The 57,671-nt window shown below is 43.1% G+C and carries 52 protein-coding genes, 2 tRNA genes, 1 pseudogene and 1 riboswitch (1 of these 56 only partly in view); of the genes and pseudogenes, 9 read left to right on the forward strand and 46 right to left on the reverse strand.

The genetic code is table 11. From position 1 onward, the window contains the following. Nucleotides 1–315 precede the first annotated feature (315 nt). The 11 genes from CS921_RS09855 to CS921_RS09915 all read right to left on the reverse strand — a co-directional run bounded on the left by CS921_RS09855 (nucleotide 316) and on the right by CS921_RS09915 (nucleotide 15,461). Entirely contained in the window at nucleotides 316–915 is a 600-nt protein-coding gene (locus CS921_RS09855) for a hypothetical protein (RefSeq protein ID WP_099223390.1), read from the reverse strand. Nucleotides 916–923: 8 nt separating this feature from the next. Continuing rightward, the gene (locus CS921_RS09860; RefSeq protein ID WP_099223393.1) at nucleotides 924–1,508 is read right to left on the reverse strand and encodes a hypothetical protein; all 585 of its coding nucleotides are present in this window, start codon (nucleotides 1,506–1,508) and stop codon (nucleotides 924–926) included. 1,446 nt (nucleotides 1,509–2,954) lie between these two features. Further along, entirely contained in the window at nucleotides 2,955–3,209 is a 255-nt protein-coding gene (locus CS921_RS15560) for a hypothetical protein (protein ID WP_162921739.1), read from the reverse strand. A gap of 331 nt (nucleotides 3,210–3,540) precedes the next feature. After that, complete coding sequence (locus CS921_RS09880; protein ID WP_099223401.1) at nucleotides 3,541–4,140, reverse strand: hypothetical protein; 600 nt, start codon at nucleotides 4,138–4,140, stop codon at nucleotides 3,541–3,543. 6 nt (nucleotides 4,141–4,146) lie between these two features. Then, the gene (locus CS921_RS09885; protein WP_099223403.1) at nucleotides 4,147–10,740 is read right to left on the reverse strand and encodes a DNRLRE domain-containing protein; all 6,594 of its coding nucleotides are present in this window, start codon (nucleotides 10,738–10,740) and stop codon (nucleotides 4,147–4,149) included. Nucleotides 10,741–11,224: 484 nt separating this feature from the next. After that, entirely contained in the window at nucleotides 11,225–12,241 is a 1,017-nt protein-coding gene (locus CS921_RS09890) for an NAD(P)H-dependent glycerol-3-phosphate dehydrogenase (RefSeq protein WP_099223405.1), read from the reverse strand. Nucleotides 12,242–12,257: 16 nt separating this feature from the next. Further along, a complete protein-coding gene (gene der, locus CS921_RS09895) occupies nucleotides 12,258–13,568 on the reverse strand; it encodes a ribosome biogenesis GTPase Der (RefSeq protein WP_099223407.1) in 1,311 nt (436 codons plus the stop codon). A gap of 360 nt (nucleotides 13,569–13,928) precedes the next feature. Continuing rightward, nucleotides 13,929–14,585 (reverse strand): hypothetical protein, encoded by a 657-nt coding sequence (locus tag CS921_RS09900; protein WP_099223409.1) that lies wholly within the window; start codon nucleotides 14,583–14,585, stop codon nucleotides 13,929–13,931. Between the two features lie 170 nt (nucleotides 14,586–14,755). Beyond that, nucleotides 14,756–14,846: transfer RNA gene (locus CS921_RS09905), tRNA-Ser, on the reverse strand. Between the two features lie 7 nt (nucleotides 14,847–14,853). Continuing rightward, a tRNA-Asn gene (locus tag CS921_RS09910) sits at nucleotides 14,854–14,926 on the reverse strand. Nucleotides 14,927–14,996: 70 nt separating this feature from the next. Continuing rightward, nucleotides 14,997–15,461, reverse strand: coding sequence for a SprT family protein (locus CS921_RS09915; protein WP_099223671.1), 465 nt, complete (start codon nucleotides 15,459–15,461; stop codon nucleotides 14,997–14,999). A 73-nt stretch (nucleotides 15,462–15,534) separates the two neighbouring features. Between CS921_RS09915 and CS921_RS09920 the strand changes: the two genes are divergently transcribed. After that, on the forward strand, nucleotides 15,535–16,362 hold the full coding sequence (locus CS921_RS09920) for a hypothetical protein (RefSeq protein ID WP_099223411.1): 828 nt from the start codon (nucleotides 15,535–15,537) through the stop codon (nucleotides 16,360–16,362). A gap of 84 nt (nucleotides 16,363–16,446) precedes the next feature. Here the strand turns inward: CS921_RS09920 and CS921_RS09925 are convergent. The 16 genes and pseudogenes from CS921_RS09925 to CS921_RS10000 all read right to left on the reverse strand — a co-directional run bounded on the left by CS921_RS09925 (nucleotide 16,447) and on the right by CS921_RS10000 (nucleotide 29,771). Beyond that, nucleotides 16,447–18,577 (reverse strand): annotated as a pseudogene (locus CS921_RS09925) (Tex family protein). Nucleotides 18,578–18,741: 164 nt separating this feature from the next. Next, nucleotides 18,742–19,353 carry a PP2C family serine/threonine-protein phosphatase gene (locus CS921_RS09930; protein ID WP_099223413.1) on the reverse strand — a complete coding sequence of 204 codons (612 nt, stop codon included), beginning with the start codon at nucleotides 19,351–19,353 and terminating at the stop codon, nucleotides 18,742–18,744. Then, entirely contained in the window at nucleotides 19,353–20,135 is a 783-nt protein-coding gene (sigB, locus tag CS921_RS09935) for an RNA polymerase sigma factor SigB (RefSeq protein ID WP_099223415.1), read from the reverse strand. Before sigB ends, CS921_RS09930 begins: the two co-directional genes overlap by 1 nt. Continuing rightward, entirely contained in the window at nucleotides 20,113–20,577 is a 465-nt protein-coding gene (gene rsbW / locus CS921_RS09940) for an anti-sigma B factor RsbW (protein ID WP_099223417.1), read from the reverse strand. Before rsbW ends, sigB begins: the two co-directional genes overlap by 23 nt. Beyond that, nucleotides 20,552–20,905 carry an STAS domain-containing protein gene (locus CS921_RS09945; protein WP_099223419.1) on the reverse strand — a complete coding sequence of 118 codons (354 nt, stop codon included), beginning with the start codon at nucleotides 20,903–20,905 and terminating at the stop codon, nucleotides 20,552–20,554. Before CS921_RS09945 ends, rsbW begins: the two co-directional genes overlap by 26 nt. Before the next feature lie 68 nt (nucleotides 20,906–20,973). Further along, the gene (locus tag CS921_RS09950) at nucleotides 20,974–21,975 is read right to left on the reverse strand and encodes a PP2C family protein-serine/threonine phosphatase (protein ID WP_099223421.1); all 1,002 of its coding nucleotides are present in this window, start codon (nucleotides 21,973–21,975) and stop codon (nucleotides 20,974–20,976) included. A gap of 15 nt (nucleotides 21,976–21,990) precedes the next feature. Beyond that, a complete protein-coding gene (locus CS921_RS09955) occupies nucleotides 21,991–22,401 on the reverse strand; it encodes an anti-sigma regulatory factor (protein WP_099223423.1) in 411 nt (136 codons plus the stop codon). 2 nt (nucleotides 22,402–22,403) lie between these two features. Beyond that, a complete protein-coding gene (locus CS921_RS09960) occupies nucleotides 22,404–22,760 on the reverse strand; it encodes an STAS domain-containing protein (protein WP_099223425.1) in 357 nt (118 codons plus the stop codon). 5 nt (nucleotides 22,761–22,765) lie between these two features. Then, nucleotides 22,766–23,602, reverse strand: a complete 837-nt coding sequence (locus tag CS921_RS09965) for an RsbT co-antagonist protein RsbRA (protein WP_099223427.1) — start codon at nucleotides 23,600–23,602, stop codon at nucleotides 22,766–22,768. 276 nt (nucleotides 23,603–23,878) lie between these two features. Beyond that, nucleotides 23,879–24,223, reverse strand: a complete 345-nt coding sequence (locus CS921_RS09970) for a type II toxin-antitoxin system PemK/MazF family toxin (RefSeq protein WP_099223429.1) — start codon at nucleotides 24,221–24,223, stop codon at nucleotides 23,879–23,881. Between the two features lie 4 nt (nucleotides 24,224–24,227). Continuing rightward, nucleotides 24,228–24,506 carry a CopG family ribbon-helix-helix protein gene (locus CS921_RS09975; protein ID WP_099223431.1) on the reverse strand — a complete coding sequence of 93 codons (279 nt, stop codon included), beginning with the start codon at nucleotides 24,504–24,506 and terminating at the stop codon, nucleotides 24,228–24,230. A 218-nt stretch (nucleotides 24,507–24,724) separates the two neighbouring features. Then, complete coding sequence (alr, locus tag CS921_RS09980; RefSeq protein ID WP_099223433.1) at nucleotides 24,725–25,846, reverse strand: alanine racemase; 1,122 nt, start codon at nucleotides 25,844–25,846, stop codon at nucleotides 24,725–24,727. A gap of 15 nt (nucleotides 25,847–25,861) precedes the next feature. Then, nucleotides 25,862–26,224 carry a holo-ACP synthase gene (gene acpS, locus CS921_RS09985; RefSeq protein ID WP_099223435.1) on the reverse strand — a complete coding sequence of 121 codons (363 nt, stop codon included), beginning with the start codon at nucleotides 26,222–26,224 and terminating at the stop codon, nucleotides 25,862–25,864. Next, on the reverse strand, nucleotides 26,221–27,609 hold the full coding sequence (gene hemG / locus CS921_RS09990) for a protoporphyrinogen oxidase (RefSeq protein WP_099223437.1): 1,389 nt from the start codon (nucleotides 27,607–27,609) through the stop codon (nucleotides 26,221–26,223). The genes acpS and hemG overlap by 4 nt, the downstream gene beginning before the upstream one ends. Nucleotides 27,610–27,790: 181 nt before the next feature. After that, a complete protein-coding gene (locus tag CS921_RS09995) occupies nucleotides 27,791–29,296 on the reverse strand; it encodes a PH domain-containing protein (protein ID WP_099223439.1) in 1,506 nt (501 codons plus the stop codon). After that, on the reverse strand, nucleotides 29,289–29,771 hold the full coding sequence (locus CS921_RS10000) for a PH domain-containing protein (RefSeq protein ID WP_099223441.1): 483 nt from the start codon (nucleotides 29,769–29,771) through the stop codon (nucleotides 29,289–29,291). The genes CS921_RS09995 and CS921_RS10000 overlap by 8 nt, the downstream gene beginning before the upstream one ends. Before the next feature lie 133 nt (nucleotides 29,772–29,904). Between CS921_RS10000 and CS921_RS10005 the strand changes: the two genes are divergently transcribed. After that, nucleotides 29,905–30,381 (forward strand): hypothetical protein, encoded by a 477-nt coding sequence (locus CS921_RS10005; RefSeq protein ID WP_099223443.1) that lies wholly within the window; start codon nucleotides 29,905–29,907, stop codon nucleotides 30,379–30,381. Between the two features lie 49 nt (nucleotides 30,382–30,430). After that, nucleotides 30,431–30,748, forward strand: a complete 318-nt coding sequence (locus tag CS921_RS10010) for a hypothetical protein (protein WP_099223445.1) — start codon at nucleotides 30,431–30,433, stop codon at nucleotides 30,746–30,748. A 212-nt stretch (nucleotides 30,749–30,960) separates the two neighbouring features. Here the strand turns inward: CS921_RS10010 and CS921_RS10015 are convergent, their stop codons facing one another. After that, on the reverse strand, nucleotides 30,961–31,452 hold the full coding sequence (locus CS921_RS10015; RefSeq protein WP_099223447.1) for a QueT transporter family protein: 492 nt from the start codon (nucleotides 31,450–31,452) through the stop codon (nucleotides 30,961–30,963). A 7-nt stretch (nucleotides 31,453–31,459) separates the two neighbouring features. Continuing rightward, nucleotides 31,460–31,504: riboswitch (PreQ1 riboswitch) on the reverse strand. Between the two features lie 48 nt (nucleotides 31,505–31,552). Next, entirely contained in the window at nucleotides 31,553–32,590 is a 1,038-nt protein-coding gene (locus CS921_RS10020) for a DUF4303 domain-containing protein (protein WP_099223449.1), read from the reverse strand. A gap of 484 nt (nucleotides 32,591–33,074) precedes the next feature. Here CS921_RS10020 and CS921_RS10025 point away from each other — a divergent pair, with 484 nt between their 5' ends. Then, nucleotides 33,075–33,608, forward strand: a complete 534-nt coding sequence (locus tag CS921_RS10025; protein WP_240422334.1) for an RrF2 family transcriptional regulator — start codon at nucleotides 33,075–33,077, stop codon at nucleotides 33,606–33,608. 24 nt (nucleotides 33,609–33,632) lie between these two features. After that, the gene (locus tag CS921_RS10030; RefSeq protein ID WP_099223451.1) at nucleotides 33,633–36,365 is read left to right on the forward strand and encodes a YhgE/Pip domain-containing protein; all 2,733 of its coding nucleotides are present in this window, start codon (nucleotides 33,633–33,635) and stop codon (nucleotides 36,363–36,365) included. 139 nt (nucleotides 36,366–36,504) lie between these two features. Here CS921_RS10030 and gad read toward each other — a convergent pair whose 3' ends face one another. The 15 genes from gad to CS921_RS10110 all read right to left on the reverse strand — a co-directional run bounded on the left by gad (nucleotide 36,505) and on the right by CS921_RS10110 (nucleotide 51,199). Next, nucleotides 36,505–37,908, reverse strand: coding sequence for a glutamate decarboxylase (gene gad, locus CS921_RS10035; protein ID WP_099223453.1), 1,404 nt, complete (start codon nucleotides 37,906–37,908; stop codon nucleotides 36,505–36,507). 105 nt (nucleotides 37,909–38,013) lie between these two features. After that, nucleotides 38,014–39,507: a degradosome RNA helicase CshA gene (gene cshA, locus CS921_RS10040; protein ID WP_099223455.1), complete on the reverse strand. Its 1,494-nt coding sequence runs from the start codon at nucleotides 39,505–39,507 to the stop codon at nucleotides 38,014–38,016. 414 nt (nucleotides 39,508–39,921) lie between these two features. Next, on the reverse strand, nucleotides 39,922–40,824 hold the full coding sequence (locus CS921_RS10045) for a hypothetical protein (protein WP_099223457.1): 903 nt from the start codon (nucleotides 40,822–40,824) through the stop codon (nucleotides 39,922–39,924). A gap of 76 nt (nucleotides 40,825–40,900) precedes the next feature. Further along, a complete protein-coding gene (locus CS921_RS10050; RefSeq protein WP_099223459.1) occupies nucleotides 40,901–41,611 on the reverse strand; it encodes an alpha/beta hydrolase in 711 nt (236 codons plus the stop codon). A gap of 27 nt (nucleotides 41,612–41,638) precedes the next feature. Further along, nucleotides 41,639–43,012 carry a UDP-N-acetylmuramoyl-tripeptide--D-alanyl-D-alanine ligase gene (locus CS921_RS10055; RefSeq protein WP_099223461.1) on the reverse strand — a complete coding sequence of 458 codons (1,374 nt, stop codon included), beginning with the start codon at nucleotides 43,010–43,012 and terminating at the stop codon, nucleotides 41,639–41,641. A 60-nt stretch (nucleotides 43,013–43,072) separates the two neighbouring features. Beyond that, nucleotides 43,073–44,185 carry a D-alanine--D-alanine ligase gene (locus CS921_RS10060; protein WP_099223463.1) on the reverse strand — a complete coding sequence of 371 codons (1,113 nt, stop codon included), beginning with the start codon at nucleotides 44,183–44,185 and terminating at the stop codon, nucleotides 43,073–43,075. A 163-nt stretch (nucleotides 44,186–44,348) separates the two neighbouring features. Then, complete coding sequence (locus tag CS921_RS10065; protein ID WP_099223465.1) at nucleotides 44,349–44,669, reverse strand: DMT family transporter; 321 nt, start codon at nucleotides 44,667–44,669, stop codon at nucleotides 44,349–44,351. Beyond that, nucleotides 44,669–45,004, reverse strand: coding sequence for a DMT family transporter (locus CS921_RS10070; protein ID WP_099223467.1), 336 nt, complete (start codon nucleotides 45,002–45,004; stop codon nucleotides 44,669–44,671). The genes CS921_RS10065 and CS921_RS10070 overlap by 1 nt, the downstream gene beginning before the upstream one ends. 3 nt (nucleotides 45,005–45,007) lie before the next feature. Then, on the reverse strand, nucleotides 45,008–45,580 hold the full coding sequence (locus CS921_RS10075) for a TetR/AcrR family transcriptional regulator (protein WP_099223469.1): 573 nt from the start codon (nucleotides 45,578–45,580) through the stop codon (nucleotides 45,008–45,010). 148 nt (nucleotides 45,581–45,728) lie between these two features. Further along, nucleotides 45,729–46,331, reverse strand: a complete 603-nt coding sequence (apf, locus tag CS921_RS10080; RefSeq protein WP_099223471.1) for an aggregation-promoting factor — start codon at nucleotides 46,329–46,331, stop codon at nucleotides 45,729–45,731. A 379-nt stretch (nucleotides 46,332–46,710) separates the two neighbouring features. Next, nucleotides 46,711–47,478: a hypothetical protein gene (locus CS921_RS10090; protein WP_099223475.1), complete on the reverse strand. Its 768-nt coding sequence runs from the start codon at nucleotides 47,476–47,478 to the stop codon at nucleotides 46,711–46,713. Nucleotides 47,479–47,652: 174 nt separating this feature from the next. Continuing rightward, nucleotides 47,653–47,799 carry an Lmo0850 family protein gene (locus CS921_RS15565; protein WP_099223477.1) on the reverse strand — a complete coding sequence of 49 codons (147 nt, stop codon included), beginning with the start codon at nucleotides 47,797–47,799 and terminating at the stop codon, nucleotides 47,653–47,655. 533 nt (nucleotides 47,800–48,332) lie between these two features. Further along, the gene (locus tag CS921_RS10100) at nucleotides 48,333–49,061 is read right to left on the reverse strand and encodes an amino acid ABC transporter ATP-binding protein (protein ID WP_099223479.1); all 729 of its coding nucleotides are present in this window, start codon (nucleotides 49,059–49,061) and stop codon (nucleotides 48,333–48,335) included. Next, nucleotides 49,058–50,485, reverse strand: coding sequence for an amino acid ABC transporter substrate-binding protein/permease (locus tag CS921_RS10105; protein WP_099223481.1), 1,428 nt, complete (start codon nucleotides 50,483–50,485; stop codon nucleotides 49,058–49,060). Before CS921_RS10105 ends, CS921_RS10100 begins: the two co-directional genes overlap by 4 nt. A 336-nt stretch (nucleotides 50,486–50,821) precedes the next feature. After that, nucleotides 50,822–51,199, reverse strand: coding sequence for a RidA family protein (locus CS921_RS10110; RefSeq protein WP_099223483.1), 378 nt, complete (start codon nucleotides 51,197–51,199; stop codon nucleotides 50,822–50,824). 95 nt (nucleotides 51,200–51,294) lie between these two features. Between CS921_RS10110 and CS921_RS10115 the strand changes: the two genes are divergently transcribed. Continuing rightward, complete coding sequence (locus tag CS921_RS10115; RefSeq protein ID WP_099223485.1) at nucleotides 51,295–51,564, forward strand: DUF1294 domain-containing protein; 270 nt, start codon at nucleotides 51,295–51,297, stop codon at nucleotides 51,562–51,564. Between the two features lie 52 nt (nucleotides 51,565–51,616). Here the strand turns inward: CS921_RS10115 and CS921_RS10120 are convergent, their stop codons facing one another. Continuing rightward, nucleotides 51,617–54,262 carry a cation-translocating P-type ATPase gene (locus CS921_RS10120; protein WP_099223487.1) on the reverse strand — a complete coding sequence of 882 codons (2,646 nt, stop codon included), beginning with the start codon at nucleotides 54,260–54,262 and terminating at the stop codon, nucleotides 51,617–51,619. 142 nt (nucleotides 54,263–54,404) lie between these two features. Further along, the gene (locus CS921_RS10125; RefSeq protein ID WP_099223489.1) at nucleotides 54,405–55,388 is read right to left on the reverse strand and encodes a DMT family transporter; all 984 of its coding nucleotides are present in this window, start codon (nucleotides 55,386–55,388) and stop codon (nucleotides 54,405–54,407) included. 118 nt (nucleotides 55,389–55,506) lie between these two features. On the opposite strand from CS921_RS10125, the gene CS921_RS10130 reads away from it, so the two are divergent. The 3 genes from CS921_RS10130 to CS921_RS10140 form a co-directional block, all read left to right on the forward strand. Then, nucleotides 55,507–56,400: a LysR family transcriptional regulator gene (locus CS921_RS10130; RefSeq protein WP_099223491.1), complete on the forward strand. Its 894-nt coding sequence runs from the start codon at nucleotides 55,507–55,509 to the stop codon at nucleotides 56,398–56,400. A 76-nt stretch (nucleotides 56,401–56,476) separates the two neighbouring features. After that, nucleotides 56,477–56,887 (forward strand): phosphate-starvation-inducible protein PsiE, encoded by a 411-nt coding sequence (psiE, locus tag CS921_RS10135; RefSeq protein WP_099223493.1) that lies wholly within the window; start codon nucleotides 56,477–56,479, stop codon nucleotides 56,885–56,887. Between the two features lie 245 nt (nucleotides 56,888–57,132). Further along, a protein-coding gene (locus CS921_RS10140) for a GW domain-containing glycosaminoglycan-binding protein (protein ID WP_162921740.1) crosses the window boundary here: on the forward strand, nucleotides 57,133–57,671 show its 5' end (the start). It continues 2,032 nt past the right edge of the window; only the first 539 of its 2,571 coding nucleotides appear in the window; its start codon is at nucleotides 57,133–57,135; the stop codon falls past the right edge of the window.

Below are 57,671 nucleotides of genomic sequence, written 5' to 3' on the forward strand. Positions count from 1 at the left end.
TGATTTTTTGACGCAAGCTGAAAAATGAAATTCCAACCAATAGTTTCTATGAAAATGCCATTTTAAAAATAAAATATTGACAGATATTTACGTAGAATACTTGTTTTGTTAATTCTATGGCTCCGCTAAAACATGGCAATGATATCGAATTGCCTAGTAAATAACAAAAGTCAGGATTGCATAAATAATATACGTAATAAAATTTATTCTACTAAGTAACAAGTTCAGAATGTCTGTCCATCGATTTTCGCCTAGTATTTTAACTAAACAGACGCTGTCTTGTCAGTCAGCACCACCCGATTCCATGTATCCGAATCATACTTTGGTATAATTATGCTTAAATTTCTCTAAAAAGATAGCTTCTTCCTTTTTTGAACCAGAAACAAAAAAATCATTTTTAAACTCTTCATAAGAAAGCTGTGGTAATACATAGAAACTTTCCGGCAAATTTACTTCTTTTTGAACACCTAAAAGCGCATAATCATATTCTTGATTGAAATATATCCCCCAGTTAATGGAGGTAGACGTAATTTGGCCCCCATTAAAAACTGTCAATAAAGAAATTTTTATATCACTAAAACTATTTTCAGCCCAATATACATCTGAAAACCATAAATCAAATTGTTCAGTCCTTAAAATTGCAGGGATTTCAATAATTGGGATATTCGCCTCTTTATTTTCTTCAAATTGGGTTGAAAAAGCTACCAGTTCAGATGAATTATTTTTTAAGCATAAATCAAAAAGGAAATCCCATCCTTTTTGTTCCTCAAAATGTGATATGTCATAAATAAAAAATTCGTCTATAGCTGATGAAAAAGTTTGTTCAGGTGGAACTGATAAAAAGTTAAACACTTGTGAATAACGAGATTTAAGCTCAGAACATGGTAGTTCATACGTCACTATTTGATTTCTCATAAAAATTCTCACCTCCGATGTTTATAAAACCTAAATTTTTTAGTTTTTTTTCCAGCTTTATTATAAAAATCAGCTGAGGGATTTCCTTGCCTAGATTTAGAGCGAGTAACAATTTTTCTCCCTTTGTTTGAAAATTGTTTTATACCAGGAGCAATTTTTTTCTGTTTCCATCCTCCCCTTCTCAGCCTTTGCTCAAATTGGCGACGAGTGGTATTGAGTTTATAATTTGGAATGCTCTTCTTCTTTGTAATATTTTTTGTTTTTACTCTTTTCTTCCCTTTAACAAGATTATAGCCAGCTCTAGCTATTGGTTTACGATATTTCCAAATCGTTCCATAGGCATTTCTAGATTGTCTAGTTTTCTTCCAAGCCCATTTTCCTGCCGTGCCAATGCCATAACCAATCGCGGGGGCAGCTGCAACTCCTGCTGAGTAAAGCCATGGAATTGCTGGTGCTACTATCGCAAAATGCCCATCTGGATCAAAGCCCATTGTTGGATTATTCCCAACATAAATATAGCCATTCATTGAAATTGGATCGTCTTCATCGCCTGGATCTGGGTCGTATGCGGTAAATACGCCTTGTTCTGGCATGTAAATTAATATTATTTACCAAAGAGGATTCTATATTATAAAATAATCTTTTGTTTTATCCTTCACTCATAGTGTTTATTCGTACGATTCTATTGTATGGCCAATTAGTTTCAAAATACGCTTTATTACTTCATCGTTTAGAAATCAGCCAAACTTCTTTACGTTTCCTAATGGTAACTGATGAATTTCATTTTTTTAAAGTAAACTATTCTGATAAAATTGAACGGATTCATAATTACATCAGAAACATTCAAAACTCTTAAGCTTTAAATTATATACTAAACAACAAAAGTAAGAATAATATAAGTCAAATATACGCATAAATTTATAATACTCAATACTAATTTCAAACTATCTATCCATATAGATTCACCTATTTTTTTTACTATAATCATGAAAAATCCACTTAAGAGTGCAATACATACAACAATAAGAAAAGTTATGAAAACATAACCATACATACCCATTGGATCTGATACAAATATTCCGATTCCAAAAATCGACATTCCTGAAATGCAAATCCCATTAATTATTTTGTTAACTAGTGTCTTTTCAGAAATGGTTGTTGACATAATAAGCAAGCAATTAATAAATACAATGATATTGATGATCAAATCCAGTAAAAAATACACTTTTATTTCTCCTCATATGATATTAAATAAATTCCTGATACCATAAATCAGCCAGCATACCAAAATAGTACACCGACTTCGTGATCGAGAAGTTAATTCCTTAATTATGAAAGTAATTAACCCTTTGAAAAAAATCTTCTGTTTCAGTTTTATTTGTCATTTGGTTCCACATTGTATAATCCCTTTCCTCTGAATAAATTCTCCTTTTAGTGTCAAATCCTTTAATAATATAGAAAGCTTGCTATCACATAATAGATATAAATTGATAGAGCGATGATGGTCAATATGATCGTAATAATATGCAAAAATAATGAATAACCTTTTTTACGCATATATACACCGATTAAAATCAAAATACCGAAGATAATGCTCTGTATTAAAAGTACTACGTATATGTATCCGTGCATCTCAATAGTTCCTCCGATATATATACCGGTTCCTACAATTAATATTCCTGCTAAACCGCAGAATGCAGAAATATTTTTCACTATATTTGTCGCCCTTTTCAAGGCCTTCTCATCTTGCGCTGGCATGAATGATATACCTAATGTTATAAAACATATCAAAATATCACATATAAACGTTATCAAAAAATACTTCCTCCTTTTTGATTAACATACTAAAGTAGATCTGAGGGTGACGCTATTTATATTCCTCAGATCTACTCTTTTTACCTATCTCCTTCTTTTAATCGCATTTGAACTTCGAAATAGTTTGGCTTTTGTCGAATTCCATTTGCATTTGTAAGTGACAGCTTTTCCCCTAACTAAAATGATTTTTCTCGTGGTCTTTTTTCGCATGATTATTAAATCTTTTAGAAGCTTACAGAGTAATAATTTACTAAGTAGGTTTCCGAAAAATCCTTTAATTCATCTTTACATGGCGCATCTTTTTGCTCAAAATAAGAAATAATAGCATCTTTATTAATTCTATATTGCTCAACTTCTTGATATGTTTTGTGATATATACTCATATCTGTCAGACCTATAATGGCTAAATGAGTGTCCGAATCAAATTTCAATAATACATCAAGATTGTCTGTAAAAAAAGCCGAATTTAAATCCAACAACGTGCAATAACTCTGGGTATTATCATCTTTAGACAGATTAATGTTAAAAATATTTTTCCAATGGACATTTTCCTTAGCAATAATCTTTCCTACTACACACCAACTAGTTAAAAGAAAACTATAGACTTCAGAATTAAAATATATGTTCTCTTCATTGACCAACAAGGATTTAAATATGATTAGACCATTTAAATCCTTGTTGATTGACTACTCTCACTGAAAGTTACTTTGTCATTGATCATTTTCAAAATAGTGGTTGTAATTTGTCGTTAGTTATTGTGATACTGGTGGGGTGCATTCCACATATGGAAGTACAATTATCAAAGAGCAACTAATCTCTATTTTTCTGAATGTAGCTTTGATAAAATACTTCTAAAAATTTTTTATTATTGATTTCCGTCCACGCAGACCAATTGTTAAAATGCTTAACAAAGTCAGGCCATGTCATTGCTTGAAGTTCTAAAAATGATTTTTCTTTTTTTAAAGTATCTGATACACCAATAATTACAAAATTGAATTCATTGACAAAATATGCACCCCAATTAAAGCTTTCTGGAAATAAACATGCTTCATTAAAAGTCAGAAAATAACCTTCATTTGTATTGCCATATTTCATCTCTAAAGAATCCAGTTGGCTAACTATTTGACTAGCTGAAAGCAATGTCGGTAATTTTACATAGCCATAGATATCCTTGCTTCCCTCACGTAACTGGCTTGTAAAATACAGAAAATTATTATCGTTAGCTTTGCATAAATTTAATATCCAATCCCAACCAAGAAAATCATAGAAAACATCCATATCATAGAGATAAAACTTCTCAAACTTCGCATGAAACACCTGCTGCGGTACCTTATTTTTTAAATCAAACACTTGTGCTAACAATGGAGAAAATGTAGCAACTTCCGTATAGTTTAGTTCTAAGTTTTTCATAATTAGTTACTTCCTTTTTTTAAATCTAAATTTTGCTTTTATACGTTTCGATCCACGTGTGTAATAGTCGGCTGTTGGATTGCCCTGATTTGATTTTGATCTTGTTGTTATCTTCCTACCATTTCTCGTAAAATTTTTAACCCCTCCTCCTACATTATACTGTTTCCATCCCCCACGTCTCAGTCTTTTTTCAAATTGGCGACGAGTGGTATTGAGTTTATAATTTGGAATACTCTTCTTCTTTGTAATATTTTTTGTTTTTACTCTTTTCTTCCCTTTAACAAGATTATAGCCAGCTCTAGCTATTGGTTTACGATATTTCCAAATCGTTCCATAGGCATTTCTAGATTGTCTAGTTTTCTTCCAAGCCCATTTTCCTGCCGTGCCAATGCCATAACCAATCGCGGGGGCAGCTGCAACTCCTGCTGAGTAAAGCCATGGAATTGCTGGTGCTACTATCGCAAAATGCCCATCTGGATCAAAGCCCATTGTTGGATTATTCCCAACATAAATATAGCCATTCATTGAAATTGGATCGTCTTCATCGCCTGGATCTGGGTCGTATGCGGTAAATACGCCTTGCTCCGGCACATAATAGCGCGCCATCAAGTAGTACTGCTGGATTTCTGCGTCATACATATAACCGGCATAACCATATGGATTCGATTTTGCTTCCGCCGTTTTCGTCTCACTTTTTAAGACATTTCCCCACGCGTCATATTGGTACTCCGCCACTATATCACCTGACGCATTCGTTAACGCAATTACATCGCCATGTCCATTATAATGATACGTCAACGTCTGACCGTTCATCTTCATTGCCAGTCGGGCGCCATTATCGGCGTAAATGTATTGACGCAGCACTTTTCCTGCATCATCAGTTTCATACAGCACGTCAATACTGTCACCGTCATAATGATAATGGATCGTCTCGCCATTGACCGTTTTGGAAAGTCGACGGTTGTCATCATCATATGTGTAGGTTGCAAATGGTTGCGCGGCACCGTTTTTCATGATGGCGGTAAGCCGATCTGCTGAATCCCATGTATACGTGTACTTGCCATCTTTTGTCCGGTTGCCGTTTGCGTCATACGTGATGGTTTGACCGTTCCACTTGACTAACTGGTTGCCTTCATTATAGCTTGCCGTATCTGTTTTTGTCTCGGATCCGCTAACTTTTACTTGCGTGCGATTGCCAAAACCATCATAGACGTATGTCTTGGTGATACCATTTGGCAGAGTCTCTTTGCTCAATTGGTTGATGGCGTCATATTCGTAGCTGGTTTTCCCTTGTTGCTTATTGTCGATGCTCGTGCGGTTGCTGTTCGCATCGTAAGTGTAGCTTTCTTCCAAAATTAAGTCGCCGTCTGGACGCCCAATGGACATACGGGTCACTTTTTGGGTGCTGTCATAGCTGTAGCCTGTAGCGGTTTTATTTCCCGCTGTGTAAAGACCAATATTGCCAAATTCATCGTATTGAAAATAGGCTGTTTTATCGCCATCCTTGACGGTCGTATTTTGATCGATATCATTGTAGCCATAGCTAATGGTTTGCTGGTGCGCCCCGTGGCTGACGATCACTTCGCCGACTTTGTCCGTCTTGCCTTTGCTTTCTTTGGTTGGCTTGTCTTTGTAGGTGTAGTTGATGGAGCCGCCTCGACCTGCGACTTTCGTGATTCGATCTGCTTCATCATACGTTTTATCGGTGACATGATTATTAATTAGGTCAGTCACTTTCGTTTGGTTGCCATTTGGATCGTATTGGAATTTGAAGGCATCATGGCCGTTCCATTTGACCCCGCTAACCCGGTCAGCTGAGTCGTAGGTGTTTTCTGTGATGCGACCATTTGGCATCTGGACTTTGGTTTCATTGCCGGATGCGTCGTATTCATAGCGAATCGTCCGACCAAGTGCATCGGTGAATGAGGTGATTTTATTATCCACGTCATATTGATACGTATTGGTTTGTGTGCGTCCATCTGCTGTCGTATCTTTGCTGGTCGCGTTGCCATTATCGTCATAGGCATAGTTGACTTTGGTACCATTTGCCATCGCTGTTTCCGTCAATTGATTGTCCAAATTGTAAGCCATTTGTTTAGTTTGGCCCTTTTCATCGGTTTCTGAAAGGACATTGCCATACGCATCAAACGTTTGGCTGGTTTTGCGACCGACTTCATCATACTGGGCGGTTACATAATTACCATCTTGATCGTAGTCCTGCTTGGTGAGCACTTCGCCTTCCATGATGCGCACATTGTCGAACCAAACTTTCCCTGTCATGCCATTTCGAAACATAGGAACGACGCGCAGCATCTGAATCGGCTTTTTCGGTGTGATAACAACAGCGCTACGGTTCCAGTCCTTCGTGCCTTGCGGGAATTTTGCCTGTGCGTATTCTTTCGTCCCGTCCGAATAATGGATATCCACCCAGAGAGAATAATCAACGGAAAATTTTTCTTCCGCATGGAGCTTCACATTTTCTGCTTTGGACATGGCGCTGACCGTCACAGATTGCGCCTCTTTTTGATTCAACGGGATATTTTGACCAAAGTACGTATTGGGATCATGAGTGGCTGTTCGTTGCTCAAAAACAGCACTGTCTCCCTCATAACTGTTCGAGTTGACAATTCGTGCATCCGCAGTTCCTGAATTTCCAGTACGTCCCCAATTCGTTGCAGTAGTGGTATTCTGCTGCTCGAAGCTGCTGTTTGAAACTGGATTGAATTGTGACGCTCGGCTGCCTTTTTCCAGCTGTACCTGATCGAACCACAATGTTGCTTTCCCTTTTCCTCCTGCTACCTGTTCGTTATCAAGGTAAAGACGTACTTTTCTGGTTTGTTTCGTTGTTTTAAAGGTGAATTGCCGTTTGGTCCAGTTGCTATTTGTTTGTTGGGAGGTCGCTCGATTATCTTTCCATACCGTTCCATCTGTGACATCTTTGCCATCAGCCTGCAGGAGACGAATCGTAAACATGCCATCCGCTTTTTTGACATTTTCTGCTTTGATATAGGCACTGACTGTATAGGTGGTTTCAGGCTCTACATCAACGTCTTGAATGGCCGCTGTGTAGGCTTTGCCGGTGGTTAAGGCTTCCCCTTCGATTTTAATGGAGCCTTTTCCGCCCAAAGCACCTGTTGTCGAAGTTGTCGCGTCATGGCTGATGCTGCCTTTACTGTTGCTGTTAAATTGTGACATTCTCCAACCTGTCAGCTGATCTTCAAAGCCGCCATTTTGCAGCAGATTCTCACTTGCAGCTAGCTCTTGACTGCCTCGAATGACATTTCCGTATGAATCATATTGCGCCACCGAGGATAGCGGTCCTTCTGTTTTCAACGTGGCAGATACCGCGTCGGCCCCATCATAGGCAACGGTGGTTGTTTTTCCTTCTACATCGGTTGCTTTCGTTAGATCATTATTTTCATTGTAGGTATAGCTTTCTGTTCCATAGGCATCGGTCGCTTCAATAATATTGCCTTCTGCGTCGTATTTGTAAGTTTCTTCCTGTCCCTTAGGTGTCACTTCTTTGGTCAAATTATTGGATTGATAGGTGTAGGAAGTCGTTAGCTTAAGCCCTGTGGCATCTTCTATTTTCTTAGACGGATTTCCCGCATCACTGTATTGATAAATCGTATCTTTTCCGCGTTCATTGGTTAAAGTAACCTGCTGCTTATCTGCATCATAGGCCAGCTTGGTCTTTTTGCCAACTGGATCAGTGATTTGTGTAAGCTTGCCCTCTGTGTAGCTGTAAGTTGTCTGGTAAGGTTTCTCTTCTGTATGCTTTGGATCATAAATGGCCGTCAGCTGGTCATCTGTATAGCCATAGCGATAAGGCTTGCCTGTTGGCGTCGTGGATTCTGTCAGGTGACCATTTTCATCATATTGGTATTGAACGGTTCTGTTTTCTGGACCTGTAATTTTTTTGATTCGGTCGTTTTCGTATTCAATGGCTAACACGCGGCCTGAAGCATCTGTGATCTTGGTTAACTGATTATTTTGATAGGTATAGCTGAGTTCGTTGCCGCTCGTATCTTTTTCGGAAAGAATACGCCCATCTGCTCGGTAACGGGTCTCGGATTTATCCTCTTCTATTTTCAAAAAGCCATCCGCTGTTTTGGTAATTTCTGCATAGATGCCGGGCGGGGCGACATATTTATCCTGTTCTTTTTTGAAACGATGCTGTTTGTGATCCGCTTCAATCCACAGAATGTCCCCATTTGTCTCTTCTTCAAGTCGATCTTCCAGAGTGCTTGTCCAGCCTTTTCCAAACAGTCCTGTCGTTTTGTCCAGACTGTTGAATGTCCGCTTGACGGTCAAACTTGGGCCACGGCCTCCTAAAGCAAAATCTTCCTCGTAAAAAAGAAAGTTGCCATTTGTCGCATTGACTTCTCCGCCGCGGACTGGCACACTCGTCCAGTAGTCCACCATGCCGAGTTGCTCGCTATTAGGGTCTGGAATCGTCGGTTTTACTGCTTCTGATTGTCCGCTTGCTGCGTGCTTCCCGACTTTTTGATAGGCAATGATGCGGAACCAGTAATTTTTGTTATTTTGATAGGTGGTGCCTGCGTTTTTATAAACGGTTGACGGATCAGCAGCCAGCTCAGCACCCGTTCCATCGTGATGCAGGGCGTATTTTCCTTCCGTGATTTCAGCGGATGTAGGCCAGATTCCTTTTCCCTGCGTGCTCCATTCCGTTTTGTCTCCCACATCGAATTCTTCATAGCTTTTTCCGTTAAAAACAAGCACTTTGTAGCCATCAGCAAGTGGACTTTTCGCCCAGTTCAAATGGACGTATCCTGTATTTTTTCCAGCTAGATTGCTATAAGCTTTTGCAGTCGGGGCTGTTGGTTTTTCAATCGGCATATAAGCCTGAAGCTGTTCGGAGCGTGGACTTTCTCCGCCATTATAATTGGCTTTGATATAGGCGACATATTTCGTCTGTCCTTTTAGACTGAAACGACTGCCTTCTTCATGGCTATTTTCATAAAGAGGTCTTGGATCAATCGCAAAATCGGTTCCTTTTCCATCTTCCCGGAATTCAAATTCACCTTGCGCTAATTGCTCAGCAGTCGGGTAAAGTTTTTTCCCTTTTGTGGAGTAGGAGGTAACGTTGCCGACATTGATTTCTTGGTCATAATGGCCGTTTGCGAGGACAAGTGTATAGCTGGTCGCACCTGGAACGGCTTTCCAACTGAATGCCAGATTGCCAGTTCCTGTACCTTCGCCATTTGAAGTTGTTTGAATGGTCGGCTTTTCTGGTCGCGGATAGCTGTAGGTCACTTCCAAATAGGGAATTTGGCTGTTATTTTCGCTGGCAATGATTTTCTTCCAGTGATCCTGCTGCGCTTTTGTGGCCAGTTTAAAGCCATAATTCTGCCGCGTCCCATTCGCCCAAGCTTGAACGGTATCTTTTACATTAAAGGTCGCCCAGCTACCGCGTCCCACATTGGTTTGGGCGATATTTTGCTCAGCCGGCCGTTTGTTCCATGTGACTTGCCAAGGGGACCAGCTGCTTTTCACCTCATCCACATACATGACATTTGAGGTATTCGTGTAAGCATGCCATTTATTGAATACTTTCAGCTCAGCTTTTTCAATAGTCGCTTTATTCAGCGTGGAAGTATCCAATTTCAGATAGGCAAAATTGTTCCCTGTCGACGCGTCATACTGCCCGACTTTCAGTGTATAAGCCTGCTGCCCTTCGTCCCACAGTTTGCTGCCGATATAATTATTATTTGGTTGGGGGCTGTTGACATTGGCATTGTAAATATCATCTAGGCGAATCGAAGGATCTATCGAAACTGGATAGACGCGTTCATCAGCTTGCAGCCACTCTTGATCAACTTTTAAGCGGATCTGATAAACGGTTTTAGTCAGCGGTTCCAGTTCAAAATAAACCTGATCGGACGTGTGTGCTTCGCCTGATTTTTCGTCAACGAAGGCGTCTGCCATCATTGGCTTTGGAAGTGTATAATGAGTCTCCCCTTGTGAATCTTTCAGCGTGATTGAGCCGTCTTCTTCAAGGGTTACTTTAAGTTTCGTTTCCAGTTCAAAAAGATAGGTGTCAAATGAATTTTTCTCCTGTAAAACTAAATCTTCTTTAATTGAGCGGTTAAACGTGCGCTGCCGCAAATCAATTTTGGGTAAAACCTCAGGATAAGTTAAAAGATTCTCTTCAAAACTAGCAGCGACATCCGTTGCCGCCACTTCTTCATCTCCATGCTTGGCCCCTTTAAAAGCCATCCGGACTTCTTTTTCTGATTCCTTGATTTCCTGATAGACACCATTTTCCATTTGAGACAGGAAATCTACAGGCATGTTGGTTTGCTTTGTATGAATGGTATCTGTTTCTGAATCTTCTTCAAGCGTCGGGTCTATGGGCACCCATTTTCCATCTTCCTCCATATGTACAGGGTCGGTAAAAATTTGCTTGGTAAATGTACCATCATGATTATCATACACAATTTCTTGCTCTTGACGTTCCTCTGTCATTTCTGTTGGTGCTTGTTGACTTTCTTTTTGACGTTTTTCAATCGTATCCCGTGTTGGCTGTGCTTCTTCTGCAGTTGGTTGATATGCCGGTATGAGTGATAGAATGAGCATACTGGCTATCAGTGTTAGAAATCCCTTTTTTTTTTCATATCTGTCTCCTTTTCGTTTGTCATGGGGCGTGAAATTCTTCCTATTTCCGTGTCTCGTGGCTTGAAGGCAGACTTTTTGTTTATTCTAGGTTGTTCATAATCCGTGTCTGTGTTTACAAATCGACTTTTTATCAAAAACATCAAATTTTCTAAAAAATCTTACTTTTAATGCGATAAAACAGTTATTTTGATTGATTATTTTCTAATAGAGACTCTCCTTTCCCGTAGATTTAATTTTAATATAACAGAATGAATACGATGATACAATAGGATAATTACAAAATTTTCCAAAAACTAATCCAAAATCCCATTGAAAAGCTATTTATAGATAGTTAAATTTATCCAAAGCACAAATCGAACAATATTCTGATCAGTATTCTCTTTCTTGGCTAATGAATAGAATCAAAAACACAAAAAAAGACCGCCGCTAGACGATCTTTCAGTGCTTAAAAATTCTCTTTTTCTTCTTTCTTCTCGCGACCCATTAGTCCGTCAACTGCTTCACGCGGGTCTTTATCGGCAAATAGTACTTCATAAATGGCTGTTGAAATCGGCATATCGATCTGAAGCTTTTCCGACCACTGCTGGACGGCTTTGGCTGTTCGAACACCTTCGACGACCATGCCCATGTTGTCGAGAACTTCATTCAATTTTTGGCCTTTGCCCAGCATGTTGCCAGCTCGCCAGTTCCGTGAATGCACACTCGTACAGGTGACAATCAAGTCACCGATACCTGTCAGTCCGTAAAACGTTTGTGGATCAGCACCCGCCGCTGCTCCCAGTCGGGTAATTTCTGCCATACCACGCGTCATAAGGGCTGCTTTGGCGTTGTCACCGTACCCGAGACCATCCGAAATGCCGGCGCCCAGTGCGATAATGTTTTTAAGGGCTCCGCCAATCTCTGCTCCGATGACATCTTCATTTGTATAAATACGCAGATAGTTGTTAATAAAAATGTCCTGTACTTTTTTAGCAAGTGTCATATCGGTACTGCTGGCACAAAGCGTCGTTGGATGGCGCAAGGCCACTTCTTCCGCATGACTCGGTCCAGATAATACGACAATCCCAGTTCGTTTTTCAGGAGCGATTTCTTCGGCAAGAACTTCACTCATCCGCAAATTGGTATCCGGCTCGATTCCTTTGCTGACATGGACGATAATTTGCGGGGCAGTAAGCACCTGATTCAATTGCTTAGCTACTTCCCGCATGGCATTGGTTGGAACTGCCACGACGACCACTTCTGTTTCCTGCAAAGCTTGCTCGAGTGATAAGGTCGCACTGATAGCTTCTGGCAAGAGGCGATCAGGCAAATAATGGGCATTGGTATGTTTTTCATTAATTTCATCAACTACGGCTTGTTTATTCCCCCAAATGATGGGAGAAAAACCATTGTCGGCTAATACCATGGCAAGGCCGGTTCCCCAGCTTCCTGCTCCAAGTACTGCAATTTTTTTCATCATCATGCTCTCCTTCACGCTTTTATTTACGGCGGCGCGGAATGACACGAATCGGCGTACCTTCAAACGGGAAGGCTTCGCGAATGCGGTTTTCTAAAAAGCGCTCGTATGAAAAGTGCATCAGTTCCGGCTCATTGACAAAAACAACAAACGCAGGCGGCTTGATGGCTACTTGTGTCGTATAGAAGATCTTCAAGCGTTTGCCTTTTTCCATCGGTGCTGGATTCATCGCCACAGCATCCGCAATCACATCATTCAGCATGCTGCTTTGTACGCGCAGTGCATGGTTTTCACTCACTTGATTGATGACTGGGAATAAGTTCGTCAAACGTTTTTTCGTAAGGGCTGAAACGAAGACAATTGGGGCATAGGACATGAACAGGAAGTGTTCACGAATATCTTCCATAAATTTATTCATGGTTTTTTCGTCTTTTTCAATCGCATCCCATTTATTGACCACGATAATAATGGCCCGTCCTGCTTCATGTGCGTAGCCGGCAATTTTTTTGTCTTGCTCGCGAATTCCTTCTTCGGCATTTAAAACCACCAAGACGACATCGGAACGTTCAATCGCTCGCATCGCCCGCAAAACACTGTATTTTTCTGTATTCTCATAAACTTTGCCGCGCTTACGCATGCCGGCTGTATCGATCATGACATAATCTTGATCTTCAAAAGTATAGCTTGTATCAATGGCATCACGCGTTGTCCCAGCTACATTTGAAACGATTACGCGTTCCTCACCTAGGAGTGCATTGATGATCGATGATTTCCCAACATTCGGTCGACCGATCAGGCTAAATTTGATGACATCTTCATCATATTCCGTTTCGTCCTCTGCTGGAAAATGCTTGATTACTTCATCGAGTAAATCCCCTAATCCCAAGCCGTGTGAGCCGGAGATTGGAAACGGTTCGCCAAAACCGAGTGCATAAAAATCATAAATCTGATCGCGCATTTCCGGATTGTCGACTTTATTGACGGCCAGTACGACCGGCTTATTCGAGCGGTAAAGGATTTTCGCTACTTGTTCATCGGCATCAGTCACACCTTCTCGACCGCTTGCAATCAAAATAATCACATCGGCTTCATCAATCGCAATTTCCGCTTGTGCACGAATCTGTGCTAAAAACGGTTCATCACCAAGATCAATTCCGCCAGTATCAATAATATTAAATTCTTTCCCCAGCCATTCTGCTGTATTGTAAATCCGGTCACGTGTCACGCCCGGCTCATCTTCGACAATCGATACTCGTTCGCCGACAATGCGATTAAAAATGGTCGACTTCCCGACATTTGGTCTTCCTACAATCGCAACAACAGGTTTTACCATTTCTTCACCTTCTTTGCTTATCGCTTTTTCAAACTTTCTTTAGTTTATCAATAAAAAAATTTATCAGCAACTGTCAGTTTCTTCTTTATCCACATAAAAAAACCGTAAACACATGGTTTACAGAAAGCTTGTTTCCAACTTTAACCTTACCATGAACCCCGTTTAAAAGCAACTGGCAGAAGAGGTGGAACAAGTCTAAAATTGTGCGCAAATCTTCATTACTTATCATGCATAACTAAGTTTCACCCTATCCTTCCTTATCTAAAAGAGAGGCCGCAGTATAAGGAAGTGTTAGCAAGATGTCTGTTTGACTGAAAATACGACAAAATAAATCGCTTTTAAAGAACAAGCTCTTGCAGTCTAGTAAATACAAAAATCGTACATTTTTTCCAGACCTAACGAGTAAAGTTCATTTTCAAATGTTTTTTTTAACTTTTCATGGTCCGCCATCGTTCTTATTTTATGTTCCCATTCGTCTCCCCCAACACTCGCCTGCACATCTGCTGGCCACGATGAAATGATATTTTTACAAAATAATATATTTTTCTCAAATAAATCGAGTTTATTAAAATAATAGGCCGTCAGTACCATTCCATACATCGCATCCATGAAAGGCTGCTTGGTCTTTCTTATAAACGCCAAATAAAATTCATTCAGATTATAAAAATCAATTTCTCGCTTAGTGCTTAGCGGTTCCTGTATGACGAATGCTTCAATAATTTCGTTTAATTGTGCCTCATGTCTTAGAGGGCTAATCGCTTCCCTTGCACCCTTTTTATTTAACAAAGAAGATGCACAACATAAAGATAATACTCCATCTGAAGGAACTAACAATGAGTGTGTATGAAAAATAGGACAGTACATTTCACCTCTCATAACTGGTTGAAGGTATATGCCTGTTAGTATAGGACCATTTCGCTTTATTAAATGTAACGGCTTGTATTTTTCATATCCAGAGAAATTTGATAACCAATCTTTCATAATTTTATTTTTTTCAGCAGCTGTCATTTTTTTCATTGTGACCTCCAAATATGATAAATCTTAATTTTTTTAAAATTCCCCACTAGCGATAGTGAATAATCTGGAAAATCATTTCAGGCGCAGTCAATAAGTTTGTAATCTACTTGTGATAGAAGTATAAAATAAAAAAACTGCAAACAAATACTTGTCTACAGGGAAATTTTATCTGGCGGAGAAGGAGGGATTTGAACCCTCGCGCCGCGCGAGCGACCTACACCCTTAGCAGGGGCGCCTCTTCAGCCACTTGAGTACTTCTCCAAATAAGCTCCACAGGCAGGACTCGAACCTGCGACCGATCGGTTAACAGCCGATTGCTCTACCAACTGAGCTACTGTGGAAAAATCAAAAGTCAGTCACTGTTTCCATTATATGGATTTTTTCATTATATTGCAAGTGAAAATTAAATGCTCAGCTGTCGACTGTTTGCGTGCGTGGCCCGAGATAGCGAATCTTGCCGCCACACCTTCCGCACTTATAGCGGCTTTCTTGAAATCGGCGCCGGCGGATGATTTCTGTTTGGCAGGAAGTACATTGATAGACTTGCACCTTAACTGCTGTATCAAGCGGCTGACAAAATCGTGGTGCCCCTACCTTCTTCATTAGGCGGCGAAAATCCTGGTCGCGATGCTGATAGCCCTTCTTTTCCAAATGAAGATGATAGTGGCAAAGTTCATGCTTAATAATGCCTACCAGGTAATCTTCCCCACGCGCTTCCAAATATTTGGGATTGATTTCGATGTCATGGCTTTTTAACAGGTAGCGTCCGCCAGTTGTGCGAAGACGAGGATTAAAGCGAGCTTGATGGCAAAATGGTTTCGCGAAAAAGTCGCTGGATATTTGTTCGACAAGTGCTTGCAAATCTGTTTCGTTCATGGTGGCTCCTTTCATTAGCGAGTTTCCTATGCTACAATAAAATTTGATAAAACTACATTTGAGGTGACGTCTTTTGGAACAGTATGACCCCCATGCGTATGTGCAGCAGCTTTTTGAGACGTATCGGAAAAAGCGAAAAAAGCATCTCATCATGCGTATAGCATTACTCATTCTTTTAATTGTCTGCATCATCCTTTTTTTGCTAGGTTTCATGAGCTTTGATCTGATGTTTGGCATCGAAATCGGCATCATTTTAGTCATTTGGATTTACCGCAAGTCCATTCAGGTTTGGTCGCAAAAATTTTACCAAGTTTTAGATGTAAAGTGCGAGCCGGAAGCCTATATTGAGCTCTTTCAAAAGCTTGTAACACTTCTACCGAAAAAGTCCGCCAAACAGTTCTTTAAAATCCAGATCGCCAAAGGATTCTTTTATTGTGGTGAACCAGAAAAAACCTGTCAGCAACTTTCGGAGATTGATTATCAGTCACTTGCGTTTTTTCCGAGAATGCATTATTTAGTACTGGAAATGCGATGCGGGCTTGCACTGGATGATCCTTCCATTCAAAAGCAGGCGGAGAAACGCTACAATTATTTAAAACAGGTCGAAGCGAAAAAAGTTCAGCGCTCTGGTGAAACAATGAATTTATTGATTTTAAAGAGCCACGGTGAAGAAGCACACTATCTTCATGCGTTAGATGCCCATTTAAAAGGAAAATTGGGCCAAGTACCGCGTGTACGGGCTGAATGCTATGCCGAAAAGGCTCGACTACTTTTCCAATCAGGTCAGTTGGAAGAAGCCAAGTATTGTTACTGGCAGGCACGTGAAATCGGACCGAAGCTTTTTTGCGTTCGGGAACTGTCCGCACAATTTCATCAGGAGAAAGAAGCCCCGCAAGTATGATGGGTTGAGCTGACTCCGAGTAGTTAGATTTTTTGGTCTAACTACTCGGAGTCCACTCAGTCATTTCATTTGCCGGGCTTTTTCTTATTTTTTCACCATGGTCAAGGCGATCCGATTTTTCTTCACATCGACGTCCTCTACCCAAACTGTCACAACATCGCCGACTGAAACGATATCGAGCGGATTCTTCACAAATTTATTGCTGAGTTTGGAGACATGGACGAGCCCATCTTGTTTCACGCCAATATCGACAAAGGCACCAAAATCGACCACATTGCGCACGGTTCCTTGAAGCTCCATGCCCTCAGACAGGTCTTCCATCGTAATCACATCTTTTTTCAAAAGCGGTGCTGGCAGCTCGTCTCGCAAATCGCGGCCCGGTGCAGCCAGGTCAGCAATGATGTCCGCCAGCGTTTCTGCACCAACTTCCAAAGGTCCCGCAAGCCGTGCCTGATCGAGTGCTTTTAGGGCTGCGGCAAGTTCTGCTGTGCCGATATCTTTTAAGGTAAAGCCGGCTGCTTCGATGACCTTTTCAGCCGCAGGATAGCTTTCCGGGTGAATGGCCGTCTTGTCGAGCGGATTCTTCCCTTCCAAAATCCGAATAAAGCCGATACTTTGTTCATAAGATTTGGCACCTAAGCGCGGCACTTTTTTAAGCGCTGTTCGTGCAAGAAACGGGCCATTTTCTTCGCGGTATTTAAAGATATTTTGAGCGGTCGTTTTGTTGAGTCCTGCGACATATTGCAAAAGAGCCGGGGATGCCGTGTTGACATTGACGCCCACCTGGTTCACGGCTGTTTCAACGACAAAGGTCAGTGCCTCGCTCAACTTTTTCTGGGAGACATCATGCTGATATTGACCGACACCGACGGATTTGGGATCGATTTTTACCAGCTCGGCTAGTGGATCCTGCAGACGGCGGCCGATCGATACGGCGCTTCTTTCTTCTACTTGCAGGTCAGGGAATTCCTCGCGGGCAATCTCACTGGCGGAATAAACGCTGGCACCTGCCTCATTCACGATACAGTAAGAAGCTGTGCTGCCGCTCTCCTGAAGTACTCACGATAAATTGTTCCGTTTCGCGGCTGGCTGTGCCGTTTCCAATCGCAACGACTGTAATGGCATATTTTTGGAGCAGCTCGGCCACCTTGGTCTTTGCTTCTGGGCGGCGGTGCTTCGATGTGTGCGGATAGATAACGCCGATTTCCAGCACTTTGCCGGTTGGATCCAGTACGGCTAATTTGCAACCAGTGCGGTAGGCCGGGTCGACTCCGAGCATTACATTACCTTTAAGGGGCGGCTGAAGGAGCAGTTTGCGCAGATTGGCTGCAAAAATTTGGATGGCGTGATCTTCTGCTTTTTCAGTCAGCTCAGCACGGATTTCCCGCTCGATCGCTGGGCCGATGAATCGTTTATAGGCATCCTCATAGGCAAATGTGATCCGCTCGACTGCTGGGCCGCTGCCTTTTATAAGCGCCTCCTGTAAGAAGGCCATAATTTTGGTCGGGTCTATTTGGAGGCTGACGCGCAAGATGCCTTCTTTTTCACCGCGGTTAAAAGCGAGCGTTCGATGGGGAGCCACTTTTGTGATTAGTTCGATATAGTCGTAATACATTTCATAGACTTTCTTTTCGTCTTTCGTTTCATCTTTGACAACCGATTTGATCATCCCGAATTTGCGGGTGAAATTACGAATCCAGACGCGGAACTTAGGCTCATCACTGATTTCTTCAGCAAGAATCTCATGGGCGCCGTCGAGAGCTACTGCAGCACTGTCGACTCCTTTTTCCTCTGAAAGGTATTTGCTTGCTTCTTCTTCCAGTGACCCGCTTGGAAAAGTTTTCAGCCATTCCGCCAGTGGAGCCAATCCTTTTTCCTTGGCGATGGTTGCTTTGGTCCGTTTTTTCTGCTTGTACGGGCGATAAAGGTCTTCCAAGGTTTGATGTTTATCTGCTTTCAGTATGGCTGCCTCAAGCTCTGGTGTCAGTTTTTCCTGTTCGGCAATCAGTCGCAGAATCTCTTCTTTACGTGTTTCAAGTTTTGTTGCATATTGGTAGCTGTCCTCGATTTGCTGAATGGCTACCTCATCTAGACTCCCCGTGCGTTCTTTCCGGTAACGGGCGATAAAAGGAACGGTATTCCCTTCTTCCATCAGCGCAATAACAGCATCGATTTGTTTTTTGGCATAGGGCAGTTCACGATATATGATCTGCATGATTTTTTCAGTTTGTTCTTTTTCCACTTTTGCTGGACCTCCTCGTCGCTTATCCTATCTAGTTTATCATATTTATTCCTTCAAGCGCACATCAAAAAAGAGGCCTTTTGAAAAGTCGTCGTCACATGTTTGCTTGACTCGCTCGACTTATGGGCCTCTTTTATTTATATATTTGGGAACTTTCCAAGCAAGAAAGTTACATCGTCACTTGGAATCGCCTGAATCGTCTGCTCGATTTGATGACCGGTTTTTACCACACAAAGCGGTGATTCCAGATAGCTTTTAACGTGGTCAAGTACGAGTCCATCCGAATGCATCAAAAACTTGGTGCCCGGCTTATAGTGAAAATTCTTAATAGAAAAGCGCTGCCTACGACCGGACAGATAGCCGGTGGTCGAAAGCGGATAGACTAGTTTGCCATCTTGACCGATCAGGAAAAAACGAATGTTGCCCATCCCGCTATAGGTGATTCTTGCCTTCTCCAAATCCGCTCGAATGATGGCAATTGCCGCGCCACGTAAGGAAGCAACCGCCTGATTGGCACTGTTCATCATGGTCAGCAGATCTTCTTCTGGGGCTGAACGAATGACTTCAATGGCCGCCAAAGCCGATTTGTGCGCCTCATGACCACTGCCCAGACCATCTGCTAGTACGCAGAGAAACTGGTGATCTTTTTCGAGATAATAATACATATCTCCACAATACTGCTGTAAGGATTTTGCTCTTTGAAAAGTGAATAGTTCAACGTTAGCTGCAAGATCTCGTAAATCCGGCATTATTCGTCCACATCCTCATTTTGCAGCGCTTCCCGAAGTTTACGAATCGCCTGCCGCTGAATCCGCGAAACATGCATCTGGGAAATTCCCAGCATTTCGCCGGTTTCTTTTTGACTGCGATTTTCAATAAAGGTAAACTGCAGGATTTTCTGTTCACGTTCATCCAGTACGGGCAAAACTTTTTCAAGGAGCATCCTTTGATTAATCTGTTCGTAGCCGTCATCTTCATTGCCGACTACATCTAAAAGTGTAATCGTGCTTCCGTCAGAGTCCGCTTCGATCGAATGGTCAACGGAAAGCGCCTGATAGCTCTTGCCCATTTCCATTGCTTCCAAAATTTCCTCTTCTGTAGCACCGATAAAGTTGGCAATATCACTAATTTGCGGCGAGGTTTGCAGTTCACGTGTTAACTCTTCCACCGCATTTTTGATTTTAGGGCCAAGTTCTTTGATCCTTCTGGGCACGTGTACGCTCCACGTTTTATCTCGCAAGAAGCGTTTGATTTCCCCAACGATCGTCGGAACTGCGAATGCTTCAAAACTTTTGCCGAAAGTCGCATCATAGCGGCGGATCGCACCTAATAGGCCGATATTGCCGACTTGAACCAGGTCTTCATGAAAACTTTTCCCTTGCGAGTACTTTCGGGCAATGGATTCGACCAAATTTTTATAGTGCATGACAAGTTCGTGCTGGGCCGCATCATCGCCAGTTTGCTGGTAAGCTTCGATCCATTCGTATACTTGTTCTTTTCCTGTTTTGTCAGGTTGAGACACTTTCTGCATTCTCCTCCACCTGCTTTTCATTGATATATTTGGTCATGACGACAGAAACTCCCTTGTCATAATAAAGTTTGACGTCATCCATCAATGTTTCAATTAAAAATAATCCTAGTCCGCCAATGCGAAGTTCCTCGTCTCCATCGTAAGGGCCGATCTCGCTTCGTCTTGCTTCCAGATCAAAGCTGTCCCCCTGATCCGTGACCACTACCTCAAGCCGGTCCTCGTAAATGTTAAAAGAAACCTTCACTTCACCATCTTCACGATCTTTAAATGCATGCTTGACAGAATTCGTAATCGCCTCGCTTACGGCAATCTTTAAATCTTCAATCGCTTCGTAGGAAAAACCGGCACTGCTGGCGATACCGGAAAGTGTTAATCGGCCAAGCCCAACGTATTCAGCTCTTGCAGGTATTTTCAGTTCAATTTTGTCGTACATTGTTGCCATCTGTTTCACCCTCTACATTTTTGATTTCGATGATATCGGTTAAACCAGTAATTTCAAATAGGCGATAAAGCCGATCTGACAGGTTTACCAAGATTAACTCGCTTTCTTTTGCGCGCAAATTTTTATAAAGTCCAACAAATACACCAAGACCAGTAGAATCCATATAGCCGACATCAGCCAGATCCACTCGGAGTTCATAGTGTTCACGATCCTGATACTTTTCAAGCGCTTCTTTTAATTTCGGTGCAGTGTAGGCATCGATCTCACCGGACACGAATGCTTCAGCAAAGCTGCTTTCTTCCTTCTTCATTACAATTCGAATATTCATGTGTTTTTCACCCCATCAATTTTGGTATACCAGAGCTATTTACCCTAATATAAAAACCTCAAACTTATTTAGGCCGTTCTTTTGATACAAATCAGCGTAAAATCATCACGCAGGATAAAATTTTGCATTTTGAGCAGCTGATTATAGATCTCCTCGACCATTTCTTGTGTCTCAAGCGATAAGTATCTGGCAAAAAGTGCCGTTAGCTCATCCCGTTCGATAAAACCGCCTTCTGTGCGAGATTCAGTCACCCCATCACTCATGATAAAAATAATGTCCTCTTTTTGGACATGCTTCTCAAAACGGCGATAGGGCGCATTTTTATCAACACCAAGCGGCAGTCCTCGTGCATATAAGTCAGAAAATATGCCTTCTGCCGCTTGATAGTAAAGGCCCACTTCATGCCCAGCCGACCCATACTCAAAAATATGGGTGTCTTCATGATAGAGCCCATAAAACATCGTGATAAACATATTATCATTGATATTTTCTTCCGCAATCTCATTTAACGTTTTCAGTACGTTCGACGGTTCGCGTTCTTCACCGATCAGACCGGCCAGCGCATATTTGATCATGGAGATGCTGAATGCTGCCGGAATACCTTTACCAATCACATCGGCAAGCGCTACACCAATCGCCGAATCTTCTTCCGTAAAGCTGTAGTAATCACCGCTCATCTGTCTGGCCGCAACACTTACCACGCCGAATGACAAATGCTCCCTTTTTGGCAAATCGGATTTCATCAATGTTTTCTGCATTGTTTCCGCCTGGGCAATTTCACTTTTCAAAGCCTTTTGTTCGGTGCGAAGACTCAGGTGTTCCAGATAGGCAAGGCCATATCCCACCATCGTCTCAAGCAGCACATCAAATGACTGACGTACATAATCGGCCATCTCAGGATCATACTCTTCCAAAATCGCCCGGTGCATATTCACGATTTCTTCTGGCGGAATCATGTCTTCCAGCGCTTCTTTGGTCAATTTATCACAGCTGTAAAGAATTTCCTCGTCCTGATGTTTCAGATAGTCTAATAAAATTTGGCGATATTTTGATTCAAAGCCGTTTTCCATTCTGTCTAGCTCCCCCTACCGAACCCACTTGGTTGCACGGATAATCGTGCCTTTTTCATCTCCACCTGTTTTTGATTCGATATCAAAATCGTCCATCAGCCGCTTCACTCCTGGAAGACCTGCTCCAAGCCCGCCTGAGGTCGTATAACCATCCTGCATCACTTTGCGAATGTCCATAATCCCTGGTCCATGATCTTTGGCAATGATTTCCAGACCATTTTTTGTTCCTTCTGCTACTTTGCGAATGCAAATTTCTCCATTTCCCGCATAGAGAAAGATATTCCGTGCAAGTTCGCTAATGGCTGTCGTGATTCGCGCTTGGTCGACGGTTCCAAAACCGATCTCTTTTGATATTTTTCTTCCAAGCTGGCGTGCGGCCACGATGTCCCATTCATTAATGATTTTTACACAGGATTGGAATGTCATAATTATTCCCCCAATTCCTGTTTCAATTTGTCCAGACCACTTTCAAGGTCCATGGCAGAAAGAACACCCTCAAAGGTAATCCCCAGCTCAATTAGTGTGATCGCCACCGCCGGCTGAATGCCTGTCACAACGACTTTGGCGCCCATCAGCTTCGACATGTTGACGACATCTCCCAGAATTTTGGCAATGAAGGAATCGATAAAATCAATCGATGTGATATCTATGACCACTCCTCGTGCCGATGTTTCATGGATTTTCGCGAGTAGATCTTCCTGAAATTCAACCGCAGTATGGTCGTCCAGCTCGCTTTGAATGGAAATCAGTAAGCACTCACCTAGTTTTAAAATTGGAATTCCCACTACACTCACCCCTCTTTTTCTATTATCTTTCTGTTTGTCAAAAGAAGTGCCCGTTCTACTCCTTTTTTTAATGTATTCGTTGTAATGATCTGATCAAGTTCAATCCCCAGAGCAACAATCGTTTGGGCAATTTCTGGTCGAATGCCCACAAGCATGGCCTGACAGCCTACCAGTCTCACGGCTTCTGAAGCTTGAATGATATGATGCGCCACCATGGTATCAACGACCGGCACGCCTGTAATATCAATCAGCACAACTTCCGAGCGATTTTTTACGACACCGATCAAAAGATTTTCCATGATCAGCTTGGCGCGTTCCGTATCAATGGTACCGATCAACGGCATAACGGAAATTTTGTCAAAAATTGGAAGCAGCGGGGCAGAAAGCTCCTGCAAAGCCATTTTTTGAATGGATACCGTTTTTTCCCATGTATTAGCATAAGCTGTTACTACTTGATTATACATGGAAGACAGCCAGCTTTCAAAGCGATAATAGGCATCGTCTTCTAAATTTTCTGCTCGTTTGACAAACAACTCTTCATTTCGCATGGCTTTATAGACCAAGAGACCAAAAACACGTAATCCTGTGGTTACAAAATGTATGGACCAGCCTAAATGGACAATCTTTTCCGCATAGTCATCCAGCTTTTCATTAAAAGCGCTGCCTGCTTCTGTGACACTTACAACGATCAAGTCAATAAACTCCTTGCTCGTTTCTTCATACATGACCTCAGAAGTAATCTGCATTATTTGCGGATCCGTCTGTTTTTTCATTTCTGCCATCCACTCTTCAAGGAGACTCTCCTTATTCAGACGAATGAAGTTTGCAAAATCTTTATACATTCAACTTTTCCAACCTTTCTGTTTTGACGATCAAATACGTTATCCGACTTTTAAAAAAACCTGCCATAAAAAACGTGCCAAATAACCAAGCAATCGTTTCTTATGTCAGGCTTCTCAGACATGCGATTATGTGTACTAGACTTACTTATGTAAATATTCTCACCTGAAACCCGTTTTAAAGAATAACGATCAAACTCATCTGTCCTGCGAATCTTTTGCCCGTTGTCATCAAACTGGACTTTCCTGCTCGGTTCAATTACGGCTAACTGGATCTGGTCAAAATTCCACTACACCAAGACTGATTTCAAGCGCTCGATCTACCTTTTCCATTAGCTCATCGTCCAAATGAGTGATTTTGTCCGTCAGGCGCTGTTTATCAATCGTACGAATCTGTTCAAGTAAAATAACAGAATCGCGGTCAAAGCCGTCTTTTTTCATGGCTTCAACGTGTGTGGGCAGCTTGGCCTTTTGAATTTTCGCCGTGATGGCAGCTACAATCACTGTTGGACTGAACCTATTGCCAATGTCATTCTGAATGATGAGAACTGGTCTAATTCCCCCCTGCTCGCTTCCGACCACGGGGGAAAGATCCGCGTAGTAGACATCCCCACGCTTCACCACTGACCTAACCTCCTAAAATATCAATATTCCGATTTTCAGCTTCTGCTTCAACATGTGTGCATTCACAGGCGATGGCAAAATTAATGGTTGCCATTTCCGTATAGCCGCGCTTCATTTCGTCGCGCATTTCACGTGCTTTCTTCTGCTTCAAGAATAATTGTGTCGCTTCTCTGATCACTTCACTTCGCCCCACTTTTTCCTTTTCGACGACAAGGTCGAGCTCTTGAATCAATTCTTCCGTCAAAATTACTGAGATCTCGTGTTTCGAATCTCTTTCTAACACGTCTTACACCCCCAAAGCTGCATCCATGTTTCTAATAACTCTATCGTACCATTACAGCTTCTTTTAGAAAAGCATTTTTGTTAATTCTCTTACTAAAAAAGTGATAATTTAGCTTATAGTCCTAAAGCGGCAGAAGACCCTTTGACCTACTCTAAGTCAAATGGCATTACTCTTTTATTATAAACATCTTCCCACTTAAAAGCACGTCTAATGCCTTTTTAAAAGTGGTTATTTTCTTTATAAATACGAGGGACCCGGTCACTTAGCAGGCAGGTCACTTCGTAATTAATCGTATCCAAATGGCGCGCAATCTCATCTGCCAGTATCGCTTGTTCCGCCGATTGGCCAATGAGGGTCACAACGGTTCCCACCGGATACTCCCTTGGCAGCCGAACGATTAGCTGATCCATGCAGACACGCCCGACAATGGGCACTTTCTGGCCGTCTACCAAAAAAGAAAAACCGCTGTAGTGCCGAATGATCCCATCTGCATAGCCGATTGGCAGCGTGGCGACCCATTCGTTTGCTTTTGCTTCATAGGTGGCGCCGTAGCTGACATGGTCGCCAGGATGCAGCTCCTTGACTTGCACCATGCGGGTTTTAAGACTGAGCGCTGGTTTTAGCTCAAATGGTAAGATATCTTTAATTTCATCTGATGGTGACATGCCGTACATGGAAACGCCAAATCGGACGACATTGAAATCTGCTTGATCATGCAACAGGCTGGTGGCTGAATTGGCGACATGGATGTAGGCTGGCTTTTTCGGCAGACAGGCTACGCCCTCCCTGAAACGTTGCAATTGCGTGTCATAATAAGCCGTGTCTTTCTGATCTGCGGTGGCAAAATGGGTGAACACGCCTTCTAACTCAAAACGTGGATCTGCTGCGATTTTTTCTGCTGCTTGTTTGATTTCTTCCTGACTGCGTACACCGAGCCGCCCCATTCCCGTATCGATTTTCAGATGCAGTCGAAGCGGAACATCCGTCTCTGTCACTTGCTCTAGCCACGACGGGTCGAACAAGGTCACTGAAATCCGCTTTTCGGCAGCAAGACTTGCATCCTTTGCGCGGACAGCACCCAGCACTAGGATCGGCTCCTCAGAAAAACCGGCTGCGCGAAGGGCGAGTGCTTCATCAAGGATGGCCACACAGAACCCCTTGGCACCAGCTTCTTTTGCCGCTTTTGCCACTTCCAGCATCCCATGTCCATAGGCGTTGGCTTTGACTACCGCCCAAATGTCGGTTGTTTTTGGTAAGATTTTTTGTTCATTTTTAATATTTGTACGAATACATGCTAAATCTACTTCGATCCATGTATCACGATGCCACCCTGTTACCATCTTTTCTTCACATCCTTATTTGTTTCCTTCAATGATGACTTGCGCTGCTGCTGATCTTCCTGTGTGGGTAATGCTGATAAATACCGTCTCTTCTGGATGGGCTGGCTTTTCGACCACTGGTTTCCCGTCCTTCGCTTGTAAAATCTCCACATCTAGGAAACTCAGTGCAGCACCAAAGCCGGTTCCGTTTGCTTTGGCATAGGCTTCCTTGGCGGCAAAACGTCCGGCTAAAAATTCCACCTGGCGAGTGCCCGTATATTTCTTGTAAAGCTGCTGTTCTTTTTCAGTTAAGATCCGCTCGATAAAGCGGGGATTTTTTGTGACGGCCTTCTGGATGCGATCCAAGTCGATCATGTCCAAGCCGATTCCTTTAATCATTCTGTCACCTCTTTTAAAAGTTGCCGTGCTTTTTTTCGCGCCAGGGCAATGCAGTCAGGAATGCCAACGCCCTGATAGCTCATTCCGGCAAATTCCACACCGGGATAGCGGGTTTTGAGATTTCGGCTCAGTGCGACCAGCTTTTCTTTATGCCCGACCGTATAGCTTGGCATGGCGTCTTGCATGCGACTCACTTCTGCAAAAAGCGGCGTCTCTTTCAAGCCCATCATTTCCTGATAATCTTTACGCACTAGATCGACCAGTTCTTCATCCGTTTTTTGGCTGACGAGTTCTTCCCCCGCCTTACCGACAAAGCCGCGAAGAAGCATTTTCCCATCTGGTACCATGTGCGGCCATTTCTTTTCTACCCATGTACAGGCCGTCGTCGCATAATTTTTCGTCCGGGCGACCAAATAGCCGGTTCCTTCAGGCAGTTCAAATCCTTCTTTTTTATCGTAAGCCAGCGAAATGGTTGCAAGGGTCGCCAGCGGTTCATCCCTAAGCGGGGCAGTTGTTTCAGGGTCCAGTAATGCCGTCAGTGTATCATGGGTTGCTGCAATCAAAACTTTATCGCATTCTTCCATGGTGCCATCTGCAAAATGGACTTCCAGACAGCCGTTTTTTTGCAGCACCTGTTTGGCAGACATTTTCGTATGGCAATGGGCTTTCGGCAAACTGGCGACGAGTTGCGCGGGAAGATCCGCCAAGCCGTTTCTGAGCGTTCGGAAAGCACCAATCGTATTTTTCGTATTGGTTGTTTTTAGTTGGACGCTTTCAGGGATTTTCAAACCGCGCATCAGACTGCCGGCTCGCTGGATGGCCTCTTCAAATTGTGGAAAGGTCGATCGTAGGCTCATTTGATAGATGTTTCCTGCGTAGATTCCGGAAAGTAGCGGCTCGATCAGGCATTTCACCAGTTCCAAACCGAATCTTTGTTCAAAAAAAGCACCAAGTGAGACATCATCTGTCAACGGTTCAAAAGGCAGGTCGCGTTCCTGCACCGCACGCATTTTCCCGGCTTCGGAAACGAGGGTACTTTTCATGAGGGCTGCTTGATCGGTCGGAATTCCCATGACAGCACCTTCTGGAATTGGATGCAGCTTGCCATCATGAAAAATAAAGGATTGGCCTGTGCTATTTGTGACCAGCTGATCGGTTAGCCCCAATTCTCGGATGAGTTCGATGCCTGCTGGTTTACGCGCCAAAAAAGAATCCGGTCCTTTTTCAATCAGAAAGCCGTCACGCTTTACAGTTTCAAATTTTCCGCCAAATCGGTCTGCTTGTTCATACAGATCCCAGCTGACCTCGCCTTGACCTTCTTTTTCAAGCGTATATGCGGCAGCAAGTCCTGATAATCCGCCACCAATAATGATAATACGCTTCATTCTGCCATCTCCTTTTTCGTTCAAGTCGTTACTATTTTAGCATACTTGACATGTAAGTAACAGCACATCAGATCCCCTTTAAACGTGGATGATTTAACATAAAGCCACACAAAAAGACTCGGAAACCCTATAAAAGCCAGCAAATGTGGCAGGATTTCCGAGCCTGTTCTATGTGATGCGTTTATTTTCTTTTTTGCGGGCGATACCATTCATAGAGGGATTGCGCCTGCTCCTCATTTAAATAGCGGACAAACGGGCGTGCTGAGCCATTGCCTGATTTAAGTGCCATGTTGACATGACAAGTTTTGGAACGCCGCATCCAGATACTTCGGTGGACTTGGAATGACTGTACGCGTTCTTTTCGGACAAGATGAGTCGTCTTAGAAAACAACGGGCGTGCTTGCAGCAAAATGGTTCGCTCGCTGATCATGAATCCTGTCGCTCGGTAGCTGAGTACGGCTTTCCATAATACCAGCAGAAGCAGTAGCAAAGCCGCAAGCCCTAGCGGAAAGAATAGAATTGCCGGAATCAGGCAAAGCACCAATGTCCAGCCCAGATATAGTTGCAAAAAATGGCGCAGACTGGTTTTAGGAGCCCGCTCAATTGCTGTCATATCAAAATGATAGTCAGGTAAAAGTTCTTGAAGTAGCGCATAAGCCGCCGTTTTCTTCATGATAGGGATGATCAGAATGTCTCCTGAATGTTCATCATCCCCTGAGCTGCCGGCAGTAATCGCTTTGATGCCCACTAGCCCCAGCCACTGTCTAAGCGGTGATTCAATGATCACAAGGCCTTGAATCCGACTGAAGTTCAGTGTCGTGCGGTTTCTCTGCAAGAGTCCCTTTTCCACTACTAATTGGTGTTCATATTTCATCAGCTTGAATTGGAAATATTTGAATAATGTTGCCACGATCGAAATGCCCCACAGTATTAGTAGCAACACGACGACAAGAATCGTCACGATGATCAGGCCCATTTTCCAAATCTGCTCAAACTGACTTTCCAGCCAATCTTTCGGTAGAAGGTCTTGAAATTGACTGCTAAAAGCCAGCACGATGATCAGACCGCCGAATACGCCACTTGAAGTGACCGCCATCAAAATCAGTTCCTTTGTTCGTAGCGTGACCGTTTTATCTGGCAGCTCATCGGGATCCGGTGCTTCCACGTCCAAGGGATTTTTATGTATATCGGTTTCTGCAACTGCACTTAGTTGTTCAGATTCCTGTACGGCTTTTTTGCCATCACGCAGATCTTTTAATTCCTTTGCAACCTGAACGGGTACAGCACTCAAATCGGCCTCTGGTTTCCCGCTTCCGCCTGCCGTTTCGATCAGAATCTGCGTCACATTGAAGGGCATGAAGAAAAACCACTGCTTCTGTTGGATTGTCTGGATCCGTTCATACGGAATGTAAATATTTTTCCGAAAAATCAAGCCGTATCTTACACGCAAGCCATCTTCTTCCAGCGTATAGCGAAACGTGGCATATTTGATCAGTGCCGGTGCCAAAATCAGGATGATAAGAAAGAGAATTATCAGCGGGTATGACCAAATTGGTAGCCAGCCTTGGTCGGTTGCTGCGCGAAATAATGAAAACACCCCTACAATAATTGGAATGATGCTCTGCCGGACGCTAACGATAATCTCTTTGATGAGGGCGATTGGATGAAGACGACGTTCCTCAAACATCCTCTTTCGCCACCTTTACAAGCTCCAAAATGTGATAACGGAGCGTATCGGCTTCTTCTGCATCAACCGCCTCGATTGTGTGACTGCCTGCTGCTGTTGTAATTTGCAGCGCCATTAATTTTTCTTTACGCAAAAGCGGCCCCTGTGTTGTTTCAACGTGCTGAATGCGAATCATCGGGATGAGTGTCCGACTGCGAAAAATAATTCCATGCTGAATTTCAATTTCGTCATGCCGGATCTGATAACTCCAACGCTTGTAGCGAAATGGGATCACAAAGCCAAAAACGATCACCGCATAGCCCGCTGTAAAACCAAACCCAATCAAACTCCACCACAGTGAAACCTCTGTCAAATAGAGCAGAATCAGCAAGCCTGCTGAAAGAAGAAGAAAGATAAGTGCTGAAATCGCATAACTGATCTGCCAAACAATTTTGATGCGTGCTGGAAGCTTTTTTTCTAAATGATTTAATTCCATAATGCCCTCCTTTTTACTTTAATCATACTGGATTTAACCGCCATTGCAAGAAAAGATTTAATGGATTGGTCATATTTTTTTCAAACTTTTTCGCTAAACTGTCAGTAACGAAGCTTGCAGGGGAGGAAAACGGATGAAACGTCTCATAATTAAGTTAACCATCACACTACTTGTCTTTGCCTTATGTTTTTCCGCCCCGCTCTTCGTAAAAGCAGCCAATCAGCCTGTTCTCGCAACCTACACAGAGCAAACGAGCAGCGAACTGATGGCGCTTTTTCAAATTGACACCTATACAGCTGCTGAGCCCTACATTCAAATTGAAGAAGGCCAAGTCACGATTCTTTTCAATACGGATGAAAAAGAGCAGCTCGTTTACGCAATCGATCATGGTCGTAGCGTTTCAGTAGCGAGCGAAACGACCCATCAAATAACCGCCAACTTAGCGAGCGGTTCACATACCATCCATATTTCCCTGACAGATGCAAACGGCCAGACAGAGACATTCAGTTATCAAGTAGAAATGCCAGAATCCAGCCAGCAGGAAAAAGTTTCTCAGGTCCATTTCACAGATCTAACAGCTATTCGCGAACAAAAAAAGACGTTGATTTAAAAAAAAGTCTCTTTTTGTTACGATTAGGAAAACGATTGGAGCTATTTGCATGTATTATCTCTTTGTCCAACTTGACGGAATTGAATCGTGGTTGGAAGTATCGGATGATGGCTATGCTGAACGGCAAGTCGATAAGAAGCCGGGTGGACGGATTCTCATTTCCAGTATCTGTGACACTCTCGCTGAAGGAAATATCCGTGTAGAGGTGGATGAATGGACAACTCATATCTCGAAAAAAGAGTTCGAGCAGGTTTGGGCCGATGCCAAAAAGCCCTATCAGCCAATCTGGGAAAAAGCGGAACAGCTTTTCCATATCGGTCAAAAGCTGTCGGTCAGCGTCCTTGCTTTCTACCCACAAGGTATTTGATTTCAAATTAACGGAACGGCGTTTTTTGGTCAATTAAAGGAAACGGCTAATTTTCATGCCCAAAATCCGCATGCCTGCCGTTTTCTCCAAGTACAGCTCATGGTAAGCGGCTTCGATTCGCTCAATCAATGGCTGATTTTAACGGACTCGGTTTAACCGCCACAAAAAATCCCGCGCAGCCTTTTTAATGATGGCTTACCGCGGGATTTTGATTATTTTTCGATCAATTTATTAAAATGTACTTTCTGATCGATCCAGTACATTAGTGGAATGCCGATTCCCATGATGACCAGCTCGCCAATCGCACAAGTCAGCCACGTATAGAAGAACGGCAACTCAAAAACAAGAACCAGCTCGAAAGCAATGATTGCCATCGTGACTGTGAAAACGATCGTATTCAGCACCATGCGCCAAATCGTACTTTTCACAAATTTTGACAAGCCGATCGTGATGAGTAGTGAAAGAATCGACTGCCCCACACCGAAGACCAGGTCATACCAGCCCAGTGAGGAGAAAAACAGATTTGTGACAAAAACGCCGACGATGATTCCCCAGAAGTATTTTTTGTTAAAAACGATCAGATGGTTGAAGATTTCCGGTAGCCTGAATTGGATGGCCCCGAAAGCAATCGGTGCTACAAGGAGCCCCATTGCCACATAAAGTGCGGCCACAATCGCGTTTGCTGTGATAGTTTTGATTTTCATTTACATTCTCTCCCTAGTTTTTTTACGTAGGATGGTTTCGAACTACGTGTTTTTTCAAACATTTACCATTATAGCGCATCTGAATGTGAAAAGATAGAGGCTAATCAAGAAGATGGGCGCCATTGAGCTGCTTTTTAATCCTTTCAAAACGTGCTTTGGGCAGGTCATCATTTGAAATATTGACCATCAATAACAGGTTTTCAGGAAAAAAGTTCTCCTTTTTCAGCCTAGCCAGTACCTCTACGCATTGATCCAACAAGTCATTTCTAAATTTTTTCAAGCCCTGTTCATTGAGCAGCATGCCATGATAATCCTGTAGCATGCGGTCTAATGCAGAAAACAAATCAGTATCAGGGCACCCCTCAAATTGCCATTCGGTTGACAGATATTGATAGACAGCGCGATTTTCAGGATCCTCCGCCCTCGCTGCTTCCAAATAGGCCGCTGTATTCCCAGCACTTGAAATCATACTGCATCTATCATCCATATACAAACCAAACGCCGTTAATTCTTCTGTACCTGCCTGCTCGGAGTGGGCTGCATACGCCTGCTTCACTTCTTTATATAAGGCGGACTGAAAGCGCTCATTGTCGAAGGGGATTTTCATTGGTTTGTTTACTAATCCCGTAAAAAATTCCTCAAAACTCTCTGCCAGTACATAATCTACGGGTTGCCATTCTTGACTTCTCCATTCTCTTGTATGAAAAACCACTTGCGGTTTATTATTCTTCCCTTTATTAACATAATTCAATGAAAAGTAATCCATGCCAATACTTGTAAATGTGATACCGATAACGACTCCTTGAGTAAAAATACTTCTAACCCACTCATTTTTTTCACTCTCATAAAATTCCATGATGGAAAAAGGACGATCATTTCCAATACTTAATAAACCCTCGCATTGGACGGTTTTTTGTATATGCCCAGTTCGGTCTTTGCATTGGAAGAACCTTTTTTTCAAAAGCCCGCCATTCTGAATACGCATGATTTCAATATAAGCTTTCGGCAACGTCCAGCCAACTGTCGCTTCGATACATTGAATAAGTTCATTACTTGGAGGTTTTGACATAAAATCTTTGCGACTTTCTTCTGTATTCTTCCAAAACTTTTTAATGTCATTTTCAGTTAGCTGCATCATAAAAATTTCTTCCTTTCCACTTTCATAACTTGTCTATCTTCATTATAACATTAAATTTTCCCTCTCATTTTGCAAGAATTTTGTATTCAATTCAAAAAAATACAACTTGATTCCTCAATGATTTGATCGCCTCCAAAAACAGCTCATTCTCGATGCTGAGCCTACTTTAAAATAAATTGCTATGAAAGAAACCATAGTACTCTCTTCTGTTCCTCTGATATAATTTGTGCTTCTATAGGTGTACTGTGAAATTGACTCTAGATCAAGTGAGATTTCTCCTTCCATAAACATGAAAGAAAACTACTGGAAAGATTATTAAATTACATTTCTTGAAAACTTTTTTGAAAAAATTAAGCTTTTCCTCTTGCATTTTCTGAAAATCCGACTATAATCAATGTAGACTTTAAATATCCATAATAGATAATCAATATCCAAATTAACCAAGATCGCGACGCCGACTATTCAAAAAACGGATAATTGTGCTATGCTAATTATTGGATATTTAACTATCCGCAAATCAATCGAGGTGATCATTTTGAAATTAACGAAAGGACTAGAACAGGCCGCTTGCATCGTTGCTTTACTTTCAACACAGGATTCACAGGCACCGCTCGCATCCGATGCCATCAGCAGCCGTCTTTCCGTTTCACCTTCTTACTTGAAAAAAATCATGCGTAAACTGGTGGTCCACAACATTATTCGTTCGGTCCCCGGTAATAACGGCGGTTTCTTTCTAGCAAGGAGTCCTAAAAAAATCAGTCTGCTCGAGATTGTGGAAGCTGTTGAAGGAACTGATTCGTCATTCCCAAACAGCGGTCTGATTAAATCCGTTTTCGGCGGCATTCGTGAAGATGCGGCTAAACGAGGCGAACAAAATTTAGTCGACGTTTTCCAACAAGCAGATCAAGTATGGGGTGAATATCTCGCCCAAATCAGCATTGCCGATCTTTTGACACAGACGCTTGAGGAGCACGAATTGCCTGCCACGAACTGGAATTTATTTAATCAGGAAAGTTAAATTCTATCGTGTGGTGAGGAAAGTATGAATATGTTAAAAAATGAGTGGAAAAGACTTTTATCCAACAAGATCCTACTCATCTCCACAACTGTTATTTTGTTTATTCCGATTCTCTATGGTGCCTTTTTCCTGAAATCAGTCTGGGATCCTTATAACAGCACGGGAAATCTACCTGTAGCTGTTGTCAACGAGGACAAACAAGTCGATTATCAAGGGAAAACACTGGATGTCGGGAATGAACTTGTCGATAACTTGAAGAAAAATAAAGATCTCGGCTGGCATTTTACAACTCAGCATGATGCCGAAAAAGGTCTTCAAGACGGAAAATATTATATGATCGTCACAATTCCGCAAGATTTTTCTGCCAATGCAGCAACCGTTTTAGACAACAATCCGAAGAAAATGCAACTTGACTATAAAATCAATCCTTCGCAAAACTATATTGCCGAAGTGGTCACCAAACAAGGTGCCAGTCAGCTCAAAACGGAAGTCGCAACAAGTGTTACGAAAGAATATGCCAAAACCATTTTTGCCAAAATACAAGAAGTGGCTAGCGGCATGAACCAAGCGGCTGACGGAGCCCATCAATTAAATGATGGTTCGGTTAAACTGGCGGATGGCAACCAGACGATCACAGAAAATCTAAGCAAGCTGGCATCAAGCAGTCTCACTTTCAAGAGCGGTGCAAGTGAAATGAGCATGAAAGTCGGCGAAGCAGCAGATGGTGTCACAAAACTGGCGGACGGTGCGAATCAGCTGAATGCAGGTGTCAGTCAGGCGGCAGATGGCGCAAACCAACTGGCAACTGGTGCTGACACTCTGTCACTCGGTCTGACGAAATATACAGATGGTGTGCGTGCGCTTAGTCCAGTCTCTACACTGGCAGATGGTTCTCATACATTAACAGCTAAAATTGGCACACTGGCTTCTAGCGTTACGCAGCTACAAGACGGCGCGGGCAAAGTAGCTGGTGGTCAGGAAGAAATCACGCAGCATCTTAAAGAACTTTCGTCAGGTGTAGATCAGGCGGCGCAAGGTGTGCAAGACGCCATCAATCAAGCCGATTCTCCAGAAGCCAAAGCCCAGTTAGAAAAACTTCAAACGGGCGTTACTACTTTCCAAAAATCGATTCAAGATTTAAATAACGCGGTCAATGCGGGCAATCAAAATCAGCTGAGTGCAGCACTCGGCAATGTTCAAACGGGGCTCGCGGCTCTTGAAGAAAGCAATAACCAAAATTATGAAGCAGCCATCGATCAGGGGGTGGACGCGGCCATTCAGCAAGCGATCGCCACTAACAAAATCGATGCAAACAATCCTGAACTTGCAGCCATTGTCGCAGCAGCTAAACAAGGCGCAACAACTGGTGCTGGTCAAGTGAACAGCAAACAAAACGAATCCTTAAAACAACTGAAAGCGGGCATTGATCAGCTCATTCAAAAGACGGATCAAGTTGGCAGTGCGATCGGCCAATTTTCAACTGGAGCAAGTGAAATTGCTGGCGGAACAACGCAGCTCATTACCCAAACTCAGGGAAGCGTTCAAAAACTTAAAACCTTGAACGGCGGTCTGACTACGATCCAAAACGGCCTAAACGGCTCGAACGGTCTGATCCATGGAAGCGAACAACTCGCATCTGGCAGCGCCTCTGTTGAAAGCAACTTGTCTAAGCTAAACAGTGATGGTGTATCGAAACTTCAAGACGGCAGTCAAGAAATTTCAACCAATTTGGCAAAAGTGGCTGGCGGTGTTCAAATGCTCAACCAGAATTCTGGACAGCTCATCTCTGGCAGTCAGCAGCTGGCAGGCGGCCTGAATCAGATGACGGCACAACTTCCAGCCATGCAAGACGGAACGAGTCAACTGGCAGCAGGTCTTGGCACCTTGCAAAACGGCATGCCGCTTCTTCAAAATGGAGCAGGAAAGTTAGCCGACGGTGCGGGACAAATTAGCGACGGTTCTGGCAAGCTGGCAGATGGTTCCAAAACGCTTGGAGATGGCATTTCAGCCGTGCAAGACGGCACTCATGAGCTATCTGGAAAATTAAGCGACGGTGCAAAGCAAATAAGTGACACGAAAGCAACCAATAAGACCTACAACATGTTTGCCGCGCCAACAAAACTCAGCGAAGAAAAATTAAGCGAAGTCCCTAACTATGGCCACGGATTGGCACCTTATGTCCTGTCTCTCGGTCTATATGTCGGCGCCCTCGTCTTTAACTTTATCTTCCCGATTCGCCGTCCTTCTATGACACCGACATCCGGCTTGTCCTGGTGGTTCAGCAAATTTTCAATCGGCTTTGTGGCAGCAGTTCTACAAGCGGTCATCTTGGATCTGATCATGCTGGCCCTTGGTCTAAGCGTCAACCATTTAGGTGAGTTCTTTATGATCTCCATTCTGACATCGCTCACCTACATGTTTATCGTGATGTTCCTAGCCATGAGTTTCGGCAATCCGGGACGCTTTATTGCCATGGTACTTCTCGTCTTACAATTAGGCGGTGCTGGCGGAACCTTCCCAATGCCGCTTACTAACAGCTTCTTTAATGCGATTCACCCATTCCTGCCAATGTCTTACTCAGTGTATGGTTTCAGACAAGCCATCTCATCCGGACTTGGCAATACGGTTTATCTGCATAGCGCCTTGATTCTAGCAGGCCTAGTGATTGCCTTTAACGCGCTTTTGATTGGCACCATGTATCTGCGCCGCAAGAAACGTTTTAAAGTTGACAATCAGTCACTGATCGAAGAAGTTTAATGCATAAGGATGGCAGGCGAACTTTACCAGTCCTGATGTTAGTAGTCCTGCTTTTCAATTCCAAATAAAAAAGGAAGCATTTCTGCCTCCTTCTCAAACTGCGGTAAAGCCCTCTTATGAGTCGCTTTGCTGCAGTTTTTTAATGCGTAAAACCATAAGGCTTCTTCTCGCTGTCATCATGATAAAGCAAGTGCGCCTGATCCAATTCCACCAGCGCTTCATTAAAATCAGCCACCAGCTCTTCCGCCACATTCCAGCCCAAATCAGCCCGGCAAACAATCCGCTGAATCAAAATATCTGACAGGTCCTCTGGCAGTGGATATGCCGGAATCTGCCAGCCTTTCATCAACAGCCGATCTGCTAAATCATAAAGTGTCCACTTCGTCTCGCTGTCTTCTTTCAAACGATAGCACACAATGGGCAGATTCTGACCATCATTATAGATTTCAAAGCGCCCGGTTGCTTCAATTTTTTCAGCCAGATACTTCGCGACTTTCTGCGTATGGGTTTGAATTTCCTGATAGCCTTCAAAACCATAACGCAAGAAATTATAGTACTGCCCAATGATATGGCTGGCACTGCGGGAAAAATTAATCGCCATTGTCGGCATTTCTCCGCCCAGATAGCTCACACGAAAGACGAGTTCCTCTGGCAAGTAGGCCTTGTCCCGCCATAAAATCCAACCAACACCTGGATAGACAAGTCCATATTTATGACCGGATGTATTGATGGAAACCACATTTTTCAACCGGAAATCCCACTCGAGGTCTGGTTCGACAAATGGGGTGAACATGGCGCCGCTCGCACCGTCTACATGAATGACCAGCTCGTGTTCATGTTCGGCATTATAGGCGCTCACTTTACGATCTAATTCCTCGATGTCATCATATTTGCCCGTATAGGTAATGCCAAGAATGCCCACTACCCCAATCGTGTAATCATCGACATAATCAAAGACCCGGTCCGTGTCTAAACTGAGATGCTCTTCGTCCATTGGTATAACCCGCATTTCCACATCAAAATAGACGCAGAATTTCTCCCAGCAAACCTGATAGCCCGACGAAATGACCAGATTTGGCTGCTGCTTTGTGACATCCAGGCCACGCGCTTTGGCCAAGTTGCGCCACCGGAACTTCATGGCCATCCCGCCAAGCATGCAGGCCTCACTGGACCCAACTGTCGAGGTTCCAACAAACGGTTCGTCTTTCGGCGCGTTCCACAGATCCGCCAAAATATTGACACAACGGTTTTCCAGTTCAGCCGTCTGCGGATATTCCGACTTGTCGATCGCATTCTTTTCCAGCGTTTCAGCCATCAGCTTTTCTGCTTCCGGTTCCATAAAAGTTTGACAAAATGTTGCCAGATTCTGACGTGCGTTCCCTTCATCCATCAGCTGATCCTTGACGAGCTGATATGCGATTCGCGGTTCAACAGGCTCATCGGCCAATTTATACCTCGGCATCTCCCGATTTTCCTCATCTGAACCAAAAATAGGCACTTGATAACTCTGATGACGCTTCTGATCCTTCTTACCATACAACATTTTAGGGCCTCCTTTTCTCTTCTTACTCTATCTTACCTACCCTGCGTATTTATTCTAAAACAAAAAAGCGCCAAACTCAAAAATGAGCTTGGCACTTTCCAATCTTTATTTCGATTTTTTGTAGCTTCCTTTGTTTTTACCACGGTTGTCATTGTAACGACGTTCGCGGCTGCCGGAATTACTACCTCTGCGGCCTTTTCCACTATTGTTGCGATCACGGTAACCACCACGATAGTTGCCACCTTTACCGCCGCCCTTGCCACCTTTTCCGTTACGTTGTGGAAGTGGACGTTCTTCTGTGATATGAACAGGCGTTTGATCTGGTTCTTTCGCCAGCATTTTCAGCATAGCTGCAGCAATATCTGTTGCATCATAGTTTTCCAAAAGTTCACTGGCAACAGCTTTGTAGTCTGCCAGATTTTCTTCTGTAATAATTTCTGTAATTTTTTCAGTTGCAATACGCAATTGACCTGCAAAAGCTTCGTCCCAAGTTGGGGCTTTAAGCGGCGTCATCCGTTTTTTCGTTGTTTGCTCAACTGTGCGAAGGTAACCCATTTCACGCGGTTGTACGAATGTAATCGCCATACCTTCTTTACCAGCACGGCCTGTACGACCGATCCGGTGCACATAGCTTTCTGGGTCTTGCGGGATGTCGTAGTTATACACATGTGTCACACCAGAAATATCCAGCCCACGAGCCGCGACATCTGTTGCCACAAGTACATCTACTTTTCCTTCTTTAAATTTACGAAGTACGCTCATCCGTTTCGCCTGAGTCAAATCACCATGGATACCTTCTGCAACGTAGCCACGCATATCAAGCGCACGTGAAAGTTCGTCAACGCGGCGTTTCGTACGACCGAAAACGATCGCCAAATCAGGTGATTGTACATCTAGCAAACGGCTTAGTACATCGAATTTTTCTTTTTCATGAACTTTGACGAAATACTGCTCGATTAAAAGAGCGGTCATTTCTTTTGCTTTAATGCGAATAAGTTCAGGGTCATGCATGAAGCGTTCGCCGATACGACGGATTGGATCTGGCATTGTTGCTGAGAAAAGAAGCGTTTGGCGTTCAGCTGGTACTTCTTTCAAGATTGTTTCGATATCATCGATGAAGCCCATGTTAAGCATTTCATCTGCTTCGTCTAGTACAAGTGTTTCCACGTGATCCAATTTTAGTGTACGACGGTTGATATGGTCTAAAATACGTCCAGGCGTTCCGACAACGATTTGTGGTTTTTTCTTAAGCGAACGAATTTGACGGCTGATATCAGAACCACCGTAAACGGCAAGTACCCGTACATGTTTGTCATAGCTTAATTTATACAGCTCTTCGGAAACTTGAATTGCTAACTCACGCGTTGGTGCAATGATTAGCGCCTGTACATCTCCGCTTTTTTGATCGATTTTTTGGATCATTGGCAGACCAAAAGCGGCTGTTTTACCAGTCCCTGTTTGAGCTTGACCAATAAGATCCTTCCCTGCTAAACCGATTGGAATCGTTTTTTCTTGAATAGGCGTTGCTTCTTCAAACCCCATTCTTTTCACTGATTTTACAATTTTTTCGTCCAGACCGAACTCTGAAAACTTTGTCAATGTCATTTCTCCTTTACCTTGTAAGAGTTTTGGTAGGAGAGCTTTTCATATCGCTGCACTTACGGCGATTTATCTTTGTTTATCAATGCTTTTTGAAAAGGAATAAATCCATTTTCATTTTATGGCAGTAAAAAAGCTTGAATCTTCAAGCCAAATCTTTTAGCTATCTCACCATCTACTGCGTGGTGCAAAAACCTGATTGTTTGAGTAAAAATTTCTACCTAAACACCCAACACAAAAAAAAGCCCTCATTTACATCACTAGGCTAACAAATAAACCTAATAAACTTCCATCTATCATGATACCATTTATAAGCCGGCATTTCAATCTGGAAAACTTTATTTTTGCGAATAAAATCAAGGAAAGCGCCTTCAATGTACGGAAAACAGAAAAAACAGCCGATAAAAGCTGTTTTTAGTCTACTTCTTCATACGAGAGCATTGGAAAATCAATCTTAAGAAGCTGTCCCTCTACTTCCCACATCTCACTTGTCCACGCAAAAATATCTTGTTGATCAAAGTTGTCTGTCATATTTTTCAAACTGTCACGCTCGATTTCAAGTACTTCCTTAGCTTTTGCAGCATAGGCTTTTGTTTCCGCTGACTTCTGCCATACTTTCGCCTCATCCAATTCCACTAGGGCGGCTTCTTTTTCTGCAATCATGGCGTGAATTTGAGACCAGAATGCCGCTTCATCCGTAAAGTATACCTTGCCCGCCTCACTGAACGTCTGTGCAAAATGACGTGTAGCCAATCTGACCTGTTTTTCAGCTTGAATCAACTCCTGGTCAAGGGGGATTTCTTTTTCAGGAATCACTTGATAGGAAAGAATCACCTCAGAATGTGGCAGATAGGTAAGTTTGACTTTCTGACCGGACTTGAGCGAAAAAAGCGGCTTACTTTTACCAAAGTAACGATGCCAGTGCTGTCCCAAGGGGAATTTCTCACCGGAAGAGACATCCAGATAATAGCTCGTACTGCGGTAACCATGATCGGCCCTAATCTGCCGAACCTCCATTTCCTTCGTGAGCGGTTGTTTCAAATAATAAATATCTCCTGAAATATCGGCAGCTGTATACAAGCCAATCACAATGAGCAGTGCTCCAATACCGCCCGTGAGCAGCCAATATCTTTTTTTAAGGGGTTTTGTATAGCCAAGTAATAGCAAACTCCCCGCGCCAATCACAAAACAAAGAAAGGCTGTCAAAAATTGTTTGGTCCACCCAAGCCAGCCAATTGGCGGTAAAATCAGCAGCCCTGCAAATAAGAGAATTCCGAATATCAAGCCAAGCAAAACGGTTGTCCTTTTTTTCTTCAACTAGCTTCTCCCTTTCTGTCTGACGATGCATGATGATACTAAAAATGACTGCCATTTCGATCATGGCAGCCATTTCTCAACTAGTCACTGTTTGAAAATCTCTCTCCAAAAATGAAAGGACGCGTTCAAAAAGTAGTTCATTATCTGCATCAAGGCAAAGCAAATGTCCGGCATCTGGCATCTGATAGATTTCTTTCGGAGCGTCAATTTTTTCTTCTAAAAAAGCGACACTTTTCTCAGCCGGAACAACCATATCTTTCCCGCCCTGGGCAATAAATGTTGGAATATCAATGTGCTCAAACGCTGGACGACCAAGATCGACCATCTTCTTAAACTGCAACGTCGAGCTGGCAGGGACTTCTTTCGCCTTGCCAAAATAACGGTTGAAAACGGAGGACTCTTTCATCGGACCTGTTTTCACTTCCGCAATCAACTTGCGTCCGTCTTTTAAAAGCTGCTCCCAGTCCAGATAGTTTACAGCCGTACTCAGCAAAACCAGCTTTTTCACTTCCGGATGGTGCCTAGCCAGCCAGCCGGCAAGAAGGCCTCCCATTGAAAAACCAATAATATATACTTCTTCATCTTCTTTTAGCAGTTGTGTTAAAATACTCTCGGTAAAAACCAGCCAATCCTTATAGGTCACATTCCGCAATTGGTGCAGTTTATCGTGTCCCGGAAGCGTGGGTGTCAAAACATCCCAATCCGTGTGCGCCTTCAAATAATCTGTCAGCGGTTTGATCTCCGCCGGTGAACCGGTAAATCCGTGAATACAAAGACATGCCACCATATCTTTTTTCCTCCTGTGTCTAAACCATCATGCTCCTATGATAAGCTTTTCGACGACATCTTTCAAGCCCATTCCGTAAGAACCTTTGACCAGTATCCATTCGTTTCCTGTTACTGCTCCTAAAAGCGCATCCATCAAGGCGTCTTTTGTGTCAAAATAATGAACATTTTCTTGACCAATTCGGCTAGCGGCTTCAGCTTGGAATGCCTTCATCGCCTGTCCGTATAAAAAGACCTGATCGATTTTGCCTTTCTCCAAGCCAGCAGCAGATTCTCGGTGGAAACGTTCACTGTTTTCACCTAGCTCCAGCATATCTGCCAGAACTGCCCATTTGGCATGGGCGCCCGAATCCATGCTCATAAAAGTTCGCAGTACAGCTTGGAGAGCCGTCGGACTGGAATTATAGGCATCATTTAAAATGCGTGCGCCTTTCTTTGTTTCCAGCCATTCGAGCCGGCTTTTTGAGCGTTCCATTCCAAGCAGCGCCTGTTGGATGCTTGGAACTGAGATGCGGCATTCCTGCGCAGCTAAAATAGCAGCCATCGTGTTAAAGACATTGTGCTCACCGATGATCGGCACAAACAGCTCTGTGTCACCCGTCAGATTCGTCTGGAACCATGTGCCGTCCGTCTCAGTCCGGATCTCAGTTGGATAAATATCCGCCGAAGTTTCGCGCCCAAAGGTTTGGTAAGGGCTGATTTCCTGTTGGTCACGTAAAAGCGGCTCTTCATTCGGAATGATCAGGAAGCCATCCTCCTTCAAGCCAGCTTGGATCTCCAGTTTTGCCTCGGCAATTCCCGCTCGCGAACCCAAATGTTCAATATGTGCTTCACCGATATTCGTTATGATCGCAACATCTGGTCTTGCAATAGTCGACAGCCGCTCGATTTCGTGACGATGATTCATTCCCATTTCCAAAATCGCCACTTCGGTATCTTCCGCCATCGTTAAAATCGTATAAGGCAACCCAATATGATTATTAAAATTGCCCGCCGTCGCATGGGTGCGGTAAGTCGATTCAAAGATTGCCCGCGTGATATCCTTTGTTGTCGTTTTCCCATTGCTGCCGGTAATCCCGACCACAAATGGATTTACTTCTTCTCTATACATGCGTGCCAACTGTTGCAGGGCATCAAGGGTATCTTCCACCAATAGAACCGGATAGTCCACTAGTGGATTCGGAATATCCCGCTGCCAAAAAGCACAGGCTGCCCCTTGATCAATCGCCTGCTTGACAAATGTATGTCCGTCTCGTTCCGCCCCAACAAACGGCACAAACAAGTCCCCAGGTTGAAGCTGGCGTGTATCAAAACAAATCCCTGTCACTATTTTTTCTTCAAATTCGCCCAAATCTTGCTCAATTCCAAGCATCCGCGCGATTTGACCCATTGTTTTCTTCATTTTTTTCCACCTATTCTCTCGAAAAAAGCAGTTCCAGTATCGAAACTGCTCTCGCATTCATTAATCTTCTAATTTGTATTGCAAGCGATTTTTGGCTTCATAGCGTTCCAGCGCCAGTTCGACAAGCTGCTCGATCAATTTGTCATAAGGAAGTCCGCTTGCCTCCCAAAGCAGTGGATACATGCTGACTGGTGTAAAGCCTGGCATCGTATTGATTTCATTTAAGAAAATCTGATTGTCTTTTGTTACAAAGAAATCCGCTCGTACAAGTCCGCTTCCGTCTACGCCAAGAAAGGCTTGGATGGCATACTCTTTCAGTTGCTCAAGAACACCCGCGTCTAGTTCAGCCGGAATAATAAGAATCGTATCATCATCCTGATACTTGGCCTTGTAGTCGTAGAAAACATTTCCCTCACCTTTCGGCAAAATTTCTCCTGCAACGGAACAGACAGGCGTGTCATTCCCAAGAACGGCCATTTCAATCTCCCGCGCGTTTATTCCTTCTTCGACAACGATGCGGCGGTCAAAACGGAACGCCTCGACAATTGCCGCCTTTAATTCTTCCGGTGTTTCAGCTTTACTGATTCCCACGCTTGAACCTAAGTTGGCCGGCTTGACAAACATTGGGAATTTGATAGCCGCGCAAATATCTTCGGTCATCTCATCGCCAAACTGTTCCCAATCGATCAATCTTAGCGATACAGTCGGCACCTGCGGAATCCCTGCATCTGCAAATACTTTTTTCATCACGATTTTATCCATACCGGCTGCCGAAGCAAGCACACCATTGCCAACATACGGCAGATTCAGCACTTCAAGCAAGCCCTGCACCGTTCCATCTTCGCCATTCGGTCCATGCAGCAGTGGAAAAACAACTGTATTCGTTTTTTCCGTCCCCACTTCAGCAGGATTGATGACGACGCCGGTAGATGTTTCATTCTGCTCTTTTGCTAGCGCAGTTTCATCGGCATCTTGGAAACGAAGCTGCTCGACAAACGTTAATTTTACTGTGATTTCAGGCCCTTTAATCCATTCGCCGTCATTTGTAATATAAACCGGACACGCAGCAAATTTATGTAAATCCAGTGCATTGATAACGGAAAAAGCAGTTCGAAGTGAGACTTCATGTTCTGCTGATTTGCCTCCGTATAACAGGATTAAGTTCGTTTTCATATAATTCCCTCCAAAAGACGTGCATTAAGCGCACATAGTTACGTACATAACTTCAATCTATTTTACCACGTTTTAGACGGATGAAAAGGATAAACTGATGAATTTTCGAAAAAAAACGTTGCACTTCACAGATTTTTTACTTTCTGCTGTGTACAACGTTTTTTTAAACACCGGATGTCAGTTTCAAGCCCACTACACCGGAAATAATCATCGCCATAAAAACCAGTTTCGCTACACTTTTTTTCTCTTTAAAGAAAAGCATCCCCATCACGACACTCCCAACTGCACCAATCCCTGTCCAAATTGCATAGCCAGTGCCAATCGGAATCGTTTTAAGCGCATGAGAAAGCAAAAAGAAACTGCCGCACATAAATACGATGGTAAGGACAGAAAACCAGAACCGCTTGAAGCCATCGGAAAGTTTCATCGTCACAACAAAGGCCATCTCACATAGCCCGGCAATAATCAAATAAAGCCAATCCATCAGTCTTTTTCACCTGCTTTCCCGTCTACTAGCTTCAAGCCAATAATGCCAACAATCAAAACGAGCAGCGACAATATTTTCCAAAAGCCCGCCGATTCATTTAGGAAAAGCATGCCAACAAGCGCCGTTCCCGCTGCCCCTATTCCCGTAAAAACGGCATAAGCTGAGCCAATCGGAATTTTTTTCATTGCTTTTGCAAACAAGGCGAAGCTGACAAATAAAAACAGGATTGTGAGCAAACTCCAACTGAGCACAGTAAATCCGTGTGATTCTTTTAATCCAAAAGCCCAGACAATTTCCGATAGTCCGGCCAAAATCAAATAAAACCAAGCCACAATTTATAAGCTCCTTTCATTCTGATAAAGGATCGCCAAAGTTTCCCATGCCGAATGCCGCCGTTTTTCAAATTCATCCGGTGTATAAATAGTATGTTCGACGCTCAGCCCATCTAAAAAGGCATAAAAAACGTGGAGCCAGCGATCCCGACTGCCCTTATCAGTAAGCTGCTCCGATAAGATGCCGCCTAAAAGGTCAAATGAGAGTTCTTCATAGTTTTTCGTTTCCTCCATCATTCTAGACTCCAGCGCTTTAGGCGGATAGTAAACCGCACGCTGAAAGAATTTTTTCGCTTCCGGTTCCCGTTCAAAATCGGTTGCTTTATAGAAGATTGCTTTTAAAAGCGCTACACTACTCTCATGTTCTTCTTCACTTGCTTCATGAAAACTTTTTAGCTCTGTCTGAATGGTATCTCGGAAAATTTCCAAAAACAATTCTTCCTTTGATGCGAAATGGGCGTAAATAGAAGGCGTTTTGATCCCGACAGCCTTGGCAATTTCGGATAAAGCCGTTCCTTCATAACCTTTTTCTGCAAATAAAGTTAAAGCCGCTTCTTTTAATTTGTTTTTTGACATTGATATACCTCCTTTTCGTTAACTAACGTTCGTTAGTTTTAAATTAACACATCTTGCTAAAAAAGTAAAGAAAGACATGATTTATTCCATAAAAAAAGCTTTGAACCTTTAGAAGATCCAAAGCCTTTCCTAGAAAAGATGCTGCTGATTAGTACCAGCCGTATTGTTCATGATGCGCTTTTGCATTGCTCCATGAACCGTAGCGACTTTGTACATAGCTGTCTGCCACACGTTCTTGATTGGCAGCAGAATAGTCACCATTTAGATAAGAATTCGTTAATTGATAACGACCGATATATTTACCAGTCGAACTTACAGCAGAATAAGAACCGCCGGATTCTTTCTGTGCAATCCAATCTTTCGCTTGTTGTTCACTTGAACTAGAAGTACTTGTTGTTTGACTTTGCTCAGTCGTATAAGTACTTTGCGTATTCGCAGGTGCTTGACTTACTTGTGTAGATTGTGTCGTGGTGGTTGTTTGTGCAGTCTGTGTCGTTTGTGCAACAGGGGCAGCAGTTGTTCCGCCTTCACCAACTTCTAATTGTTGTCCGACATAAATAAGGTTTATGTTGGAAATATTATTATCTTGCGCGATTTTATCGACGGACGTGTTATTTTCGCTTGCGATTTTAGACAATGTATCACCTTGTGCGACATTGATCGTTTGTGCGTCTGCCAAATGACCTCCTACAACCGTTGTAACTCCCACAACTACTGTAGCTACTGCCATTTTCAGTACGTTTTTATTCATTCTCAAAAGACAACTCCTTAATTTGTAATGAGCATACATCGTAACATAGCCATTATTGCAAAACAATATAAAAAACATATCAGTTCATTACAGTTCAGCGTCAAATATTGGAGAAAAATAACAGATTTTCTCATCTTTTTCTTTACCTATTTTAAAAATCATCCCGTGCGCAAGACACTTTAAACAAAAAAACCCTTTCCCCAAGCAAAAACAGACCGCTCTATGTTCCAAGGCCTTTTTCACTGAAAAAATTTCATTCTTATTCATTAAAAAAACGACACCCGACAAATGCGCGGATATCGTTTTCAGTTTCGACATCTAGATGTAAAAATGTCATCGTATGTTAACTTCTTGTTACAGTGTTTTTATTCATTTTGAATTAACTTTCTACTAAATTCCATTCATTTTGTTTCAAATCATAGTGTAAAACTGCCGGAATGGTTCGATAAGCAATTGGTTCACTTGAACGCTCTAATTCATGCATTTCTTCAAGTAAATCGATCCCAATTGGAATTTTTAAAGCCGTTCTTGTTTTTTCTGCATCTAAAAAGGCCACGCAAGCTCCTTCTTTAAAATAACCAGAAAGTCTTTTTAATACGGGAACTGGCGGACTGACAATCCGACGTTTCTTTGTGAAACCGAATAAAGCTTTTTCCTGCAGCATCTCCGTTGTTTTTTTCGCAATCACATAACTGAGTAGCTCATAGAAATGGTTCATATTGCGATAGTAAACTTTATTATACCAGCCATCCTCTTTGGTTAAATAAATGAAATTGTTTTGCAATTTGTAATAAAAAGGCGAACGTAAATGACGCCCCGTGTGCGCCAAATAGAGAAGCTCCGCAATTTCTTGCGGGGAAAGCTGGTTGACCAAATCAATTTCTTCAAAATCCACCCAGCAAAAATGATCGAATTTGTGCACCGATTGATTTTTAAGCTTTGACAGTGTGACTGTCTCGACAAAATCAAAGGCCGTGTGCGCGTTAAAAGAGACATCAGAAAAACGGTGCTTAAGCAATAAAATGTGTTCTGGCGGTAATCCAACGCCATTCATAAAATCGCAAAAATCGATGCCGCTCGTCACGACATTGTTAATCTCACTATCCATATGAATATATACTGATTGATTTACGGTATCTTTTTTCATTTATGATCCTCATTCTACATCTATTTAACAAATTAAAGGTAATCTTCCATATTCTATCATACTATATTTTTACTCAAAATATGTATCAAAAAACTCAAAACTTGATTACTATATCGTAACAGCTTCAAAAAATGCTTGATAAAAGAAAAAGCTAAGCATCTTTCACTTAGCTTGTTACCTTAAACTCAATTTAACATTTGGCATCTGTTTCACATTCAATGCTTTCCAGATATCGTTTCGTGATTTTGTTTTCTCTACAACGATACCTTTTTGTTCTAATTGACGGATAATCTTATTTAATTCTGCATGGCTTTCTCTCATATTCACCACTCCGTTCAAACTCGTTTTCAATCATCTCTTTTTATATCTTCACTCTAACATATATCCGAGTAAATGAATAGTCTTTTTTCAAATTTTTATTGTAATTTAACGAATCATTCTCTTCATTTTTTAGTAGAAAGCGTTTAAAAACCGAATTATTGTTGAAGTATCGAACTGATTATTAGGTTTTATTACCAGATGCTTATTTTTTCTGACAAATCCACTTTCTTCTATAATATAGCTGATAGACTTGCCATCGCCTTTTTCATTCACACGATCATTATAAAGGTGTGTTTTCATCAGTAAAGAAACCCCACCCCATTCGCGCCGCGCACATGATGGTGTGAGAAAAAGTTTGAATGCTTGGGGAATTAGAGCCGCTCAGCTGTGACCACACTGACAGCCAGAATAAATATTTTAAATCCGCACTCCTCCATTGTCGCCTGCTTAGAGAAATTAGCTGCGAAAATTTAATTTTGCGGTTTTCCTGCATCAAAAAAACGGCCTAGCATGCTGCTAAGCCGTTCATCCTTTTATAAGACTTTTTCCAAGAAGCTGATCGTCCGTTCATGCTTCGGATGATCAAAAATTTCTTCTGGGGTTCCTTGTTCAATAATATAGCCGCCATCCATGAAAATCACACGGTCGCCCACTTCACGAGCAAAACCCATTTCATGCGTGACAACCATCATGGTCATCCCCTCTTTGGCTAGATCCTTCATGACACCGAGTACTTCTCCAACCATTTCGGGATCGAGCGCCGATGTCGGTTCATCGAAAAGCATAATGTCTGGATTCATCGCAAGCGCGCGGGCAATCGCGACACGCTGCTTTTGACCACCGGAAAGCTGATCTGGATAGGCCGACGCTTTTTCTTGCAAGCCGACTCGTTCAAGAAGCTTCATTGCTGTTTTTTCGGCCTCTTCTTTAGATAATTTGCCCAGTTCCATAGGGGCAAAACTGATATTCCGTAAAATATTCATATGAGGAAATAGGTTGAAATGCTGGAATACCATCCCGATATTTTCGCGAACCTTGTTGATATCGGTCGTCTTATCTGTTAACTGATAATCATCGACCACCACTTCGCCGCCTGAAATTTCTTCCAGTCGGTTCATGCAGCGGAGAAAAGTACTTTTCCCAGAGCCTGACGGGCCAATCACACAAACAACTTCGCCTTCTTGCACTTCCAAATCAATGCCTTTTAAAACTTCATTCGTACCAAAGCTTTTTTTCAGTCCAGTTACTTTTAATTTGGTCATTTCGCCATTCTCCTTTCAAGCACATTGGATAGTTTGGTCAAGAGTGTGATCACAACGAGATACATGATCGCAACTACTAGCCAGATGCCGGTCGATTCAAACGTGCGGGCAATAATGATCTTGCCGGCTTGTGTCAACTCGACGATACCGATGACACTCATGATCGACGTATCTTTCAGTGTAATGACAAACTGGTTGATAAATGATGGCACCATGACGCGAACTGCTTGCGGTAAGATAATTTTGCGCATCGATTTACCATATGGAAGTCCCAGCGAACGCGCCGCTTCCATTTGTCCTTTATCGATGGCATTGATACCACCACGGATGATTTCTGTAATATAGGCCCCGGCATTCAAGCTGAGTGTGATGATGGCAGCCAGATTCGGATCCATTCGGAAATTAAAGGCTTGTGGAATACCGAAATAAATAAAGAATGCCAAAACGATCAGTGGGATCCCACGGAAAATATCGACATAAACGGTTGCAATGCCACGTAAGAATTTGTTGCGGCTTACTTTGAGGAAGCCAAAAGCAAGACCTAGAATGGCTGCAAAGAATAGCGAGATGAACGTCAATTTGACCGTATTCCATAGTCCCTTAAGCAGGGCTGGCCAGCTGTCGTTCAGTGTATCAAGGAAAGTGGCCGGTTTCGTATCAGTGCCAATATATTTGTCGAGAATTTTATCATATTCACCGCTTGCCTTGATGTCCGCCAGTCCTTGGTTGAACATCTGCAGCAGTTCCTGATTTTGTCCTTTTTTCACAGCGAATCCGTACGAGCCGCCTTTTTCTTTTTCCGTCACAATTTTCAGACCGTTGCCTTGTTTGACCCCGTATGCTAGTACCGGATAGTCGTCAAAGCAGGCTACTGAGTTTCCGCCCTTCACGTCTTCATACATGCTGGCAGAATCATCAAAAGGTACGAGCGTGTAGCCGTATTTGTCCTGATTCGCTTCTGCAAACTGGTAACCTTCCGTCCCCGTCTTAACCGCGACTTTTTTACCTTTTAGATCTTTATAGCTCTTGATATCATTGTTGTCTTCACTGACTGCCATGACGACGCCCGATTCAAAATACGGATCGGAGAAATCAAATTTTTGCTTTCTCTCATCGGTGATACTCATGCCGGCGATCACGCCATCAACTTGACCCGCTTCAAGCGCTTGAACAGCGGCATTAAAGCCCATTGGTTTGACTTCATAGGTAAAACCCTGGTCTTTGGCAATCGCAGCCAGAATGTCCATGTCAATCCCGACCAGATCACCATTGCTATCTTTAAATTCAAATGGTGCAAATGTTTCATCGGTTGCAATCGTATAGTCTACATCTTTTGCCTGTACTGTCTGTGCACCGCTTGTCCCTACAATAACTAAAATTACTGCTGCTAAAAGGAGCGGCCAGATGCTTCTCAGTTTCTTCATTATTTCCTCCCCCGAATAACGATGTATTCTGCTTCCATTTATTTCTATAGATGACTTTCATCTAAACATACCCTATTGGATAATTACCTTTAAAATTTTACCATAAGCTTCTGTTATTGACCATAGTTATTTGAGATAAGTTTTTATATTTGACAAAATATGTTAGAATATCTGACATAAAAATGCATGTAAAAACAGAGAAAAAGGCATAAGTTTCTTTTGTAATTAAAGAAACTTATACCTTCTAATAAAAAAGTCCACTTTCTAAATAATTGACTTTCTGGAGTAAGGAAAGTTGCCAGTATCGCCTTTCATACGGTATCTTAATAGTAAAGCTTAGGCGAGGGCAACTGCTTCAATTTCGATTGCGGCATCCAGCGGCAGCTTGGCCACTTGGAAGGCACTTCTAGCGGGGAAATCATTTTCAAAAAAGCTCGCATACACATCATTGACCGCGGCAAAATCTGCTAAGTCTTTGAAAAACACGGTGACTTTGACAAGGTTCTCGAGGCTTGAGCCGCCTTCTTCTAAAACAGCACGTAAATTTCTAAAAGCTTGTTCTGCTTGGCTGACTGCTCCAGCTTTGAGTTCGCCTGTCGCCGGATCAATGCCTAGCTGACCGGATGTATAGATAAAGCCATTCGCCTTTACAGCTTGCGAATACGGGCCGAGTGCTTTTGGCGCCTGTTCTGTATGGATGATCGTTTTTGTCATACTAATCCCTGCTTTCTTTTTGATATGTGTTTATTTTAGCCGAAGTGGAAAAATTTTGCAAAATTCTATTTTTAAGTAGAAGGAGAGACTTATTCATGTTCATCCTATGGTTCACTTGTTATCTGCTGGTAGTTTCACTCATCAGTTTTAGTTTATTCGGGATTGATAAACGGCGGGCGATCAAACATCGTTACCGAATCCCCGAGTCAGTTTTACTGCTGTCTGCTTTTTGCGGTGGTGCGTTTGGCGGATGGTTGGGTATGCAGGTTTTCCATCATAAAACGCGGAAAATGAAGTTTAAAATTTTAATGCCTATGGCGATGCTTTTAGTCGCTATTGTCCTGATTTTTTTCCTTAATAAATAGGAAGCAGGTCGAATCAACAGCGCTCATTTTTGTTGATTCGACCTGCTTTCTTTTATTTTTTATCAAACAGCAAGGAGATTTTTTTAACGATTTCCATCATGATTACAGCAGCAAGGGCAAGTCCGGCAGCAATCGACCATTCATGAAGGCCGAAGCTTGCAGGAATCGAGAAAATCTCGCGTGCGCCAGGTAGAACGGTGATGCCATATAAGACGAAGCAGAGCAGTACGGCGCCGATCACATAGCGGTTGCTGAAAAATCCTGCGCCAAAAGCGGTTTGCGTATTGCTTCGTGCGGCAAAGGTTTGCAGCGTTCTCGCAAGAATTAAGGTGGTGAAGGCCATCGCGATACTCATTTCTGGGCTAATGGAAAGACCGATTGCCTGTGAAATGATGACCGCAATCCCGATTAGAAGCCCTCTTGTTGCCACTGCCCGCATTGTGCCGCCAGCAAAGATACCTTCATCAATATCTCGCGGTTTGCGTTTCATCACGTCAGGTTCTGCTTTTTCCATACCAAGTGCGATAGCTGGCAGGGAATCGTTGACCAGATTGATGAAGAGCAGCTGCAAGGCGGTAAATGGATTGACCCAGTCTAGCACGAGGGCGAATAAGATGGCAATGATAGCACCGAGGTTACCGGCGAACAGATAGCCGATCGCCTTTTTGATATTATCGAAAACCGTTCGACCAACGCCTACTGCATCTACGATCGATACAAAGTTGTCATCCGTGAGAATCATGGCACTGGCATCTTTCGCCACGTCAGTTCCGCTACCCATGGCCACTCCGATATCGGCTTGTTTCAGCGCTGGCGCATCATTGACACCGTCACCCGTCATCGCGGTAATTTGTTTTTTCTTCTGCCATGCCCGGACGATCCGGATTTTATTTTCAGGTGAGACTCTTGCATAAACAGAAATATGGGTCAATTTTTCATCGAGTTCCTGCTCACTCATTGCATCCAGTTCCTGTCCAGTGACTGCAATATCATCTTCTGCCATCAGGCCAATATCGCGACCGATTGCTTGGGCTGTCGTTTTATGGTCGCCTGTAATCATGACTGTGCGGATGCCGGCTTTTTTCGCTTCTTCAATGGAGTCATAGACGGCTTCACGCGGCGGATCGATCATGGCGGTCAGTCCGACCAGAACCAAATCCTTTTCATCCTCCAGCTCAAGTTCCGTCCGATCTTCCGGCAGGCGTTTATAGCCGTATGCCAATACACGTAGCGCTTGATTGGAGAATTCTTCATTGGTTTTTTGCAGCTCGGCTAGGATTTCTTCTGTCATCGGCACTTCTTCGCCGTTTTGATACACATAGCCAGCGCGGCTGAACATGACATCTGGGCCGCCTTTTGTCAGCATTGCCTTGTGCCCGTCGAAGGTATGGAGGGTGCTCATCAGCTTGCGGTCAGAGTCAAAGGGAATCTCGCCCTCTCGAATAAAGGCCTCCCGTATTTCATTATAGTCTTGATTATTTTTATTACTAAAGGCGATCAGGGCGACTTCGGTTGGGTCTCCCAGTTCTTTACCTTCTTCATTGATATTGGAGTCATTACATAAAACGGCAATATAAATGAGGCGTCGCTCCCCATCCGTCCAGTTTTCCGGCTGATCTGGGAAATTTTCTTTGGTCCCATCCGGCAGATAATAATCCACTACGGTCATTTTATTTTGCGTTAAAGTTCCGGTTTTATCTGTACAAATCACACTCGTTGATCCAAGTGTTTCGACTGCTGGAAGCTTCCGAATGATCGCATGTTGTTTGGCCATTTTGTTTGTTCCAACCGCCAAAACGATGGTGACGATCGATGAAAGGGCTTCTGGAATGGCTGCTACAGCTACGGCTACGGCAAACATGAAGGCGTTTAAGATGGCGGTCGTCATGTCGCCGCTCTCCTGCCCTAATAGCACGCGTCCCGCTTCCACTGCAAAAATCAGAATACAAAGCGCCAAGATGGCAAAGCCCATTTTTTTACTAAAGCTTTCCAGTTTGCGCTGCAAGGGCGTTTGCTTGGCTTCAGCGGTCTCCAGCAGATCGGCAATTTTACCGATTTCTGTATCGAGAGCTGTGGCAGTCACGACATACTTGCCGCGTCCATAAGCAACGAGCGCCCCGCTGTAAACCAGATTGATCCGGTCGCCAATCCCCACTTTCTCTGCAATCGGGTCGACCATTTTCTGAACCGCTTCCGATTCACCTGTCAGCATGCCCTCATCCACTTTTAGTGAACCGCTTTCAAGCAAACGGCCATCTGCTGGAATATAGTCACCGGCATCCAGCAGAACAATATCGCCAGGCACCAGCTCATTGGCATGAACCGTATTTTTCGCGCCGCCACGAATCACTTTGGCAAGCGGTGCTGACATTTCCCGAAGCGCATCCAGCGAGCTTTCCGCTTTTCTCGTTTGGACAACACTGATGATCGAATTGACAATCAAAACGATAAAAATGATCACCGATTCCATGACTTCACCCAGTACAAGCTGAACCAAAGCAGCTGCAACCAGCACGATGACCATTGGATCTCGGAATGTTTCTAAAAATAATTTCCAAAGCGGATCTTTTTTCTTCTGCTTCAACTCATTGAGGCCATATTTTTCACGCCGCTTTAGTACTTCTTCTTCTGTGAGGCCGTTTTCATCGACCTGCCATTCTTTTAGTACTTCTTCTGCCGTTCTCTGATAGTTTTCCAAAATTCGCCAACTCCTTTACACCTTCACCATCATTTATTTAAACTCGTTAACTTAAATATAACAATTTCAACAGCATATTCCCAATAATACTCTTATCTTTACAAAGTTTTAACAAAAAAACAGCAGAAATGCTTCTGCTGTTCTAAAAATCTTTATGGGTTCGGATTCGCCCTTCTTTTTCCTTATCGCGGATAATTTTCGGCACTTCACGACTGGCCACAAAAGTCAATGTCGAGCCGATCAAAATGAGCAGAATCCCAATCGCTGTATTCACATAGATGGCTTCATGCAAAATGAGCAGTGCCAAAATTGGTGCCAGCGCCGGCTTAATAAAAAATACCAACGAAGCGAGCGATACGCTTGTTTCTTCCATAGCCAGAAAATAGCTGCTGAAACCAATCCCCGTTACAAATACACCCAAGTAAATCAAGAGTGGTAATGAGCTGAGGGATACGCCCGCAACAAACGGAATTTGACTAAAGGTAGAAAGTCCAGCTGTATTCAGCGCTTCGGCAAGTGCGGGAATATGTGTGAGCATCATTACAACGGCCAGTTCAGCGACCCCTACTAAAAAGGAAAAACAAGTCATCACGATCCCGTCATAGCGCCGTTCCTTCGTCCCATAACGACAAATCACACTATAGATGGCAAAAGTGATCGCAGCGGCTACCGCAAGGACAATCCCAAGCGGGTCCTGCAGCTCAAAAGGATTGACAATGACCAGCATGCCGATCAGGCTGATAATGATCGACCCCACCGTAAGTCGGGATAATTTTTCCCGTAAAAAAAGCGCCGCAAATGCCAGCACAAAAATCGGATTACAGCTGAACAGAATCGCCACTGTGGAGGCTTTTGTATATTGAATGGCCAGTTGGAAAAACGTCATACTGACAACGATACAAAAAAAGCCAGTAATCGAGAAAAACAGCCAATCACGCCCAGCCAGCCGTCGCTTCGACCGTTGCAACCGTTTTATGGCAAGTGGAAGTAGTACTAGTCCGCCAATCAGAAACCGTAAAAAATTCAGTTCGATTGGATTGAACGTATTGCCGGATAATTTGATCGCAATTTCCATCGTACTGAAAAGAAATGTGGCGATCATAATATAGAAATAACCTTTCTTCATATGGTTCAACACCCTTGTTTTATTTCATCCATCTTTTATTATATAATAGATAATTATAGCAAACAAAGCATAAAATCGATCATTTCCATGAGAATTATGCATTGAAAAGAGGTGTGAAATGGACATTCAACAATTGCGTTATTTTATTGCAGCGGCAGAAACGGAGCATTTGACCAAAGCAGCCGCCGAACTCTCCTTGTCACAATCCGCCTTGAGCCGCTCGATCATTGCCCTTGAGGAGGAAATTGGTGTCGCCTTATTTGACCGGGTGAATCGGCGGATCGAGCTGAATCGCTTTGGCAAACTATTTTTAGAGCAGGCAAGAAAAACGGTGACGGAGCTTGATCTGACAGAGCAAACGTTGCAAAATCTGGCCGACCCGGAAAGCGGCGAAATCAAGCTGGCCTTTTTGCATACATTCGGTTTATCTTTTATACCGGCTATGCTTAAAGCGTTTCAAAATGAGCATCCTAAAAACAAGCTGCATTTGAATGAATGTGGCAATGCGGAACTTTTCGACCTGATTCGGACTGGAGCGGCAGATGTGGGAATTAGTGCCCTGCAAATAGAGGACTCCTCGCTCGTTTTTCATCCTCTTCGTCGTGAAAAAATGGTGCTGATCATTTCTAGTGAAAACCCGCTCGCCAGTCAGACGGAGCTCTCTCTTCCAATGATTCAGGCGGAAACCTTTATCCACTTTGATAAGCAAACTTTTTCGAGAAATTTGGTCGAACAGCTTCTCGCCAATCAGCACATCCATGTCCAGTCAAGCTATGAGGGTCTTGAAATTGCCAGCGTGATTGGTTTGGTGGAGGCCAATATGGGCGTTTCGATCGTCCCGGAATCCACGTGCGAACATTTGAATCATGTGAAAGTTTTCCCGCTGGCGGACAAAATGGCGGAACGCGTGATTTATCTGGTTCATAAAGCCGGCAGCAGTCGAACCGGTGCCGTCGAGCGTTTCATTTCCTTCGGGATGCGCTATCCGTTTACCCAAAAAGCCGCCGAATAGATAAAGTTACTTGCCGAATAGACTTCGACTTTGCTACACTCAATCTAATAATAAGGAAGTCTTTGGGAGGAATAGGATGAAAAAAGCTGTCGATTATGTGCGCTACGTGCCCTTAATTTTACGCTGGGCCCTCAATTTTGCGCTTGTTCTAGTTGGACTGACACTGGTTGTTTTCCTGATTCGTGAAGCATGGTACATTTTCAGTAACTTACTTATTTTAGACACCAAAGAATCTTACTACGAAATGATGGCTCAAATCTTGGTTTTCTTCCTTTACTTTGAGTTTATCGCGTTAATCATTAAATATTTTGAGTCCAGCTACCACTTCCCTCTTCGCTATTTCATCTATATAGGGATTACTGCCATCGTCCGTTTGATTATTGTCGATCATTCCGATGCGCTGGCAACACTCTTTTTGGCAGGGGCGATTCTGCTTTTGACCGGTGCCTTATACCTAGCGAACACCAAGCTTTTAAAGCGGGAATAGCAAGCGTATATACAACTGATCGGCTGTTTGGTTATTTTTGTACACAAACCTTTCCTAGGTATTTTCACCTATGAAAGGTTTTTCTTTTGCACATATACCAGTTTTCAATACACTTTGTTCCAAATGTGTCAATAAATTTACAATTTGACTCAATAAATGAAAAGTCGCAAATTTTACTGCATCTTCCCTCCTATTTTTGGTAAACTAGTAAGGAGAAAAAGAAAAAGGATGTGAACCTTGGGGAAATGAAAAGAAAAAAATGGATACAATGTGTGCTAGGTGTTGGTGGCATACTTGTTTCTACAGCCGTTATTTCTGCTCCGGAAAAAGTCGAGGCAGCAGAATCACCGCTCGCTAGTGTCCCCGTTTTGTATAGTTCTGCTCTCTCAGCTTCAAGCGAACAGCAGAAATTTATCAACTCGCTTGTGTCGCAAGCACAGGCTGATCAGCGGCAATATAAACTTTTTTCAAGTATTACACTTGCACAGGCCATTTTAGAATCTGGCTGGGGCAAAAGTGATCTTGCAACGAAAGCCAATAATTTATTTGGTATTAAAGGCAGCTACAATGGCCAATCCTATCTGGTACCAACGCTTGAATACATCAATGGCCAGTGGATAACAGTCAATGCCAATTTCCGCAAATATCCCAGCTGGAGCGCTTCTGTGCACGACCATACCATGCTCCTTGTGAATGGCACAAGTTGGGACCCGACGCACTATTCCAAAGTCGTCAATGCGAAAACCTATCAGGAAGCGGCGAATGAGCTGCAAAAAGCAGGCTA

It is taken from the genome of Listeria costaricensis (assembly GCF_900183385.1).
Lineage (GTDB): Bacteria > Bacillota > Bacilli > Lactobacillales > Listeriaceae > Listeria > Listeria costaricensis.

Excerpts from the sequence above, each read along its gene's own strand:
- CS921_RS09855 (WP_099223390.1), bottom strand. The coding sequence starts at position 915 with ATGAGAAATCAAATAGTGACGTATGAACTACCATGTTCTGAGCTTAAA.
- CS921_RS09860 (WP_099223393.1), bottom strand. The coding sequence starts at position 1,508 with ATGCCAGAACAAGGCGTATTTACCGCATACGACCCAGATCCAGGCGAT.
- CS921_RS09880 (WP_099223401.1), bottom strand. The coding sequence starts at position 4,140 with ATGAAAAACTTAGAACTAAACTATACGGAAGTTGCTACATTTTCTCCA.
- CS921_RS09885 (WP_099223403.1), bottom strand. The coding sequence starts at position 10,740 with ATGCTCATTCTATCACTCATACCGGCATATCAACCAACTGCAGAAGAA.
- CS921_RS09890 (WP_099223405.1), bottom strand. The coding sequence starts at position 12,241 with ATGATGATGAAAAAAATTGCAGTACTTGGAGCAGGAAGCTGGGGAACC.
- der (WP_099223407.1), bottom strand. The coding sequence starts at position 13,568 with ATGGTAAAACCTGTTGTTGCGATTGTAGGAAGACCAAATGTCGGGAAG.
- CS921_RS09900 (WP_099223409.1), bottom strand. The coding sequence starts at position 14,585 with ATGAAAAAAATGACAGCTGCTGAAAAAAATAAAATTATGAAAGATTGG.
- CS921_RS09915 (WP_099223671.1), bottom strand. The coding sequence starts at position 15,461 with ATGAACGAAACAGATTTGCAAGCACTTGTCGAACAAATATCCAGCGAC.
- CS921_RS09930 (WP_099223413.1), bottom strand. The coding sequence starts at position 19,353 with ATGCCGGATTTACGAGATCTTGCAGCTAACGTTGAACTATTCACTTTT.
- sigB (WP_099223415.1), bottom strand. The coding sequence starts at position 20,135 with ATGCAGAAAGTGTCTCAACCTGACAAAACAGGAAAAGAACAAGTATAC.
- rsbW (WP_099223417.1), bottom strand. The coding sequence starts at position 20,577 with ATGGCAACAATGTACGACAAAATTGAACTGAAAATACCTGCAAGAGCT.
- CS921_RS09945 (WP_099223419.1), bottom strand. The coding sequence starts at position 20,905 with ATGAATATTCGAATTGTAATGAAGAAGGAAGAAAGCAGCTTTGCTGAA.
- CS921_RS09950 (WP_099223421.1), bottom strand. The coding sequence starts at position 21,975 with ATGGAAAACGGCTTTGAATCAAAATATCGCCAAATTTTATTAGACTAT.
- CS921_RS09955 (WP_099223423.1), bottom strand. The coding sequence starts at position 22,401 with ATGACATTCCAATCCTGTGTAAAAATCATTAATGAATGGGACATCGTG.
- CS921_RS09965 (WP_099223427.1), bottom strand. The coding sequence starts at position 23,602 with ATGTATAAAGATTTTGCAAACTTCATTCGTCTGAATAAGGAGAGTCTC.
- alr (WP_099223433.1), bottom strand. The coding sequence starts at position 25,846 with ATGGTAACAGGGTGGCATCGTGATACATGGATCGAAGTAGATTTAGCA.
- acpS (WP_099223435.1), bottom strand. The coding sequence starts at position 26,224 with ATGATTAAAGGAATCGGCTTGGACATGATCGACTTGGATCGCATCCAG.
- hemG (WP_099223437.1), bottom strand. The coding sequence starts at position 27,609 with ATGAAGCGTATTATCATTATTGGTGGCGGATTATCAGGACTTGCTGCC.
- CS921_RS09995 (WP_099223439.1), bottom strand. The coding sequence starts at position 29,296 with ATGTTTGAGGAACGTCGTCTTCATCCAATCGCCCTCATCAAAGAGATT.
- CS921_RS10000 (WP_099223441.1), bottom strand. The coding sequence starts at position 29,771 with ATGGAATTAAATCATTTAGAAAAAAAGCTTCCAGCACGCATCAAAATT.
- CS921_RS10005 (WP_099223443.1), top strand. The coding sequence starts at position 29,905 with ATGAAACGTCTCATAATTAAGTTAACCATCACACTACTTGTCTTTGCC.
- CS921_RS10010 (WP_099223445.1), top strand. The coding sequence starts at position 30,431 with ATGTATTATCTCTTTGTCCAACTTGACGGAATTGAATCGTGGTTGGAA.
- CS921_RS10015 (WP_099223447.1), bottom strand. The coding sequence starts at position 31,452 with ATGAAAATCAAAACTATCACAGCAAACGCGATTGTGGCCGCACTTTAT.
- CS921_RS10020 (WP_099223449.1), bottom strand. The coding sequence starts at position 32,590 with ATGATGCAGCTAACTGAAAATGACATTAAAAAGTTTTGGAAGAATACA.
- CS921_RS10025 (WP_240422334.1), top strand. The coding sequence starts at position 33,075 with ATGCTAATTATTGGATATTTAACTATCCGCAAATCAATCGAGGTGATC.
- CS921_RS10030 (WP_099223451.1), top strand. The coding sequence starts at position 33,633 with ATGAATATGTTAAAAAATGAGTGGAAAAGACTTTTATCCAACAAGATC.
- gad (WP_099223453.1), bottom strand. The coding sequence starts at position 37,908 with ATGTTGTATGGTAAGAAGGATCAGAAGCGTCATCAGAGTTATCAAGTG.
- CS921_RS10050 (WP_099223459.1), bottom strand. The coding sequence starts at position 41,611 with ATGGTGGCATGTCTTTGTATTCACGGATTTACCGGTTCACCGGCGGAG.
- CS921_RS10055 (WP_099223461.1), bottom strand. The coding sequence starts at position 43,012 with ATGAAGAAAACAATGGGTCAAATCGCGCGGATGCTTGGAATTGAGCAA.
- CS921_RS10060 (WP_099223463.1), bottom strand. The coding sequence starts at position 44,185 with ATGAAAACGAACTTAATCCTGTTATACGGAGGCAAATCAGCAGAACAT.
- CS921_RS10065 (WP_099223465.1), bottom strand. The coding sequence starts at position 44,669 with ATGGATTGGCTTTATTTGATTATTGCCGGGCTATGTGAGATGGCCTTT.
- CS921_RS10075 (WP_099223469.1), bottom strand. The coding sequence starts at position 45,580 with ATGTCAAAAAACAAATTAAAAGAAGCGGCTTTAACTTTATTTGCAGAA.
- apf (WP_099223471.1), bottom strand. The coding sequence starts at position 46,331 with ATGAATAAAAACGTACTGAAAATGGCAGTAGCTACAGTAGTTGTGGGA.
- CS921_RS10090 (WP_099223475.1), bottom strand. The coding sequence starts at position 47,478 with ATGAAAAAAGATACCGTAAATCAATCAGTATATATTCATATGGATAGT.
- CS921_RS15565 (WP_099223477.1), bottom strand. The coding sequence starts at position 47,799 with ATGAGAGAAAGCCATGCAGAATTAAATAAGATTATCCGTCAATTAGAA.
- CS921_RS10100 (WP_099223479.1), bottom strand. The coding sequence starts at position 49,061 with ATGACCAAATTAAAAGTAACTGGACTGAAAAAAAGCTTTGGTACGAAT.
- CS921_RS10105 (WP_099223481.1), bottom strand. The coding sequence starts at position 50,485 with ATGAAGAAACTGAGAAGCATCTGGCCGCTCCTTTTAGCAGCAGTAATT.
- CS921_RS10110 (WP_099223483.1), bottom strand. The coding sequence starts at position 51,199 with ATGACAAAAACGATCATCCATACAGAACAGGCGCCAAAAGCACTCGGC.
- CS921_RS10115 (WP_099223485.1), top strand. The coding sequence starts at position 51,295 with ATGTTCATCCTATGGTTCACTTGTTATCTGCTGGTAGTTTCACTCATC.
- CS921_RS10125 (WP_099223489.1), bottom strand. The coding sequence starts at position 55,388 with ATGAAGAAAGGTTATTTCTATATTATGATCGCCACATTTCTTTTCAGT.
- CS921_RS10130 (WP_099223491.1), top strand. The coding sequence starts at position 55,507 with ATGGACATTCAACAATTGCGTTATTTTATTGCAGCGGCAGAAACGGAG.
- psiE (WP_099223493.1), top strand. The coding sequence starts at position 56,477 with ATGAAAAAAGCTGTCGATTATGTGCGCTACGTGCCCTTAATTTTACGC.